Source organism: Streptomyces sp. NPDC059851 (assembly GCF_042732005.1).
Taxonomy (GTDB): Bacteria; Actinomycetota; Actinomycetes; order Streptomycetales; family Streptomycetaceae; genus Streptomyces.
Window position 1 is genome coordinate 1 of record NZ_JBHWJJ010000027.1, and the last position, 56,731, is coordinate 56,731.

Here is a 56,731-nt window from a genome sequence, read left to right on the forward strand (position 1 = left end):
GGGCGCTGTTCGGGGCAACATTGGTGTTGCCCGGACCAGCGCCGTCGAGCCGCGGGTGACATGGGCGTATTCGGCGAGCCGTGGCCATTGACGGGCAAGGCGCACTCGCGGAAGAACGTACGGGATCGACGGCGCGGCCCACCGCGGAGCCCTCGGCAGCGGCGGGGCCACGGCAGCGGTGCTGGCCTGCGGCGTGGACGTCGCCTATCCGCGGGGACATGCGGGGCTGCTCGGCGCCATCGCCGGCCAGGGGCTGGTGCTGGGGGAGCTGCCGCCCGGCAGCCATCCGACGCCCACCCGGTTCGTGCTGCGCAACCGGGTCATCGCGGCCCTCACCCGGGGCACGGTCGTGGTCGAGGCGGCCTACCGCAGCGGATCCCTGGTCACCGCGCGACGGGCCCGTGAGCTGGGGCGGTTCACCATGGGCGTCCCCGGCCCGGCCACCAGCGGGCTCTCGGCGGGGGTGCACGAACTGCTGCGCGGCGAGGCGGTGCTCGTCACCGACGCCGCGGAGGTCGTCGAACTCGTCGGGGGGATGGGGGAGCTCGCCCCCGAGCGGCGCGGGCCCGTCCTGCCCCGGGACCTGCTGCGCCCGGACACCGGCCGGGTGCTCGAAGCGCTCCCGGCCGGCCGTCCCGCACGCGTGGAGGAGGTCGCCCTCGCCGCGGGCACCGGAACCGATGAAGTCATCGGCAGACTGTACGAACTTCACTCTCTGGGGTTCGTCGAACGGCTGGGCGACGGATGGCGCTTGACACCGCAGACACGCCGATGAGCCACACGAACCGGTGGCACCCGGCGAGGCGTTCGCTGACCTGGGGCGTTCCGGTGAAAGAGTGAAGCCGATGAAAGACGCGGTCCTTCCGTCGGCAGCTGCCGGGACCGAGCGCCAGGCGCCGGTCCCGGGTCGCCCGTGCGAGCCGGGACGCCCCTGGGGCCTTATACGATCCCGTACTCTTCGCGCACCGCGACGACCTCGTCACGCTACGCTCCCAAGGAATCCGGCTCCGGCAAAGGCGAAGCATGCCCCAGCACATCTCAGGGTCCGACCGCGCCGCCGTGCCCCCCGCTGCCCGCGGCAGCGTGCGGGGCGCCGCGCCCTCGTCCCTGGACGCGCTGTGGCGCTCGTACAAGGAGACGGGTGACGAACGCCTGCGGGAGCAGCTGATCCTGCACTACTCGCCCCTGGTGAAGTACGTCGCCGGCCGGGTCAGCGTGGGCCTCCCGCCCAACGTGGAGCAGGCCGACTTCGTCTCCTCGGGCGTCTTCGGGCTGATCGACGCCATCGAGAAGTTCGACCTCGACCGTTCCATCAAGTTCGAGACGTACGCGATCACCCGGATCCGCGGCGCGATGATCGACGAGCTGCGGGCGTTGGACTGGATCCCGCGCTCCGTACGGCAGAAGGCGCGGGCCGTCGAGCGGGCCTACGCCACCTTGGAGGCCCGGCTGCGCCGCACTCCCAGCGAGCACGAGGTCGCCGGCGAGATGGGCATCGGGGTGGAGGAACTCCACACGGTCTTCAGTCAGTTGTCGCTCGCGAACGTGGTCGCCCTGGAAGAACTGCTGCACGTCGGCGGGGACGGCGGTGACCGCCTCTCCCTGATGGACACCTTGGAGGACACCGCCGCCGACGACCCGGTGGAGGTGGCCGAGGACCGCGAGCTGCGCAGGCTGCTGGCCCGGGCCATCAACACGCTGCCCGAGCGCGAGAAGACCGTGGTGACCCTCTACTACTACGAGGGCCTCACGCTCGCCGAGATCGGCCACGTGCTCGGGGTGACGGAGAGCAGGGTCAGCCAGATCCACACCAAGTCGGTGCTCCAACTGCGCGCAAAGCTCGCGGATGTAGGGCGCTGAGCCCCCGGGCCTCCGTACAGTGGACGCGTGCCCAGGATTCGAGCGGCCTCCGTGGCCGAGCACCGGTCGATGCAGCGCCGCGCCCTGCTGGACGCGGCGCGCTCCCTGCTGTCCGAAGGCGGGACGGAGGCGCTGACCTTCCCCGCCCTGGCGCAGCGCACCGGCCTCGCCCGGTCCTCCGTGTACGAGTACTTCCGGTCCCGCGCCGCCGTGGTCGAAGAGCTGTGCGCGGTGGACTTCCCCGTGTGGGCGGCCGAGATCGAGGCCGCCATGGAGCGGGCGGCGACCCCCGAGGCGAAGATCGAGGCGTACGTGCGCAGCCAGCTCGGCCTGGTCGGCGACCGCCGGCACCGGGCGGTGGTCGCGATCTCCGCGAGCGAGCTGGACGCGGGTGCCCGTGAGAAGATCCGCGCGGCGCACGGAGGACTCGTGGCGATGATCGTGGAGGCGCTCGCAGCCCTGGGTCAGGAGCAGCCCAGACTCGCGGCCATGCTGCTCCAGGGCGTGGTCGACGCGGCGGTGCGGCGGATCGAGCTCGGTGCCGCCGAGGACCCGTCCGTGGTGACGGAGACGGCGGTCGCGATGGCCCTCCGCGGCGTGCGCGGCTGACCTGCTGTCCCTGTCGCGCCGCCCGGGGCGGGCCGGCGGGTGGGTCCGCTTCCGGCAGCAGCCTCGGTGTGGGGCGCGGGAGCAGCGACAGCGGGTTGAGGTAGGCGTCGCCGGACAGCAGGCCCCAGTGCAGGCAGGGGCGGGCGCAGTGGCTCCCTTCCGTCAGGACGGCCACGACCTGGCCCGCGGCGACCGGCTCCCCCTCGGCGACGAGCGGGCGGACGGGCTCGTACGTGGTGCGCAGGCCGCCGGGCAGGGTGAGGGACAGCACCCCGCGCCCGGCCACCGGGCCCGCGAAGTGGACCCGGCCGGGCCCCACGGCCCGCACCCGCGTGCCCGCCGGGGCGGCGAGGTCCACCCCGCGGTGCCCCGCCGCGTACGGGGTCGGTGGCGGGTCCCACCAGCGGGCCACCGCGAGCGGGGCGGGCAGCGGCCGCAGGGCCGGCCCGGTGCGGGCAGCGGGTGCCGCGGGCGGGGCGGCCCCGGGTAGTGCGCCCCCGGGCCGTGGGGCGGCGGTCCCGGGCAGTGGGGCGGCGGTTCCGGGCAGTGCGGTGGCGGGCGGGGCGGCCCCCACCACCGCCAGCAGTAACGCGATCAGCAGTGTCGTCATGCCGGCAGCGTCCCGCACCGCCCGGACGGCGCGCCGGAACCTGTGGACGGGTGGCGGGGTGTGGACAGCGGCGTCACCTGGCATACCGCCCGGTCCCGTACACTTCTTACGGCGATCCGGGTCACCGGGTCGACTTCGCACGCCCCAGCACCGGCCGGCAAGGCCGCGTGGCAGCGTCTCTCGGTCCCCTTTCCGGGGGCAGGACGCGGTGGGGCGTCAGGACCAAGAACCGAGAAACCAAGGAGATGGCCATGGCCGTCGTAACGATGCGGGAGCTGCTGGAGAGCGGCGTCCACTTCGGTCACCAGACCCGTCGCTGGAACCCGAAGATGAAGCGCTTCATCTTCACCGAGCGCAACGGCATCTACATCATCGACCTGCTCCAGTCGCTGTCGTACATCGACCGCGCCTACGAGTTCGTCAAGGAGACCGTCGCGCACGGCGGCTCCATCATGTTCGTCGGTACGAAGAAGCAGGCCCAGGAGGCCATCGCCGAGCAGGCGACCCGCGTCGGCATGCCGTACGTCAACCAGCGCTGGCTGGGTGGCATGCTCACCAACTTCTCCACCGTCTACAAGCGCCTGCAGCGCCTCAAGGAGCTCGAGGCGATCGACTTCGAGGACGTCGCCGCCTCGGGTCTCACCAAGAAGGAGCTCCTGGTCCTCTCCCGCGAGAAGGCCAAGCTGGAGAAGACCCTCGGTGGTATCCGCGAGATGCAGAAGGTGCCGAGCGCCGTCTGGATCGTCGACACCAAGAAGGAGCACATCGCCGTCGGCGAGGCTCGCAAGCTGAACATCCCGGTCGTCGCGATCCTCGACACCAACTGCGACCCCGACGAGGTCGACTACAAGATCCCGGGCAACGACGACGCGATCCGCTCCGTCACCCTGCTCACCCGTGTGATCGCCGACGCCGTCGCCGAGGGCCTCATCGCCCGTTCCGGCGCTGCGACCGGTGACTCGAAGCCGGGCGACAAGGCCGCCGGCGAGCCGCTCGCCGAGTGGGAGCGCGACCTGCTCGAGGGCGAGAAGAAGGCCGAGGCCGCTCCGGCCGAGGCCGCCCCGGCCGCCGAGGCCGAGCAGGCCTGACCCGCTGAGGGCGCCCGGCGTTCACGCTCCGGGCACTCGCAGGACGGACGATGACGGCGGGGGAGCCGCGCCACGAGCGCGCCTCCTCCGCCGTTCACCCGTAGATCTACGACTTCGAGAGAGAACACAGACTCATGGCGAACTACACCGCCGCTGACGTCAAGAAGCTCCGCGAGCTCACCGGCGCCGGCATGCTGGACTGCAAGAACGCGCTCGTCGAGGCCGACGGTGACGTCGAGAAGGCCCAGGAGGCCCTCCGCATCAAGGGTCAGAAGGGCGTCGCCAAGCGCGAGGGCCGTTCCGCCGAGAACGGTGCCGTCGTCACCCTGATCGCCGACGACAACACCTCCGGCGTTCTGCTCGAGCTGAAGTGCGAGACGGACTTCGTCGCCAAGGGTGAGAAGTTCCTCGCCGTCGCCAACCAGCTGGCCGCCCACGTCGCCGCCACCTCCCCGGCCGACGTCGAGGCCCTGCTCGCCTCCGAGATCGAGCCGGGCAAGACCGTCACCGCCTTCGTCGACGAGGCCAACGCCAACCTCGGCGAGAAGATCGTCCTGGACCGCTTCGCGCAGTTCACCGGCGGCTACGTGACCTCGTACATGCACCGCACCATGCCCGACCTGCCGTTCCAGATCGGCGTCCTGGTCGAGCTGGACAAGGAGAACGCCGACGTCGCCCGCGGCGTCGCGCAGCACATCGCCGCGTTCGCCCCGCAGTGGCTGTCCGCCGAGGACGTCCCGGCCGAGAAGGTCGAGTCCGAGCGCCGCATCGCCGAAGAGGTCACCCGCGCGGAGGGCAAGCCCGAGGCTGCCATCGCCAAGATCGTCGAGGGTCGCGTGAACGGCTTCTTCAAGGAGGCCACCCTCCTGGGCCAGCCGTACGCCCTGGACAACAAGAAGTCCGTCCAGAAGGTCCTGGACGAGGCCGGTGTCACCCTGAAGCGCTTCACGCGCATCAAGGTCGGCATCTGAGTCCGTCCGTACAACGACGGACACCGGACCCCGGTAGGGTCTGAGGCAGTCGTCCGCGTACGCGCGGAACGACCGCAGATCTGACGAGGAGGCCATTGCCGTAGAGGGAACCGCGAGGACCCACCGGCAATGGCCTTCTTCGTATGTGCACGAGGAGATCTCCATGAATCAGGGCGTGGACCCCCACAACGCTTCCGACGACAAGAGCGACCACGGGAAGAAGGGCCGCCGCTTCATGCTGAAGCTGTCCGGCGAAGCCTTCTCCGGGGGCGGCGGACTGGGCGTCGACCCCGACGTCGTCCATGCCATCGCGCGCGAGATCGGCGCGGTGGTCCGGGACGGCGCGGAGATCGCCGTCGTCATCGGCGGCGGCAACTTCTTCCGAGGCGCCGAACTCCAGCAGCGCGGCATGGACCGCGCCCGGTCCGACTACATGGGCATGCTCGGCACGGTCATGAACTGCCTCGCCCTCCAGGACTTCCTGGAGAAGGAGGGCATCGACTCCCGTGTGCAGACGGCGATCACCATGGGCCAGGTCGCCGAGCCGTACATCCCGCTGCGGGCCGTACGGCACCTGGAGAAGGGCCGCGTCGTGATCTTCGGCGCCGGTATGGGCATGCCGTACTTCTCCACCGACACCACGGCCGCCCAGCGTGCCCTGGAGATCGACGCCGAGGGCCTGCTCATGGGCAAGAACGGCGTCGACGGGGTCTACGACTCCGACCCCAAGAAGAACCCCGACGCGGTGAAGTTCGACGCGCTGGAGTACGGCGAGGTGCTGGCCCGCGACCTCAAGGTCGCCGACGCCACCGCCATCACGCTGTGCCGCGACAACAAGCTGCCGATCCTGGTGTTCGAACTGCTCGCCGAGGGCAATATCGCCCGCGCCGTCAAGGGTGAGAAGATCGGCACGCTCGTGAGCGACCAGGGAACCCGGGCCTGAGCGGTCCGCAGCAGGGCCGGGTCCCGCCGGGCCCGGCCCGCACCGCCCGCCTGAACCATCCATTCAAGACATGCAGGAGCACGTGGTGATCGAAGAAATCCTCCTCGAAGCCGAGGAGAAGATGGAGAAGGCCGTCGTCGTCGCCAAGGAGGACTTCGCCGCGATCCGCACGGGCCGTGCGCACCCGGCGATGTTCAACAAGATCGTGGCGGACTACTACGGCGCCCTCACGCCCATCAACCAGCTCGCGTCCTTCTCGGTGCCCGAGCCCCGCATGGCCGTGGTGACCCCGTTCGACAAGAGCGCCCTGCGCAACATCGAGCAGGCCATCCGCGACTCCGACCTGGGCGTCAACCCGAGCAACGACGGCAACATCATCCGGGTGACCTTCCCCGAGCTCACCGAGGAGCGGCGCAAGGAGTACATCAAGGTCGCTCGCGGCAAGGCCGAGGACTCCAAGGTCTCCATCCGTTCCGTCCGCCGCAAGGCCAAGGACGCCCTCGACAAGCTCGTCAAGGACAAGGAGACGGGCGAGGACGAGGTGCGCCGCGCCGAGAAGGAGCTCGACGACACCACCGCGAAGTACGTCGCGCAGGTGGACGAGCTGCTCAAGCACAAGGAAGCCGAGCTGCTCGAGGTCTGATGAACGACTCTCCCTGGGCCACGGAGCCGGTTACGGCGGGTCCCGCATACGATGCGCTAGTGGGACCGCACACTCGGCCCATGCCCATCGTGCCCGATGCCGCCGGCCGTGACTTCGACGACCGGGAAGCAGGCGATCGGGGGGCTGCCGCTGACGGCGGCCCCCCGTTCCGCACCGAGATGCCGCCGCAGGAGCCCATGCCCAGCCCCCCGCCTCCGCCTTCGCAGGCACCGCAGGACTCCTCGCCCCCGCCGCAGAAGAAGCAGAAGAAGCGGGCCGGGCGAGACCTGCGGGCCGCCATAGGGGTCGGGGTCGGCCTCGGTGCGGTGATCTTCGCTTCCCTCTTCATCGTGAAGGCGGTCTTCGTCGGCGTCATCGTCGTCGCGGTCGTCGTCGGCCTGTGGGAGCTCACCTCCCGGCTCCAGGAGAAGAAGGGCATCAAGGCGCCGCTCGTCCCGCTCGCGATCGGCGGCGCCGCCATGGTCATCGCCGGATACGTGCGGGGTGCCGAGGGCGCCTGGGTGGCCATGGCCCTGACCGCACTGGCGGTCCTGGTCTGGCGGATGACCGAACCGCCCGAGGACTACCTCAAGGACGTCACGGCGGGTGTCTTCGCCGCGTTCTACGTGCCGTTCCTGGCCACCTTCGTCGCGATGCTCCTCACGGCGGACGACGGCCCGCAGCGGGTGCTCACCTTCCTGGCCCTGACCGTGGTCAGCGACACCGGCGCCTACGCGGTCGGCTGGCGCTTCGGCAAGACCAAGCTCGCGCCGCGCATCAGCCCGGGGAAGACCCGAGAGGGGCTCTTCGGCGCGGTGGCCTTCTCGATGGGGGCGGGTGCGCTGTGCATGGAGTTCCTGGTCGACGGCGGGGCCTGGTGGCAGGGCCTGGTCCTCGGTCTCGCGGTCGCGGTCAGCGCCACGCTGGGCGACCTCGGCGAGTCGATGATCAAGCGGGACCTGGGCATCAAGGACATGGGCACCCTGCTCCCGGGCCACGGCGGGATCATGGACCGGTTGGACTCGTTGCTGCCGACCGCCCCGGTGGTGTGGTTGCTGCTGGCCCTGTTCGTGGGCACCGGCTGACCGCCGGAACCGGACCGTCGGCACCGGTTGAGCCGACCGGGTTATCCTGAAGGGCGCACCATTTCCGTGGTGCGCCCTTTCCCCGTGATCGCGGGGACGCATCTCGTGAGGTCTCCGGGCGCGGACCGCGCCATCGCCATCGGCTCCGCACGTGCGGAGCCCGTCGGACCTCGTCGTCTGAGGAAGGACCGTCATGGCACCCCGCCCCGCTCCGGGAGAGCTCACCTTCGTCGCGCCCAAGGGGGCGAAGAAGCCGCCCCGGCACCTCGCCGACCTCTCGCCGGCCGAGCGGCGCGAGGCGGTCGCCGCGATCGGCGAGAAGCCCTTCCGGGCCAAGCAGCTCTCGCAGCACTACTTCGCCCGCTACGCCCACGACCCGGCGGAGTGGACCGACATCCCCGCCGGCTCCCGCGAGAAGCTCCGCGAGGAGCTGCTGCCGGACCTGATGAGCGTCGTACGGCACATCTCCTGCGACGAGGACACCACCCGCAAGACCCTGTGGCGGCTGCACGACGGCACGCTCGTCGAGTCCGTGCTGATGCGCTACCCCGACCGGGTCACCATGTGCATCTCCTCGCAGGCCGGCTGCGGCATGAACTGCCCGTTCTGCGCCACCGGCCAGGCGGGCCTGGACCGCAACCTGTCCACCGCGGAGATCGTGCACCAGATCGTCGACGGCATGCGCGCCCTGCGCGACGGCGAGGTGCCCGGCGGCCCGGCCCGGCTGTCGAACATCGTCTTCATGGGCATGGGCGAGCCGCTGGCCAACTACAACCGGGTCGTCGGGGCCATCCGCCGGCTGACCGACCCCGAGCCCGACGGCCTCGGCCTGTCGCAGCGCGGCATCACGGTCTCCACCGTGGGCCTGGTACCGGCGATGCTGCGGTTCGCCGACGAGGGCTTCAAGTGCCGTCTCGCCGTCTCGCTGCACGCCCCCGACGACGAGCTGCGCGACACCCTCGTGCCGGTGAACACCCGCTGGAAGGTCCGCGAGGTCCTCGACGCGGCCTGGGAGTACGCCGAGAAGTCCGGCCGCCGGGTCTCCATCGAGTACGCCCTGATCCGCGACATCAACGACCAGGCCTGGCGCGGCGACCTCCTGGGCAAGCTCCTCAAGGGCAAGCGCGTCCACGTCAACCTGATCCCGCTGAACCCGACGCCGGGCTCGAAGTGGACCGCCTCGCGCCCCGAGGACGAGCGGGCCTTCGTCGAGGCCATCGCACGCCATGGCGTGCCCGTGACGGTGCGTGACACCCGTGGTCAGGAGATCGACGGTGCGTGCGGCCAGCTGGCCGCGGCGGAACGGTAGCTTCCGCTTCTGGTGGAGCCGGTTCGGCCACGGGGTACCCTGTGGCCGAACCAATTGCATATTCCGACAGGGGAGCGCCACAGCGCTGAGAGTGCGGCACCGTCAGCCGCAGACCCTCTGAACCTCGCCCCGGTCATTCGGGGTAGGGAGTTCGGTCACCACTCAAGCTGTTGCGCCCTGCCCGGCGTCCGCTCCGACAGAGCGCCGGGCGGGGCCGCGTCTTCTCCTGGTCATCCCAGGAGGAATACACCAGTGAGCACCACCAAGAAGATCGCGGGCGCCGCGCTCGCGGCCGCCCTCGGCGTCACCACGCTCAGCGCCTGCGGTGGCGACGGCGGCCGGGACGGGGCCGGGGACGGCGCCAGCGGGTCGCCCAAGTCCAAGACGGTCACGCTCGTCTCCCACGACTCCTTCAACGTGACCGAATCGGTCCTGAAGGAGTTCGAGCAGCAGAGCGGCTACACCGTCAAGGTCCTCAAGTCCGGGGACGCGGGCGCGGCCCTCAACCAGGAGATCCTCACCAAGGGCTCCCCGCGCGGTGACGTGTTCTTCGGCGTGGACAACACGCTCCTCTCACGCGCCCTCGACAACGGCGTCTTCACCCCGTACGAGGCCAAGGGCCTGGCCGGCGTGAAGCCCGAGTACGTCCTCGACGGGCAGCACCGGGTCACGCCGGTCGACTCCGGCGACATCTGCGTCAACTACGACAAGGCCTACTTCGCGGACAAGGGGATCGCCCCGCCGCAGACCCTGGACGACCTGATCAAGCCCGAGTACAAGAACCTGCTGGTCACCGAGAACGCGGCCACCTCCTCCCCGGGCCTGGGCTTCCTGCTGGCCACCGTCGGCAAGTACGGCGAGGAGGGCTGGAAGGACTACTGGAGCAAGCTCAAGGCCAACGGCGTCGAGGTCGTCGACGGCTGGGAGCAGACGTACAACGAGCGCTTCTCCGGCTCGGCGGGCGGCAAGAAGGCCAAGGCCGACCGCCCGCTGGTGGTCTCGTACGCTTCCAGCCCGCCGGTCGAGGTCCTGTACGCCGAGCCCAAGCCGGCCGAGGCCCCCACGGGCGTGGCCACCGGCACCTGCTTCCGCCAGGTCGAGTTCGCCGGCCTGCTCAAGGGCGCGAAGAACGAGGAGGGCGGCAAGGCGCTGATCGACTTCATGATCGGCAAGAAGTTCCAGGAGGACATGCCGCTCCAGATGTTCGTGAACCCGGTGGTCAAGGACGCAGCGCTGCCCGAGCTGTTCACGAAGCACGGCGTGGTCGTCGAGAAGCCGGAGACCGTGGCTCCCGGGACCATCGCCAAGAACCGTGAGCAGTGGGTCAAGACATGGTCCTCGCTCGTCGTGAAGTAGCCCCCGCCCCCGCAGGACGAGGCGGCGCCCGCGGCGCGGCCGTCAGGCTGGCCCTGATGGCCGTGCCGCTGGCCTTCTTCGCCCTGTTCTTCGCCTACCCCGTCACCGCGATCGTCGGCCGCGGGGTCAGGACCGACGACGGCTGGCAGTTCGGCCGCATCGGCGAGGTGCTGGCCCAGCCCGACATCGCCGCGGTGCTCTGGTTCACCGCCTGGCAGGCGTTCGTCTCCACGCTGCTCACCCTGCTGGTCGCGCTCCCCGCCGCGTACGTCTTCGCCCGGCTGGAGTTCCCCGGCAAGCAGCTCCTGCGGGCGGTGGTCACCGTGCCCTTCGTGCTGCCCACCGTGGTCGTCGGCACCGCGTTCCTGGCGCTGGTCGGGCGGGGCGGGCTCCTGGAGGAGCTGTGGGGCGTCCGACTGGACACCACCGTGTGGGCGATCCTCCTCGCGCACGTCTTCTTCAACTACGCGGTGGTCGTCCGCACCGTCGGCGGGCTGTGGGCGCAGCTGGACCCCCGTCAGGAGGAGGCCGCCCGGGTACTGGGCGCGGGGCGGTTCGCCGCGTGGCGGCGGGTGACGCTGCCCGCGCTGGTCCCGGCGGTGGCCGCCGCCGCGCTCATGGTCTTCCTGTTCACCTTCACTTCGTTCGGCGTCGTGCAGATCCTCGGCGGGCCCTCGTACGCCACCCTTGAGGTGGAGGTGTACCGGCAGACCGCGCAGCTGCTCGACCTGTCCACTGCTGCCGTCCTGACGATGGTGCAGTTCGCCGCCGTCGCCCTGATCCTCGCCGTGCACGCCTGGACCGTGCGCCGGCGCGAGGCCGCGCTGCGGCTCGTGGACCCGGCGCGGACCGCGCACCGGCCGCGCGGGTTCGGGCAGCGGGCGCTGCTCGGCGGGGTGCTGCTGACGGTGGCGCTGCTGATCGTGCTGCCGCTGGCCGTGCTGGTGGAGCGGTCCTTCGACGCCCCGGGCGGGTACGGGCTGGGCTTCTACCGGGCGTTGCAGAGCGAGGGCTCCGGCGGAGGAACGTTTCTGGTGCCGCCGTTGGAGGCCGTCTGGAACTCCCTGGAGTACGCGCTGGCCGCCACCGCCATCGCCCTCGTGGTCGGCGGGCTCGCCGCCGCGGCGCTGACCCGGAACGCGGGCCCCTTCGTACGCGGCTTCGACGCGCTGCTGATGCTGCCGCTCGGGGTGTCCGCGGTGACCGTGGGCTTCGGTTTCCTGATCACCTTGGACGAGCCGCCGTTGGACTTGCGGACCTCGTGGATCCTGGTGCCGCTGGCGCAGGCGCTGGTCGGCGTGCCCTTCGTCGTACGGACCATGCTGCCGGTGCTGCGGGCCGTGGACAGCCGGCTCCGGGAGGCCGCCGCCGTACTGGGCGCCTCCCCGCTGCGGGCCTGGCGCGAGGTGGACCTGCCGCTGGTGCGGCGGGCGCTGCTGGTCGCGGCCGGGTTCGCCTTCGCCGTGTCGCTGGGGGAGTTCGGGGCCACCGTCTTCATCGCGCGGCCCGACCGGCCGACGCTGCCGGTGGCCGTGGCCCGGCTGCTGGGGCGGGCCGGGGAGCTGAACTACGGGCAGGCGATGGCCCTGAGCACGATTCTGATGCTGGTGTGCGCGGCCGCCCTGCTGGTGCTGGAGCGGCTGCGCCCCGACAAGACCTCGGGAGAGTTCTGATGACGTTGCTCGAACTGGCCGGGGTGTCGGTCCGCTTCGGCGAGCGAGCCGTCGTCGACCGGGTGGACCTCAAGGTCGCCGAGCACGAGATCGTGTGCGTGCTCGGGCCGAGCGGCAGCGGGAAGTCCACGCTGCTGCGGGTCGTCGCCGGGCTCCAGCCCGTCTCGGCCGGCCGGGTCCTGCTGGGCGGGGCCGACCAGGCGCGGGTGCCGGTGCACCGGCGGGGGGTCGGGCTGATGTTCCAGGACCACCAGCTGTTCCCGCACCGCAACGTGGGCGAGAACGTGGCGTTCGGCCTGCGCATGCAGAACGCCGCGGGCGGGCTGCGCGGACGGCGCCGAGCAGCGGGCGGCCCGTCGCAGGCCCGGGTCGCGGAGCTGCTGGAGCTGGTCGGTCTGCCCGGGGCCCGGCAGCGCTCGGTGTCCTCGCTGTCGGGCGGCGAGCAGCAGCGGGTCGCGCTGGCCCGGGCGCTGGCGCCGTCGCCGCGGCTGCTGATGCTGGACGAGCCGCTGGGCCAGCTGGACCGCGGGCTGCGCGAGCGCCTCGTGGTCGAGCTGCGCGGGCTGTTCTCCCGGCTGGGCACCACCGTGCTGGCCGTCACCCACGACCAGGGGGAGGCGTTCGCCCTGGCCGACCGGGTCGTGGTGATGAGCGAGGGCCGGATCGCGCAGGCGGGGACCCCGCTGGAGGTGTGGCAGCGGCCGGCTTCCGAGTTCGTGGCGCGCTTCCTCGGGTTCCAGAACGTCGTCCCCGCGACGGTGTCGGGCGGCGCGGCCGCGACGGCGTGGGGCAAGGTCCCGGTGCCGGAGGGCTCCCCGGAAGGGGAGCAGCGGGTGCTGGTCCGCCCGGCCGGCGTGGTGCTCGCGGCCGCCGGCCTCGGCTGCGAGGTGGTGTCCCGTACCTTCCGGGGCACGCACGTGGCGCTACGGCTGCGCCCGGAGGCCGGTCCGGAGTTGGAGGCCGAGTGCGGTCTGGCCGCCGCCCCGGCGGTGGGCGACCGGGTCGCGGTCACGTTCACGCCGAGCGAGGTGGTCGTCCTTCCGGCGGCCTGACCGGGGCGCCGGGAGCCGGCCCGGTCCTCAGGCGCAGTGCGCCTGGGTGCGCGGCGGCGGGGACGAGCGGGGTGCCCGGCGCGGCGAGCACGGCGCCGGCGCGAACGCCCCCCCTGGCCAACCCGGTCGGGGCGGTGGGTGGTCCGTCCGCGACGTGGGCGGCCGGCCGGGAGGGGCCGGGCGGGAGGGGCCGGCCGGGAGGGGCCGGCCGGTCTAGCGCGGGTGCGCCGGCTCCGGTTCGCGCGCCGGCTCGGGGTCCCCGGCCTGCAGGGTGTCCGCGTCCGGAGCCTCGGCCCCGTCGTGGTTGCCGTACCAGGCCACGGCCACGGCGCCGGCCACTGCGAGGACGAAGCCCAGTACGGCCAGCCAGGCCAGGCCCGGTCGGGACGCGTCACCGAGCCACAGCACGCCGATCGCCCCGGGGAGCACGGTCTCGCCGACCACCAGCGCAGCGGTCGCCCCGTTCACGGAGCCGATCTGCAGGGCCACGGTGTGCAGGTACATGCCGCCGACACCGGCCAGGACGATGGCGTACAGGGCCGGGTCGCCGAGGAGGGCGGCCGGGTCGAAGGGGTCGATGCCGTTGAGGATCCGCACGCCGACGCCGAGCGCACCGAAGGCGAGGCCGGACAGCAGGCCCGCGAGGATCGCCGCCCGCCCGCCCAGCAGGCGTACGGCCACGGTGCCGCCCACGATGATCAGCGCGGTCACGGCGAACAGCCACCAGTGCGTGGCCATGGGGGCGTGGTGGCCGCCCTCGTGGCCGGCGGCGGTGGCGAGCAGCACCAGCGCCGCACAGACGACCCCGATGGAGATCCACTCCTTGCGGGTGAGCCGGATGCCGAGCATCCGCACGCTCAGCACGGCCGTGATCACCAGGTTGGCGCTGATCACGGTCTGGGACAGGAAGAGGGGGAGCATCCGGGCGGCGAGGGCGCCCAGGCCGAAGCCCGCGAAGTCCAGGATGGTTCCCACGATGAATTCCCAGGTCATCGCCGCCTTTGCGGTCGAAGACAGGTTGGGGCCGCCGTGCGCGGTCACCCCCGCGGCGGCCGGGGTCGTCCGGGCGGCCCGGCGCGACCCGACGGCTTGCAGGACGGATCCCGTGCCGTAGCAGATGGACGCCGCTATCGCGGTCAGCAGGCCTATGAGCACCGATGGCTCCGTTCACGTATGGCAGGTCGTGCGGTAAGTGCCGCTTTCGCGTACGACTGCCAGACGTGAGAACGGGCCCGGAAGTTGCCTCCGGGGCCCGGCTCGTTGAAGTGCTCAGCGGGTCAGCGCGAGCGAAGTCAGCTGGGCCACGCCCCAGCTGACGGGTACGCACACCGTGAGCAGGGCTCCGGCCCGGACGGTGGCGGCGGTCCGCAGGACGGTGCCGGGGGTGCCGAGGTGGAGCAGGGCGGCGCGGGCGGCGGAGCGGGACTGACGGACCTCGACGGCGGAGGTGAGCAGGGTCGCGGCGGCGCAGAGGGCGACGAGGGCGCAGGCGAGGGCGGTCAGCGGGCCGAGCGGGGCGCCGGGCCCGTCCGCGGAGCCGGGTCCGCCCGGACCGGGCAGGGTCGCGGCGCTGAGGGCGGCCGCCCCGACCGCACAGAGCACGCCGAGCGGGCGGCCGATCCGCGGGGCCTCCTCCTGCAGGGCCCGGCCGGCCAGCAGCCGGAGCGCTCCGGGGCGGGCGGCCTGGACCAGGGTCCCGCAGGCGTAGGCCAGGCCCGGTCCGGCGAGGGCGAGCCCGAGGGCGGTGAGGAACCAGCCGGCGGGCAGCACGGCCCCGCCGGGGCCCGCGTACCCCTCGACGGCGAGCCCGCAGGCGGTGAGGGCGATGCCCCACGGCAGGCCGGTCCGCGGGGCGGGAGGGGTGTGCGGGCGCAGGGCGAAGGCGGTGGCGGCCGAGGCGGTCAGCGGGACGAGGACCAACAGGGTGAGGGCGGCGGCCACGGGCAGTGGCCGGTCGGCGTGCAGCAGCCGGGCACCGGCTCCGTCGAAGAGGAGTCCGCCCAGGTCGCCGCGCAGGTGGAGGAAGGCGGCCAGGGCCACGACGCTGCCCAGGGTGCAGGAGATCGCGGTGGAGACGGCCGCGACGAGCGTGAGGCGTACGGGTCCCAGCCCGACAGCGTCCATCCCTGCGCGGGGCCGGGTGGCGGGGTCGGTCCGGGCGACGGCGACGGCGAGGTGGACGGTGGCGGCGAGCGGGACCAGCGCCCACAACAGCCGCGGGAACGATCCGGCGGGCCGGACCACCGCCCCGGCGAGCACGTACAGCAGCAGGAAGCCGGTGCCGGCGCAGGCGGCGGCGACCAGCAGGCGGCGCAGCTGGACGAGCGGGCGGGAGCCGCGGGCTAGGCGGAGAGCGAGCACGCGGCCTGGCCCTCCGGGAAGTCGCCGGACGGGCCGGTCGGGCCGGACGGGCCGGTGGCCGCTCCGGCGGGGCGGCCGTCGAGGAGGGCGAACCGGCGGTCGGCGACGGCCGCGGTGTCCTCGTCGTGGGTGGCGAGCACCACGGTGACCTCGTGCGAGCGGGCCGCGGTGGTCAGGGTGCGCAGGAGCAGGGCGCTCTCGGTGCGGTGCAGCGGCGCGGTGGGCTCGTCGGCGAAGATCACGGAGGGCTCGCTGACCAGGGCGCGGGCCAGGGCGACGCGCTGGGAGGCGGCGCGGTCCAGGGCGCGGGGGCGTTTGCGGGCGAAGCCTGCGACGTCGAGCCGGTCCAGCCAGGCGCAGGCGGTCCGCTTGGCGGTGCGGTGGGAGGCGCCGGAGACCAGGAGGGGGAGGGCGGCGTTCTCCCAGACGGTGAGCTCGGGCAGCAGGTCCGGCTCGGGGCCGATCCAGCCGAAGCGGTCGCGGCGCAGTCGTTCGCGGCTGAGGGCGCCCATGGTGTGGACGGGCACGCTGTTGAACCAGACCTCGCCCTCGCGGGGGACGAGCTGCCCGCTGAGGCAGCGCAGCAGGGTGGTCTTCCCGCTGCCGCGCGGGCCGGTCACGGCGAGGACCTCGCCTTGGCGGACGCCGACCGAGACCCCGATGATGCCGGGTGAACCGTTGTGGGAGTAGTGAACGGACCGTGCCCAGAGCACATCGTCGTCCGGTGGAGCCACCATGGCGTACACCTCCGTCCGGGGGAACGAAGCGGAGCCCGTTCGGTCACTGGCGCCCGCACTGAGATGTAAAGAGATGAACGTCCCGCATGCCGACAGCACACGGCCCGGACGCCCGCGTTCTCACTCGAACGGGGTATCCGGGCCGTGTGGTTCGGACTATTTACAGCCCGGTTCTAGAGCTTGGTCCACGCCTCGGTGAGCACCGAGCGCAGGATCCCCTCGATCTCGTCGAAGGTGCCCTGGTCCGCGATCAGCGGCGGGGCGAGCTGCACGACCGGGTCGCCGCGGTCGTCGGCCCGGCAGTACAGGCCGTTGTCGAAGAGCGCCTTGGAGAGGAAGCCGTAGAGCACGCGCTCGGTCTCCTCGTCCGTGAACGACTCCTTGGTGACCTTGTCCTTGACGAGTTCGATGCCGTAGAAGTAGCCGTTTCCGCGGACGTCGCCGACGATCGGCAGGTCGTGCAGCTTCTGGAGGGTCTTCAGGAAGACGCCCTCGTTGTCCAGCACGTGCTGGTTGAGGCCTTCCTTGTCGAAGATGTCGAGGTTGGCGAGGGCCACGGCGGAGGACACCGGGTGTCCGCCGAAGGTGTAGCCGTGCAGGAAGGTGTTGTTGCCCTTGTAGAAGGGCTCGGCGACGCGGTCCGACACGATGCAGGCGCCGATCGGGGAGTAGCCCGAGGTCATGCCCTTGGCGCAGGTGATCATGTCCGGGACGTAGTCGAACTTGTCGCAGGCGAACATCGTGCCGAGGCGGCCGAAGGCGCAGATCGTCTCGTCGGAGACGAGCAGCACGTCGTACTCGTCGCAGATCTCGCGGACCCGCTGGAAGTAGCCGGGCGGCGGCGGGAAGCAGCCGCCGGCGTTCTGCACCGGCTCCAGGAAGACGGCGGCGACGGTGTCGGCGCCCTCGAAGAGGATCTGCTGCTCGATCTGGTCGGCGCACCAGCGGCCGAAGGCCTCGGGGTCGTCGCCGTGGATCGGGGCGCGGTAGATGTTGGTGTTCGGCACCTTGTGCGTGCCGGGGACCAGCGGCTCGAAGGGGGCCTTGAGGGCCGGCAGGCCGGTGATCGACAGGGCGCCCTGCGGGGTGCCGTGGTAGGCGACCGCGCGCGAGATGACCTTGTACTTGGTCGGCTTGCCCTTGAGCTTGAAGTACTGCTTGGCCAGCTTCCAGGCGGTCTCGACGGCCTCGCCGCCGCCGGTGGTGAAGAAGACCTTGTTGAGGTCGCCCGGCGCGTAGCCGGCGAGGCGCTCGGCCAGTTCCACTGCCTTGGGGTGGGCGTAGGACCACACGGGGAAGAACGCGAGTTCCTGCGCCTGCTTGTAGGCGACCTCGGCGAGCTCCTTGCGACCGTGACCGGCGTTGACCACGAACAGGCCGGCGAGACCGTCCAGGTAGCGCTTGCCCTTGTCGTCGTAGATGTAGGTGCCCTCACCGCGGACGATGGTGGGGACGGGGGTGTTCTCGTACGAGGACATGCGGGTGAAGTGCATCCACAGGTGGTCGTACGCGGTCTTGGACAGGTCCTGGGTCACGGTTATCGGGTTCCCCACATGTAGGTCTGCTTCTTCAGCTTCAGGTAAACGAAGCTTTCGGTGGATCGCACGCCGGGGAGGGCGCGGATCTTCTTGTTGATCGTTTCCAGCAGGTGGTCGTCGTCCTCGCAGACGATCTCCACCATCAGGTCGAACGAGCCCGCGGTCATCACCACGTACTCGCACTCGGCCATCTGGGTCAGCGCATCGGCCACCGGGTCGACGTCGCCCTCGACGTTGATGCCGACCATGGCCTGGCGGCGCAGGCCCACGGTGAGCGGGTCGGTGACGGCGACGATCTGCATGACGCCCTGGTCGAGGAGCTTCTGCACGCGCTGGCGCACGGCAGCCTCGGACAGGCCCACCGCCTTGCCGATCGCCGCGTACGGCCGACGGCCGTCCTCCTGCAGTTGCTCGATGATCGCGAGCGACACAGCATCGACCGAAGGGGACGGCTGCCTGCTCCTGGAATCTGCGCTTCGACTGACCACGACCTCACTGTGCACGAGGAGTCGTCTGTTCCGCAAGACGGATTCAATGAAATCCGTTGTCTTTGGATCCTGATCTCACTGATTTCGTAGGTGGCCGTGTCTGGCCCTGTCGAAAGCGTCCGCCCAACAGCTAGGCTTGGGGGAGCGTCTCAATCATTGGACATTGATCAGGAGTGTGGCTGTAGTGACCACCGAACTGCGTCGTCTGCGCAACTACATCGGCGGGGAGTTCAAGGACGCCGCCGACGGGCGGACCACCGATGTGGTCAACCCCGCCACCGGCGAGGTGTACGCAACGGCCCCGCTCTCCGGCCAGGCCGACGTGGACGCGGCCATGGCCGCCGCCGCTGCCGCCTTCCCGGGCTGGCGCGACACCACGCCCTCCGAGCGGCAGAAGGCCCTGCTCAAGATCGCCGACGCCTTCGAGGCGCGGGCGGACGAGCTGGTGGCCGCCGAGTCGGAGAACACGGGCAAGCCGCTGGGCCTCACGGCCAGCGAGGAGCTGCCCCCGATGGTGGACCAGATCCGCTTCTTCGCGGGAGCGGCCCGCCTGCTGGAGGGCCGCTCGGCCGGCGAGTACATGGACGGGATGACCTCGATCATCCGCCGCGAGCCGGTCGGCGTCTGCGCCCAGGTCGCGCCGTGGAACTACCCGATGATGATGGCCGTGTGGAAGTTCGCCCCGGCCATCGCCGCGGGCAACACCGTGGTGCTCAAGCCCTCGGACACCACGCCGGCCTCCACCGTCCTGATGGCGGAGATCATCGACTCGATCCTGCCGAAGGGCGTCTTCAACGTCGTCTGCGGCGACCGCGAGACCGGCAAGGCCATGGTCGAGCACTCCACCCCGGCGATGGCTTCCATCACCGGCTCGGTGCGCGCGGGCATGCAGGTCGCCGAGAGCGCCTCGAAGGACGTCAAGCGCGTCCACCTGGAGCTCGGCGGCAAGGCCCCGGTCGTGGTCTTCGAGGACGCCGACATCGCCAAGGCCGTCGAGGACATCGCCGTCGCGGGCTACTTCAACGCAGGCCAGGACTGCACGGCAGCGACCCGCGTCCTCGTCCACGAGTCCATCCACGACGAGTTCGTGGCCGCCCTGGCCAAGGCCGCCGCCGACACCAAGACCGGCGCCCCGGACGACGAGGACGTGCTCTACGGCCCGCTGAACAACCCCAACCAGCTGGGCCAGGTCGCCGGCTTCATCGACCGCCTCCCGGCGCACGCCAAGGTCGAGGCGGGCGGCCACCGGGTCGGCGACAAGGGCTACTTCTACGCCCCGACCGTCGTCTCGGGCCTCAAGCAGGACGACGAGATCGTCCAGAACGAGGTCTTCGGCCCGGTCATCACCGTCCAGTCCTTCACGGACGAGGCGCAGGCCGTGGAGTACGCGAACGGCGTCGAGTACGCCCTGGCCTCCTCGGTGTGGACCAAGGACCACGGCCGCGCGATGCGCATGTCCAAGAAGCTCGACTTCGGCTGCGTGTGGATCAACACCCACATCCCGCTGGTGGCCGAGATGCCCCACGGCGGCTTCAAGAAGTCCGGCTACGGCAAGGACCTCTCCGCCTACGGCTTCGAGGACTACACCCGCATCAAGCACGTGATGACCTCGCTCGACGGCTGATCGGCCGCCCCGGCGGGGGCGTGTGACCCGGGGGACCCCGCAAGGGCCGTCGGAGTTCGATCAAGGGGCGGGCAGTGGACAATGTGTCCATTGCCCGCCCCCGTTTCGTTCCCCGAGGCCCTTCTCCATGCCTGAACTCGCCTTCCCCCGCCGTACGGCGCTGCGCGGACTCGGTGCCGCCGGCCTGCTCCGGCCCTCGCCGGCTGTGGTGTGCCGTCCGCGTACGTCCCCGAGGACCGGCGGGGAGGCCCGGACCGCTCGGGCCGGGACCGGAGCCTCGCCTTCTCCAACTGGCCGCTGTACATAGACGCCGACGAGGAGGACGAGGAGCGCCGCCCCACCCTGGAGGCCTTCACGCGGAAGACCGGCATCGAGGTCTCCTACAGCGAGGAGATCAACGACAACGACGAGTTCTTCGGCAAGATCAGCCCCGCGCTGATGAACCGCCAGGACACCGGGCGGGACCTGGTGGTGGTCACCGACTGGATGGCCGCCCGGTACGTCCAGCTGGGCTGGGCCCAGACGATGGACCGCGCCGCGCAGCCCAACGTGGCCGCGCACCTGGACCCGCAACTGCGCTCGCCCGCCTTCGACGAGGGCCGCCTGCACACCGTGCCCTGGCAGTCGGGGATCACCGGCATCGCCTACAACCGCAAGGCGCTCGGCAGGGAGGTCAAGTCCGTCAAGGACCTGTGGCACCCGGACCTGGCGGGCCGGGTCACCCTCTTCTCCGGCCTCGACGAGTCCTTCGCCCTGCTGATGCAGGGCAACGGCGTGGACGTCACCCGGTGGACCGAGTCGGACTTCCACCGGATGTGCGACCAGGTCGAGGCGCTGGTGCGGAAGAAGCACGTCCGCCGCTTCACGGGCAACGACTACACCTCCGACCTCGCCAAGGGCGACGTCCTGGCCTGCCAGGCCTACTCCGGAGACGCCATCCAGCTCAAGGCCGACAACCCCGACATCGAGTTCGTGGTCCCCGAGGAGGGCGGCGAGCTGTGGTCGGAGAGCATGCTCGTCCCCAACCTGGCCCGGCACAAGGCCAATGCCGAGGCCCTCGTCGACCACTACTACGACCCGGAGGTGGCCGCCGAGCTCGCCGCCTTCGTCAACTACGTCTGCCCCGTTCCGGCCGCGCGCGAGGTGCTGGCGCGCTCGGAGGACAAGGAGACCGCGGAACTCGCCGAGAACCCGCTGGTGTTCCCGGACGGGGAGATGCGGGGGCGCCTGGCCGTGGCCCGCGCCATCACCTCCGCGGAGCGCCGCACCTTCGCCCGCCGCTGGAACGCCATCGCCGGCTTGTGATCATCGCCACGGAAGTGAACGCGTTCAGGAAAATTGCTGAACGTGTTCAATTCGCGGCGTAGGCTTCTCCCATGAGCGAGAGAAACGCCCTCCAGCGACGGATCCGTGCCTGGCTGATCCTGTTCATCGTGTGCCTCGTCCTCAGCGGGCTCACGGCCTTCCCCCTGGTCACCGAGGTCCGCTGGGCCAACTCCCTGGTTTCCCACGCGTGGTTGAGCCGGGTCGGCGAGGGTCTGGAGCAGGCCGACGCGCAGTACCCGTTCCTCCTCTACGGCACCGACTGGCTCGCCTTCGCCCACCTGGTGATCGCGGTCTTCTTCTACGGTGTCCTGCGCGACCCCGTGCGCAACGTCTGGATCGTCGAAGCCGGCATGATCGCCTGCGTCGGAGTGATCCCCCTGGCGCTGATCTGCGGTCCCATCCGGGGCATCCCCTTCGGGTGGAGCCTCATCGACATGTCGTTCGGGGTCTTCGGGGTGATCCCGCTGCTCGTGCTCCGACGCCTCGTCAAACGACTGGAGGCGCTGCCCGCCCCCGCCTGACGGTGCACCCGCCACGCCCGCCGGGTGCCCCGCCCCCGGTCCGCGCCCGCGGCCTCACCGGCCGAACCGGGCGCGGACGGCCGCCAGGACGTCGATCCGGTTCGTGGTGATCGCGTCCACCCCGGCCGACAGCAGCCGGCGCATCGAGCACGCCGTGTCGGCGGTCCACGCCGAGACCAGCAGGCCGTCCCGGTGCAGCGCGTCCACCAGCTCCCGGTCGACCAGCCCGAAGCGGTAGTTGAGCCAAGCCGGCGCCACCGCGTCGATCAGCACCCGGCGCGGCGGCGCCAGCGTCGTCCACGTCAGCGCGATCTCCGCGTCCGGATCGGCGGCGCGTACGGCCAGCATGGTGTTCGGGCCGGCGCTGTAGTACGTGCGCTCGCGGGCACCGCACTCGCGGACCACCCCGACCACCGTCCGCACCGACTCGACGCCCGCACCCGGCAGGTCGATCATCACCCGGCCCGTGCCCGAGGCCGCCAGGACCTCGCGCAGGGTCGGGACCCGGCCCGCCGTCATCTCCCGCAGCTGAGCGGCCGTCACGGCGTCCAGCCGCACGTCGTGCCGCCACAGCCGCCCCAGGGTGTCGTCGTGCAGGAGCACCGGCTCCCCGTCACGGGTCAGGCGTACGTCGACCTCCACCGCGTCCGCTCCGCGCGCGAAGGCCGAGCGGACGGAGGGCACGGTGTTCTCGGGGAAGCGGTAGGGGTCACCGCGGTGGGCGACGGCCGTCAGGGTGCGCATGCCGCCCATTCTCCGGGTGCGTCAACGCGCGAGCCAAGCCTCGGTGTAGGCGTCGATCTCCGCGGTGATCCGCTCCTTGCCGGCCCGGTCCAGGAACGAGGCCTCGACCGCGTTCTTCGCCAGCTGCGCGACCCCGCGCTCGTCGAGGTCGAGGAGCCGGGCGGCGACCGCGTACTCGGTGTTGAGGTCCGTGCCGAACATCGGCGGGTCGTCGCTGTTGATGGTGACCAGCACGCCCGCCTCGACCATCTCCTTGACCGGGTGCCGGTCCAGGTCGGTCACGGCGCGGGTGGCGATGTTCGACGTCGGGCAGACCTCCAGCGCGATGCGGTGCTCGGCGAGGTACGCCAGCAGCTCCGGGTCCTGCACGGCGCTGGTGCCGTGGCCGATGCGCTCGGCGCCGAGCTCGCGGATGGCGTCCCAGACGGTCTCCGGGCCGGTGGTCTCGCCGGCGTGCGGCACGCTGCGCAGGCCGGCGGCCCGGGCCGCGTCGAAGTACGGCTTGAACTGCGGGCGCGGGACGCCGATCTCGGGGCCGCCGAGGCCGAAGGAGACCAGGCCCTCCGGGCGCAGGTCGACGGCGAGGCGCGCGGTCTCGGCGGCGGCCTCCAGGCCGGCCTCGCCGGGGATGTCGAAGCACCAGCGCAGGATGACGCCGAGTTCGGCCTCGGCGGCCTTGCGGGCGTCCTCGATGGCCTCCATGAACGCGTGCTCGTCGATGCCGCGGCGCGTCGAGGAGTACGGGGTGATGGTCAGCTCGGCGTAACGGATGTTCTGCCGCGCCATGTCGCGGGCGACCTCGAAGGTGAGGGTGCGCACGTCGTCCGGGGTGCGCACCAGGTCCACGACGGAGAGGTAGACCTCGATGAAGTGGGCGAAGTCCGTGAAGGTGAAGTAGTCGGCGAGCGCCTCCGGGTCCGTGGGGACCTTGGAGTCGGGGTGCCGGGCGGCGAGCTCGGCCACGATGCGCGGGGAGGCCGAGCCGACGTGGTGGACGTGGAGCTCGGCCTTGGGCAGCCCTGCGATGAAGGGGGTCAGGTCGGGCACGGAAAGGCCTCCGGGAAGACGCGGGTGCAGACGGATCGGGCTTCATCGTAGGCAGCCCGGGGCATGTCGGAGGCAGCGCATAGCATGGCCGTACGAGAGGGGGGCGACGCATGACCGATCAGAGCCCCGAGCCGAGGGACCCGTGGGCGCCGCCGGAGCGGCCGTCGGGGGAGCACGGCGGGCCGCAGGGCCGAGCGGGGGTGCCGGGGCCGCCGTCCGTCCACGACCAGATCACGATCGCCGGGATGCCGGGTGCGGGGGCCGGCACACCGCCCGCGCCGATACCCTCCGCGTACCCGGGAGCCGCGCAGGCCCCGGCGCCCGCACCGCCGGCGCCGGCGGCCGTGCCCCCGGCGTACGCCTACCCGGCCCAGCCGGCCCCCGGCGGGTACGGCTACCCCGGTGCGCCGTCCGCGCCGTCCGCGTACGGCTACCCCGGCTACCCGGGCCCGGCCGCGTACGTCCCCTACGGAGGGCAGCCGCGCAACGGGTTCGGAGTCACCGCCCTCGTCCTCGGCATCGTCGCGGTCGTCGGGTGCTTCACCAGCTTCTTGGCGATCGCGATCGGCATCGGGGCGGTCGTCTTCGGCGCGCTCGGACGCGGCAGGGCCCGCCGGGGCGAGGCCACCAACGCCGGCGTGGCCCTGGCGGGCATCATCCTGGGCGCGATAGGCATCCTGCTGGGGGCCGCGATCCTGGCGATCGGGATCGTCGGGTTCCTCGAACGCGACGGCGGGGGCGGCTACGACAGCCCGTACTCCAACTCGCGGATGCGCGAGAAGGTCTGACGCCGCGGCGCCGGGCCCGTACTCGGGCCCGGCGCGCGCGTACGCCTCCCCCGGGCCGTCGCTCCGGCTCCCGCTACCGCTGGGAGGCACCCCCGGACCCTCGCCGCGGCTCGACCGGCTCGACCGGCTCGACCGGCTCGACCGGCTCGACCGGCACGGTCCGGCAGGGGCGGCCTAGGCGGCCCACGGCCAGTCGGCGTCCCGGTCCGCCTCGATCAGCGGCACCATACGGAAGGCCGCGTCGGTGAGTCCGCCGAAGGTGTGCCGGTTCGCGGACCCGGAGGGCGCGTGTCCCACCCGGTACCCGGCCAGGTTCCAGGTGTAGACCGGCACCTCCTCCGGGACCAGGGCCGTCGGGTCGCCGCCGTAGCCGTAGGTCGCCTGCTCGTCGGTGACGATCAGAACCCGGTCGTGGCGGCGGTAGTGTTGCCGGACGGCCTCCGCGGTGTAGGTGCCGCCGAGGTCCTCGAACCGCTCCAGCACCTTCAGCACGCTCTCGCCCCGGCGGTACGGGACCGGCTTGCTGTTCGTGCCGAACTGCACCAGGTCCGCGTGCTCGGCCCGCAGCGCCAGCGCCGTGCCGAACACGGCAGCGGCGTCGGCCCGGTTGAGCTGCGAGCGGTCGGACAGCGGCGACCACATCGACCCGGACCGGTCGACGAGGACGAGGGTGCGTCCCGGCAGCGCGGGCACGGAGGCCAGCGAGTGCCCGAGGGCCTGCTCCAGCGGGTACGCCCAGCGCAGCGACGGCGCGTGCTGGTGGGCGGCCAGGTAGCGGAAGGGGAACTGCCGGGACCGGGCGACCGTCTCCGGGTCGCAGATCCGGGCCGCGACCCGCGCCGCCACCTCCTCGCAGACCCCGGCCCCGTCGAAATTGCGCAGGTTGCGCAGCAGTGCCATCACGCCCATGGACGGGATGACCGCCTCCCAGGCGGCCGCGTCCATCGGCCCCTGCAGCCAGCCGGCCAGCGCCTCCCAGGTCATGCCCGCCGCTGCGAGCCGCTCGGCGCCGCCGGGGCCCGTCACCACGGCCCGGCGCTCCTCGACCGGCAGGGCCATGAGCTCCCGGTGGGCCGTCAGGGTGCGGTTGCCGGCGGGCACTTCGGCCGCCTCCGGGTGGTGGCGGCGGTCGAGGGCGTAGCGGAACAGCTCGCCCTGCCAGGGCTTGGACGGGTCCGGCGCGGCGTGCACGAGGTTCAGGACGTCGCCGAAGCGGAAGCCCTTGGACGCGGTGTCGTACTTCAGCAGGGAGGTGCCGGAGTAGAGCCGGCGCACTGCGTCGGCGATGCCGCGCTTGACGGGCTTGGGCACGGCGCGCCCGTACGTGGCCGTCCAGTAGGCGAGGAGCTCGCCGGGCTCGTCCGCGCGCTGCAGCACGGAGTCCACCACCTGCCGGTTGGACGGCCCGTCGGTCGCGCCCGCGTCGAGCCGCGCCTTGACGTACTCGGCGGCTCCGACCAGCGAGGCGGTGCGCATGTTGCCCTCGCCGCGCAGCCAGCCCAGCAGGCCGGCGGTCCACTGCGGGTCCTCGACGGCGAGTGTGCGCACCAGGGCGGCGAAGCGGTCGTCGCGCTCCTGGGCGCCCTCGTAGGCGGTGCGCTGCGTCACGAAGTTGGCGACGGCGAGCAGGAACAGCTCCGAGCGCGGGTCGCGGACGAAGCCGGGGCTGCCGTGGTGGTTGCGGGCGCGCCGGCCGGTCGAACGCACCGGTGACGAGGTGGTGGTTCCGGGTGCGGTCGCGGACGCGCGCCGGTTGAAGCGGGCCATGGGAATTCCCCCGAATTCCGTACAGATGGGGGAAGGCTTGACGTGCGGGACGCCCGAGATCGGAAGGTCGGCGACGGGCTGCATGCCATGCGAGCTTTCCGGGCTGCTCCACCGGCCGTGGCCGGGCGGGATTCGAACCCGCGACCTCATGGTCCGGAAGTAGCCGTCGCCTGCGCACCGGGCGTCCCGCACGCGGCCTCCCGAGATCGAGGTGGCGGCGGCTTGGGTTTCTTTGCGGAAGAAGGAGCCGCAGCCCGCGCACCGGGAGGTGCGTGAGGTGCGTCCAGAGTTCAAGGCGGCGAAACCACATGCTGCTCTAACCGACTGAGCTACACCGGCCCGAAGCCGGTGACGGGACTCGAACCCGCGACCTGCCCATTAAGAGTGGAAGTAGGTCTCGCCTGCGCACCTGGACGATCACACCGTAGGCCGCGGCCTCCCGGGCCCGCCACACAATTTAGGGGCCCGGCCCCTCCTACGCCCCCTGCGCCTCCGCGCGCAGCCGCTCCCGGGCCTCCATCAGGGCGAAGCCCAGCAGGTTCAGGCCGCGCCAGCGCGCCGGGTCCAGCGCCCGGGCGTCGTCGGCCGCCAGGCCGATGCCCCAGACGCGGTCCAGCGGGCTCGCCTCCACCAGGACCCGGTCCCCTGTGGTCAGCAGGTACGAGCGCAGCTGTGGCGTGGAGCGGAACTTGTGCACGCTGCCCTCCACGACCAGGGCGAACCGCTCCCGCTCCCACACCCCTTCGTCGAAGCCGCGTACCAGCCGCCCGGCGTTCTTGGCCTCGGCCGGGGTCCGGGCCGCCAACGCGGCGCGCTCCCCGTCGGCGTCCCCGAACAACCGCGCCTTCCCGGCCATCATCCAGTGCTCGGCGGTCTCGTAGCGGACGCCTTCCACGGTGAACGGAGAGGGCCACCACTGGCTCAGGCAGCTCGGACCCAGCGTCCCGTCCGGCCGCGGCCGGTGGCCCCAGAACGGCAGGAACTTCACCCGGTCACCACGGCTGACCTGCCCGATCAGCTTGTCGATCATCTCCATGCACGGGAGTCTGGCAGTCGCCACGGACACTTCGTACGGGATTCGACGTGTCTCTCGACACATGGTCGACCGAATCCGTCGCGTAATCAAAAGGCAACAACGGAATCACTTGGCTGCGGGTGGCGCCTCTGCCAGGATCGGCACTCAATTCGAGCTGAAGCCACGAGGGCGTGAGAGCGTGATGGGTAGTCGCTTCCAGGTCGAGGACCGCTTCGCGGACGGCGTGCAGTACATCGACGGCCGCCTGGGGTGCGGTACCTCCGGACGGTCGCACACCGTGGTCGACCCCGCCACCGGTGAGGAGGTGCTCACCTACGAGCTGGCCTCCACCGCCGACGTGGACGAGGCCGTGGCCGCCGCCCGGCGAGCCCTTCCGGCCTGGTCGGCGGCCACCCCCGGCGAGCGCTCGGACGCACTGCACCGGCTGGCGACCGTCCTCGCCGCGCAGGCCGAGGACCTCGCGCACGCCGAATCGCTCCAGTGCGGCAAGCCGATCAAGCTGACCACGGAGTTCGACGTACCGGGGACGATCGACAACACCGCCTTCTTCGCCGGCGCCGCCCGGCACCTGCAGGGGCAGGCGGCCGCCGAGTACTCCGGGGACCACACCTCGTACGTGCGCCGCGAGGCCATCGGGGTCGTCGGCTCCATCGCCCCCTGGAACTACCCCCTCCAGATGGCCGCCTGGAAGATCCTCCCGGCCGTCGCCGCGGGCAACACCATCGTCCTGAAGCCCGCCGAGCTGACCCCGCTGACCTCCCTGATGTTCGCGCAGGCCGCCACGGAGGCGGGCATCCCCGACGGCGTCATCAACATCGTCACCGGCGCCGGCCGGGACGCCGGCGAGCACCTGGTCGGCCACCCGGACGTGGCCATGACCTCCTTCACCGGCTCCACCGCCGTCGGCAGGCGCGTCGCCGAGATCGCCACCGCCACCGTCAAACGGCTCCACCTGGAGCTCGGCGGCAAGGCCCCCTTCCTCGTCTTCGACGACGCCGACCCGGAGGCCGCCGCCCACGGCGCCGTCGCCGCCTCCCTGATCAACACCGGGCAGGACTGCACGGCCGCCACCCGCGCCTACGTCCAGCGCCCCCTGTACGAGACCTTCACCGCCCGCGTCGCCGAGCTGATGGAGGGCGTCCGCCTGGGCGACCCCTTCGACCCGGCCACCGACCTCGGGCCGCTCGTCTCCCACGCCCACCGCGACCGCGTCGCCGGCTTCGTCGAGCGCGCCCGCGGCTACGCCACCGTCGCCACCGGTGGCACCGCCCCGGGTGGCGCCCTCGCCGACGGCGCCTACTACCGGCCCACCCTGATCACCGGCGCACCCCAGGACAGTGAGATCGTCCGGTCCGAGGTCTTCGGGCCGGTCCTCGTCGTCCTTCCCTTCGACACGGACGACGAGGGCATCGCGCTGGCCAACGACACCCCCTACGGACTCGCCGCATCCGCCTGGAGCCGCGACGTCTACCGGGCCGGCCGCGCCACCCGCGAGCTGCGGGCGGGCTGCGTCTGGGTCAACGACCACATTCCGATCATCAGTGAGATGCCCCATGGGGGATACGGGGCGAGCGGCTTCGGAAAGGACATGAGCTCGTACTCCTTCGAGGAGTACACGCAGGTCAAGCACGTGATGTACGACAACACCGCGGTCGCCGAGAAGGACTGGCACCGCACGATCTTCGGGGACCGATAGCAGCAGCCGGCCGTCCGACCAGCGGCCCACCCATCCCGAAAGGGCACAGCCCATGGAGCACTCCGAGCCCGAACGCCTCTCCGAGGCACAGCTCGCCGCGATGCGGCGCAGCCTCACCGGCGGCCGCGGCGCCCTCACCCGCCGCTCCCTGCTGCGCGCCTCCGGCGCCGGCGCGCTCACCCTCGGCGGCCTGGCCTCCCTGAGCGCCTGCGGCATCCCGCCCGCCCGACGCGACGGCGCGACCGCTGCCTCCGACGACCACTCGGACAAGGAGAAGGTGATCAACTTCTCCAACTGGACCGAGTACATGGACATCAGCGACGACGAGAAGACCCACCCGACGCTGGAGGAGTTCACCAAGCGGACCGGCATCGAGGTCAACTACACCGAGGACATCAACGACAACGTCGAGTTCTTCGGCAAGATCCGCCCCCAGCTGGCGGCGGGCCAGGACACCGGCCGCGACCTGATCGTCGTCACCGACTGGCTCGCGGCCCGCATCATCCGCCTGGGCTGGGCGCAGAAGCTGGACCCCGCCCACCTGCCGCACGCCTTCGCCAACCTGATCCCGCAGTACCGCAGCCCCGATTGGGACCCCGGGCGCGCCCACAGCTACCCGTGGACCGGCATCAACACCGTCATCGCGTACAACACGAAGGCGACCGGCGGGAAGAAGGTCGACTCCGTCACCCAGATGCTCGACGATCCCACCCTCAAGGGCCGGGTCGGCTTCCTCACCGAGATGCGCGACACCGTCGGCATGACCCTCCTCGACCAGGGCAAGGACCCGGCGACCTTCACCACCCCGGACTACGACGCGGCCATCGCCCGCCTCCAGAAGGGCGTGGACAGCAAGCAGATCCGCCGCTTCACCGGCAACGACTACACCTCCGACCTGGACAAGGGGGACCTCGCGGCCTGCCTCGCCTGGGCCGGCGACGTCATCCAACTGCAGGCCGGCAACCCGGACATCCAGTACGCCATCCCGACCGCCGGCTACATCACCTCCAGCGACAACCTCCTCGTACCGGCCCGCGCCCGGCACAAGGCCAACGCGGAGAAGCTCATCGACTTCTACTACGAGCCCCCGATCGCCGCCCAGCTCGCGGCCTTCATCAGCTACGTGTGCCCGGTCGCTGGCGTCAAGGACGACCTTGCGAAAATCGATCCTGCGCTCGCGGACAACCCCTTGATCATTCCGGACGAGGAGATGACCGCCAGGGCCCATGCCTTCCGCATGCTCACCAGCGAGGAAGAGACCGAGTACGAGGAAAAGTTCGCCAAGCTCATCGGAGCCTGACGAGCGCCCGTACCGGCACCGCCCCCCGCACTCTTCCGAAGAACACCACCACCGAAGGCCGCGACCCATGACTGACAAGACCGCGGGCGGCGACGTCCGCCTCGCCGGGATCAGCAAGCACTACGGCACGTTCACCGCCGTGCACCCCCTGGACCTCACCATCCCCCAGGGCTCCTTCTTCGCCCTGCTCGGCGCCTCCGGCTGCGGAAAGACCACGACCCTGCGCATGATCGCCGGCCTGGAGGAGCCCTCCACCGGCACGGTCCACCTGGGCGAGCGCGACGTCACCCAGCTGCCCCCGTACAAGCGCCCCGTGAACACGGTCTTCCAGAGCTACGCGCTCTTCCCGCACCTGAGCATCTACGAGAACGTGGCCTTCGGCCTGCGCCGCCGCGGCATCACGTCCGTCAAGAAGCAGGTCGAGGAGATGCTCGACCTGGTCGAGCTCGGCCAGTTCGCCCAGCGCAAGCCGCACCAGCTGTCCGGCGGCCAGCAGCAGCGCGTCGCCGTCGCCCGCGCCCTGATCAACCACCCCCAGGTGCTCCTCCTCGACGAGCCCCTCGGTGCCCTCGACCTCAAGCTGCGCCGCCAGATGCAGCTGGAGCTCAAGCGGATCCAGACCGAGGTCGGCATCACCTTCGTGCACGTCACGCACGACCAGGAGGAGGCCATGACCATGGCCGACACGGTCGCCGTGATGAACGGGGGCCGGGTGGAGCAGCTCGGTGCTCCCGCCGAGCTCTACGAGAACCCGCGCACCACCTTCGTCGCGAACTTCCTCGGCACCTCCAACCTCATCGAGGCGGAGGTCCTGGAGGCCAGTGGCCCCGACGTCGTCGTCAGCTCCGCCGGGACGAAGCTCAGGCTCCCCGCGGCACGCTGCTCGACCGCCCCCAAGGCGGGCGGGAAGCTGCTGGTCGGCGTGCGCCCCGAGAAGATCTCCCTGGTCCCCGCGGACGAGGAGCACACCGTCGCGGCCGGCCGCAACAAGGTCGCCGGCCGGATCGCCGACTCCTCCTTCATCGGCGTCTCCACCCAGTTCGTGATCGACAGCCCGGTCTGCTCCGAGCTGGAGGTGTACGTACAGAACATCGAGCGCGACGCCCGCCTGACCCCGGGCACCGAGGTCGTCCTGCACTGGAACCCCGAGCACACCTTCGGCCTCGACGCCGCCCAGGACATCGACGCGGGCATCGAGACGGTCGAGGAGAGCGCATGACCGCCACCGCGGCCCCGCCCGAGGCCCCCACTCCCGCCGAGCCCCCGGTCCACAGGCCCTCCCTGCGCAAGCGGCTGGTCCCGTACTGGCTGCTGCTGCCCGGCATCCTGTGGCTGCTCGTCTTCTTCGTGCTGCCGATGATCTACCAGGCATCGACCTCGGTGCAGACCGGCTCCCTCGAAGAGGGCTTCGAGGTCACCTGGCACTTCGGGACCTACTGGGACGCCTTCACCGAGTACCTCCCGCAGTTCCTGCGCTCCCTGCTGTACGCCGGCACCGCGACCGTACTGTGCCTGCTGCTCGGGTACCCGCTGGCCTACCTGATCGCCTTCCGGGCGGGCCGCTGGCGCAACCTGCTGCTGGTGCTGGTCATCGCCCCGTTCTTCACCAGCTTCCTGATCCGCACCCTGGCCTGGAAGACGATCCTGTCCGACGGCGGCCCGGTCGTCTCCTTCCTCAACACGATCGGCTTCCTCGACGTCACCAGCTGGCTCGGCCTCACCGAGGGCGACCGGGTGCTGGCCACGCCGCTCGCGGTGGTCTGCGGCCTCACGTACAACTTCCTCCCCTTCATGATCCTTCCGCTCTACACCTCCCTGGAGCGCATCGATCCGCGCCTCCACGAGGCGGCCGGGGACCTGTACGCACGCCCCGTCACCACCTTCCGCAAGGTCACCTTCCCGCTGTCCATGCCGGGCGTGGTCTCCGGGACCCTGCTCACCTTCATCCCGGCGAGCGGCGACTACGTCAACGCCGAACTCCTCGGCTCGACCGACACCCGCATGATCGGCAACGTCATCCAGTCGCAGTACCTGCGCATCCTCGACTACCCGACGGCGGCTGCGCTCTCGTTCATCCTCATGGCCATCGTGCTGGTCATGGTCACCCTTTACATCCGCCGGGCGGGGACGGAGGACCTGGTCTGATGCAATGGCTCCGCCGCAACCTCGTCGTCATCGCCGGTCTCGGCACGCTCGCCTACATGGTGCTGCCGAACCTCGTCGTGACGCTCTTCTCCTTCAACGACCCCGCCGGGCGCTTCAACTACGCCTGGCAGGAGTTCTCCCTCGACGCCTGGAAGGACCCCTGCGGGGTCGCCGACCTGTGCGGCTCCCTGTCCCTGTCGCTCCAGATCGCCCTGTGGTCCACCCTGGCCGCCACCCTGCTGGGCACCGCCATCGCCTTCGCCCTGGTCAGGTACCGGTTCAGGGCGCGCGGCGCGGTCAACTCGCTGATCTTCATGCCGATGGCCATGCCCGAGATCGTGATGGCCGCCTCGCTGCTCGCGCTGTTCCTCAACATGGGCATCCAGCTGGGCTTCTGGACGATCCTGATCGCCCACATCATGTTCTGCCTCAGCTTCGTCGTCGCCGCCGTCAAGGCGCGCGTGCTGTCGATGGACCCGCGGCTGGAGGAGGCCGCCCGCGACCTCTACGCGGGGCCGGTGCAGACCTTCGTACGGGTCACCCTGCCGATCGCGGCACCCGGTATCGCGGCGGGCGCGCTGCTGGCCTTCGCGCTCTCCTTCGACGACTTCATCATCACCAATTTCAACTCGGGCAACACCGTCACCTTCCCCATGTTCGTGTGGGGATCGGCCCAGCGCGGTACGCCCGTGCAGATCAACGTCATCGGCACGGCGATGTTCGTCATCGCGGTGCTGGTGGTGCTCGCCGCCCAGATGGTCGGCAGCCGCCGCAAGAACGCACAACCCAAGTAACCCACCCTGTAGGGAGTTGGAAGACATGGCCCCAGTCGCCATGCGAAGCGTTGCGAAATCCCTTTCCGAAGCACTGCCGGTCTCGTACTGGCTGGACGACCCCGGCAGGCCCGCCGCACAGCCGGCCCTGACCTCCGACGAAGCCTGCGACCTGCTGGTCATCGGCGGGGGGTACAGCGGCCTGTGGACCGCGCTGCTCGCCAAGGAGCGCGACCCCGCCCGGGACGTCGTCCTGATCGAGTCCAAGGAGGCGGGCTGGGCCGCCTCCGGGCGCAACGGCGGCTTCTGCGCCGCCTCCCTCACGCACGGCCTGGCCAACGGGCTGGCGCGGTGGCCCGGCGACCTCGCCCGGCTGGAGGAGCTCGGCGCCCGCAACCTCGACGAGATCGAGGCGGCGGTCGCCCGCTACGGGATCGACTGCGACTTCGAGCGGACCGGCGAGATCGACGTGGCCACCGAGCCCCACCAGGTCGAGGAGCTGCGCGAACTGCACGAGCAGGCGCAGAGGCTCGGCCTGGCCGGCGGTGCGCGCTGGCTGGACCGTGACGAGCTGCGTGCCGAGGTCGACTCGCCCACGTTCCTCGCCGGCCTGTGGGACACCGACGGCGTGGCCATGCTCAACCCCGCCAAGCTCGCCTGGGGCTTGAAGCGGGCCTGCCTCGGCCTCGGCGTGCGCATCTACGAGAACACCCGCGGCCTGTCGCTGACCTCCTCGGGCGCGGGGATGGCCGTACGCACGCCGTACGGGCGGATCTTCGCCCGGCGGGTGGCCCTCGGCACCAACATCTTCCCCTCCCTGGTCAAGCGGATCCGTCCGTTCACCGTCCCGGTCTACGACTACGCGCTGATGACCGAGCCGCTGACCCCCGACCAGCTGAAGGCCATCGGCTGGCAGCGCCGCCAGGGCATGGGCGACAGCGCCAACCAGTTCCACTACTTCCGCCTCACCCCGGAGAACCGGATCCTGTGGGGCGGATACGACGCCATCTACCCCTACAAGGGCCGGCTCGACTCCGAGTACGACCACCGCCCCGAGACGTACCTGAAGCTGGCGCAGCACTTCTTCACCGCGTTCCCGCAGCTGGAGGGCGTCAACTTCAGCCACGCCTGGGGCGGGGCCATCGACACCTGCTCCCGCTTCTCCGCCTTCTTCGGCACCGCCCACTCCGGCCGGGTCGCCTACGCCGCCGGCTTCACCGGGCTCGGCGTGGGCGCCACCCGCTTCGGCGCCGACGTGATGCTGGACCTGCTGGACGGGGCGCGCACCGAGCGGACCCGGCTGGAGATGGTCCGGTCCAAGCCGATGCCGTTCCCGCCCGAGCCCTTCGCCTGGACCGGCATCACGCTCACCAAGTGGTCCCTGGCCCGGGCCGACGCCCGCGGCGGACGCCGCAACCTGTGGCTGAAGACGCTCGACAAGTTCGGCCTCGGTTTCGACAGCTGACGGGGGCGGGGCGCACTCCGGCGCATCCGCGTCTTCACTGCGTGAGCCGGTTCACCACCTCGGGCGAGGAGAACCCGCGTCATCCCTGCGCCCGGCCCCGCTCTCTCCCGGTGAGAACCCCTCACCTACAGGGAACGGAGGCCGGGCGATGCAGGGCTCGGAGATCAAGACCGTGGTGGACTGGCTCGTGGCGGCGGCCCCGGATCCGGACGCGACCCGGTGGGACTGGGAGCGCAGCACCCGCGGTACCGCGTTGCTGCCCGCCGGCCGGCGGTGGGACGTGCTGGACCTGCCAGGGGAACTGGGGCGGTGCACCCTCGCCGTCCTGCGCCACCTCCGCGACCGGCCCGGCCCGGTGCTCGCGGGCCCGTGCGGCACCCGGGTGGGCTTCTTCGTGCCCGCGGGCACGGCCTCCTGCTGGGTCGGCACCGGCGTACGGGGTGCCGGGCGCGGGGCCTGGATCGCCGTCCCGTACCCCGGCCGGGCGGTGCACGGGTCCCGCTGGCTGGTGGTCCCGGACGGCCGGGGGACGCTCACCGACCCGGCGGTGCTGGAACTCGCGATGCACGAGGCCGCGGCGGAGCTGGCGGCGGGCGGGCCGTCGGCGGGGGAGGGTGTCCGCAGTCCGTGAGCGGCCCGTCACCAGGCCGTGGCACGCCCCGTGTTCGGCGGGAGGGAATCCCTGCTCAGGGTGCTTCCGCCGGCCCGGGACGGCCCCGGGCGCCCCGGGCGACCGCGTGCGCGACCCCGAGCAGGAGCGGGAGGCACAGCAGAAGGCTGGCCAGCACGTCCAGGGGCCAGTGCCAGCCGCGCAGGACCAGGCCGAGGGCCGTGGCGCCCGTCAGGGCGAGGGCGGCGGCCACGGGCCACGGGCCCCGGGTGTACGGGCGCAGCAGCAGGGCCGCCCCGAGGTAGGCGACGGCAGCCGTGGCCGTGTGGCCCGAGGGGAAGTAGCCGGCGGCCCACGGCTCCAGCGGGCCCGGGCGGGCGGTCCACAGCTTCATCGGGACCACCAGGGCCGGGACCAGGGCCATGGCCAGGCCGGCGGCCAGGGCGCCGAGCCGGTTGCCGCGCCGGACCGCGTACGCCATGGCCAGGACCAGGACCGGGACGGCGACCGGGATGTTGCCGAGGTCGGAGAGGCCTTCGGTGACGGCGTCGGGGAGGCTGCGGACCACGGCACGACTGAGGGCCTCGTCCGGCGCCAACAGCGGGCCCGAGACCAGCACTTGCCAGGTCGCGAGCGCGAGGGCCGGCAGGCAGAGCAGGAGAAGGAGGAGGGTGGCCGGCCGTCCCGGAACAGGGGGGATGGTTCCGGGAGGGCCGGCCGGATCGGGCTGCCGTGCGCCCCGGGGGGTTTGGGGCGGACGGCCGTCCGATCGGTGAGGAGTGCGCGCGAACGCAGGCCCAGTACGGTGCTGGGGATGCCCGGTACCGGGGTCGCCCCCGATTTCCCGGGAGCGGGGTGTCTCACTCATCTGCAGAAACCGTACGGCAGCGGAAAGGGGACCGACAGCAGGAACGCGGTCCTGCCATCGGCCCCCCACATCTTCTTCACAGCGCCCGCCCGTTACCGGCGGTAGCGACCGGGACGCTTGTTCGGGAGCTCGCTCAGATGCCCGCGAAAGCACCCTCGATGATGTCCAGGCCCTCGTTCAGCAGGTCCTCGCCGATGACGATCGGCGGCAGGAAGCGGAGCACGTTGCCGTAGGTGCCGCAGGTGAGGACGATCAGGCCCTCGGCGTGACAGGCCTTGGCCAGCGCGGCGGCGGCCTCCGGGTTCGGGGTCTTGGACTCCGGGTCCTTGACCAGCTCGATGGCGATCATGGCGCCGCGGCCGCGGATGTCACCGATGATCTCGTACTTCTCCTGCATCGCGGTCAGACGCGACTTCATGAGGGACTCGATCTTCTTCGCCTTGGCGTTGAGGTCGAGCTCCTTCATGGTCTCGATGGAGCCGAGCGCACCGGCGCAGGCAACCGGGTTACCGCCGTACGTGCCGCCCAGGCCGCCCGGGTGCGCGGCGTCCATGATCTCGGCGCGGCCGGTCACGGCGGCGAGCGGCAGACCGCCGGCGATGCCCTTGGCGGTGGTGATCAGGTCGGGGACGATGCCCTCGTCCTCGCAGGCGAACCACTGGCCGGTGCGGCAGAAGCCGGACTGGATCTCGTCCGCGACGAAGACGATGCCGTTGTCGTTGGCGAACTTCACGATCGCCGGCAGGAAGCCCTTGGCCGGCTCGATGAAGCCGCCCTCGCCGAGGACCGGCTCGATGATGATCGCGGCGACGTTCTCGGCGCCGATCTGCTTGGTGATCTGGTCGATCGCCTGGGCGGCGGCCTCGGGGCCGCAGTTCTCGGCGCCGGTGGGCCAGCGGTAGCCGTAGGCGACCGGGACGCGGTAGACCTCGGGGGCGAACGGGCCGAAGCCGTGCTTGTACGGCATGTTCTTCGCCGTCAGCGCCATGGTGAGGTTGGTGCGGCCGTGGTAGCCGTGGTCGAAGACCACGACGGCCTGGCGCTTGGTGTACGCACGGGCGATCTTGACGGCGTTCTCGACGGCCTCGGCACCGGAGTTGAACAGGGCCGACTTCTTGGCGTGGTCACCCGGGGTCAGCTCGGCCAGCGCCTCGCAGACCTCCACGTAACCCTCGTAGGGGGTGACCATGAAACAGGTGTGGGTGAAGTCGGCGAGCTGCGCGGTGGCGCGGCGCACGACGGCCTCGGCGGAGCCGCCGACCGAGGTCACGGCGATGCCGGAGCCGAAGTCGATCAGACGGTTGCCGTCGACGTCCTCGAGGATGCCGCCGTCCAGGCGCTTCGTGAAGACGGGGAGCACGGAGCCCACGCCGCCGGCCACCGCGTCGAGACGGCGGGCCTGCAGCTCCTGCGACTTGGGGCCGGGGATCGCGGTGACGAGCTTGCGCTCCTGCGGAACAGCAGTCATGGAGGGCTCCTGGGGGTGTTTTCGGACGCACTTGTGTCTTTGTCCGCAGGCTAGGCCCGGGGAAGGGGGTACGGCATGCTCCGTTCGGGAGTGGTCCGTGCGTGTTCTTGTCCGTGACGGCCATAGGAAGGACGGCGTGCCGTGTCCTGCGCACGGGCCGCGACACCGGCCGGTACCGGCCCGGATCCGCCGCCGGGCAACTACATTGAGCGACGCAGCGCAGGCACGGCAGGGGGGCAGGGGCATGGACACCGACGGCACGCCGCACGGCACCGGCGAGGGGCGGTCGCCGCACGGCGGACACGTTCCGCCGCACACCGCGAGCGTTCCGCCGCCCGCCGGACAGGTACCGCGGCCCGCCGGCCCGCCGGCCCCCGCAGCGACGCCTGCCACCGCAGCGACGCCGGCCCCGTCCGCGGCTGCCCCTGCCCCGTCCGCGGTTCCTGCCCCGTCCGCGGCTGCCCCTGCGCCGTCCGCGGCCCCCGCGGCGCCGCCGGCACCGCGGCCCGCGGCCCCCGTACCGCCGTCCGCACCCCCCGGGCCGCCGCCCAAGCCCGCCCACGCCCCCGGCGCCGGCCCGTCCCTCGCCGACTGGCTGCGCACCCCCCGCGTCTCCGACGGGCCGGGCGTGTGGGCGTACGGGCACGTGCCCCGCGCCGCCGAGGAGCCGGAGCGGACCCCGACCCGCCAGCTCGTCAGCGGGGCCCTGATCGCCCTGCTCGCCGGGCTGCTGCTGTGGTCCCTGCTCTGGAACGGCTACCTGGGCGGCTTCTGGCTCTGGCCGCTCTACATGTTCACGCCCGACTCCTGGGCCGGGACGATGCCCGCCGTCGTCGCCGCGTACACCTGGTACACCGTCGTCGGCCTCACCCTCGCCGTCGGCTTCGGCCGCCTCGGCCGCTGGCCCGAGCTGGCCCGCCGCGTCCTCGGCAGCCGCGCCCTCAGGGCCGCGCAGGCCGTGCACGCCGCCCCCGAACGCCCCGAAGCCGGCGGCCCCGACGACCCCGCCGGCTGGCCCCAGCTGCGGCGGGCCGGGCTCGCCGACCTCGCCGAGCGGCTCGGCGAGGAGGCCGCCTCCGGCCGGATGAACGACGTGGACTGCACCCGGATCCGGCGCGCCTGGGAATCCGTACGGGCCGACCCCTCGCGCGCGGTGGCCTTCGCCGGGGCCGTGCGGGACGAGGGCGCCGCCGCCTGCCTGCACCCCTCCGGCGCCCGCGACCTGCCCGTCCGAGCCGCCCGGCACGACCTGCTGGCCCGGCAGGTGCTGCTCGGCACCGTCGACCCCGGTGACCGCAACCCGTACGCCCGCCGCGGCACCCGCCTCGCCCTCGACCCCTCCGTGCTCGGCACCTCGCTGCTCGCCGTCGGCCCCTCCGGCGCGGGCAAGACCGACCGGCTCGTGCGGCCCGTCGTCGAATCGCTCGCCCTCCAGGCGCTCGCCGGGCAGGCCGCCGTCATCGCGGTCGCCTCGGCCGGCACCCGGCTCGGCCCCGACGACGGCTTCGACGTCGTGGTCCGCGTCGGCGACCCCGATTCCGTCTACGACCTCGACCTCTACGGCGGCACCACCGACCCCGACGAGGCGGCCACCCTGCTCGCCGAGGCCTTCGTCGGTGACGTCCCCGGCCTGGAGGTGCGCCGCGCCGCGACCGCCCTCGCCCAGCTCCTCGGCCCCTTCCGGGCCGCGTACGGCCGCTTCCCCGCCGTGCCGGAACTGCGCGAGCTCCTCGACCTGGTGCCCGCCCCCCTCGACGCGCTGCGCGCCGACCTCGCCGCAGCCGGGCAGCACGTCATGCTCCGCGAACTCGACGCCCGCGACCGGCAGCACGGCTCCCACGGCGACCCCGGACCGGCCCTCGCCGACCGGGTGGCCCTGCTGGACCGGCCCGCGTTCGCCGGCTTCTTCGACACCACCGGCCACGGGCGCCCCTTCTCCCTGCGCACCCTGGAACACCCGCTCCGGGTCCGCATCGACCTGCCCGAGCGCGGGCACGCCGACGCCTCCCGCATCCTGGCCCGGCTGCTCCTCGCGCAGTTCAACGCCTCCGCCGCCGCCCGCACCGACCGGTCCCTGTTCGCCTTCCTCGCCTTCGACGACGCCTCGCACACCCTCACCCCGCAGACCGTCCGCGGCCTCCAGCGGCTGCGCTCGGCCAACGCGGGCGTCCTGCTCACCCTGCGCACCCTGGACGACGTGCCCGAGGAGCTGCGCACCCCGCTGCTCGGTGCGGTCGGTTGCCGGATGGCCTTCTCCGGCGTCACCACCTGGGACGGCAAGCGCTTCGCGGAGGCCTGGGGCACCGAGTGGGTGGAGACCCGCGACGTCACCCACCGCACCGTCTTCGCCGACCAGCCCTTGACCCGGGCCGTGCACGCCTTCCGCAAGCTCGTCACCGGCAAGGCGGTCACCACGGACGCGGTGACCGTACGGCAGGTGGAGCGCGAGCGCTGGTCCGCCTCCGACCTGGCGCACGCCGTACCGCCGGGGCACGCGGTGCTCTCGCTGACCTCCGTGCGCGGGGAGCGGGCGGCCCCGCTGCTGGTCCGGCTGGCCGGGACCGGCTGAGCGGAACCGTACGGGCTGGCAGAATCGAGGAGAGCCGTTCGTACGACACGGCGAAATCACCTGCTGTCCTCGCCGTCCTCGCTCCCGTTAAGGCCCCTGGTACCCGATGCCGCTCACCCTCGCCTCACTCGTCCAGCACTCGGCGCTCAAGCTCAGCGTCCGGGCGGGGGAGGGCCGCCTGGACACCCCGGTGCGCTGGGCCCACGTCAGCGAGCTCGCCGACCCCGTCCCCTACATGGAGGGCGGGGAACTCCTCCTGATCACCGCGATGAAGCTGGACGCCGAGGACCCGCAGGAGATGCGCCGCTACGTCCGCCGCCTCGCCGCGGCCGGCGTCGTCGGCATCGGCTTCGCCGTCGGCGTGAACTACGAGGAGATCCCGCAGGCACTCGTCGACGCCGCCCGCGCCGAGGACCTCCCGCTGCTGGAGGTGCCGCGCCGGACGCCGTTCCTCGCCATCAGCAAGGCCGTCTCCGCCGCCCTCGCGGCCGACCAGTACCGGGCCGTCACCGCCGGCTTCGAGGCACAGCGCGACCTGACCCGGGCCGCCCTCGCCTCCGACGGGCCGGCCGAGCTGCTGTCCCGGCTGGCCGCGCACGTGCACGGCTGGGCCGCCCTCTACGACACCGCCGGCGTGGTGGTCGCAGCCGCCCCGGACTGGGCTGCGCGCCGGGCCGCCCGGCTCACCCCGGACGTGGAGCGGCTGCGCGAGCGCCCGGCACCGGCCAGCGCCGTCGTCGGCGGCGCCGAGGACCGCGTCGAGCTCCAGTCGCTGGGCACGGGCCGGCGGGCCCGCGGAGCCCTGGCGGTGGGTACCGGCGCGCCCCTGGGCACCGCCGAGCGGTACGCCGTCCACTCCGCGGTGGCTCTGCTCACCCTCACCACCGAGCGGTCGCGGTCGCTGCACGACGCCGAGTCCCGGTTGGGGGCGGCGGTGCTGCGGATGCTGCTGGCCGGGGAGGCCGAGCACGCGCGGACCGTGGCCGAGGACCTGTACGGGGGGCTGCTGGAGGCGCCGTTCCGGCTGATCGTGGCCGAGCCGGCACTGCCGGGTACCGCGCAGCCCCAGGGGCTGGCGCTGCTGGCCGACACCATGGAATCGGCTGCCGCCCGTACCGGGGAGGCACTGCTGGTCGTGCCCGAGCCGGAACGACTGCTGGTGCTGGCCGCCGACGGCGGCGCGGCGGTCCAGGCCTGCGCCGACCACGCCGAGGCCCTCGAATCGCGGCGCGGCCGCGAGGCCACCGGCCCCGAACCCGACGAGCTGGTGGTCGGGATGTCCGGCCCCGCCGACCCGTCGGGCGTGGCCGCCGCGCACAAGCAGGCCGACCAGGCCCTGGCCGTGGCCCGGCGGCGGGGCCGTCCGATGGTGGAGCACGAGGACCTCGCGGCCGGCTCGGTGCTGCCGCTGCTCGCGGACGAGGCCGTACGCGCCTTCGCGGAGGGCACCCTGCGGGCGCTGCGCGAGCACGACGAGAAGGGTCGCGGCGACCTGGTCGCCTCGCTGCACGCCTGGCTCTCGCGGCACGGCCAGTGGGACGCGGCGGCGGCCGACCTCGGCGTGCACCGGCACACCCTGCGCTACCGGATGCGGAGGGTCGAGGAGATCCTCGGCCGGTCCCTGGACGACCCGGACGTCCGCATGGAGCTGTGGCTCGCCCTCAAGACGGGCTCCGCCGCCCCTTGAGCGGTCCGACCGCCCGCCGGGAGCGGGCGGCACGCGGCCCCCGTCCCGGAAAACCGACAAAGCGGCGTGGCCCGGCCCTCACGTACTCCACGGCGGACAAGCCGCGAACCGGGCCCGGAGTCCTACGGTGGTGTCGACAAGGACCCGCACACACTACGAAGGGCCGGGATTCGCATGACCTCCACCCACGCCTTCTGGCTCGCCGGCCGCCTGGCCACCGGCGAGGACAGCTTCGACGTCCACAACCCGTGGGACGGCCGTCTCGTCGGTACCGTCAGCGTGCCGACCGACGCCCAGGTCGAAGAGGCAGTGGCCGCGGCGTACGCCGTGACGGCGGAGTTCTCCGCGACCCCCGCCCACGTCCGGGCCGCCGCCCTGGACCACGTGTCCAAGCGGCTCGTGGAGCGCACCGAGGAGATCGCCCAGCTGATCTCCGCCGAGAACGGCAAGCCCATCAAGTGGGCCCGCGGCGAGGTCGGCCGTGCGGTGTCCGTGTTCCGCTTCGCCGCCGAGGAGGCCCGCCGCTTCAACGGTGGAGAGGCCCAGCGCCTGGACACCGACGCCGGCGGTGTCGGCCGTCTCGCCCTGACCCGCCGCTTCGTCAAGGGCCCGGTCCTCGGCATCGCGCCGTTCAACTTCCCGCTGAACCTGTGCGCGCACAAGGTCGCCCCGGCCATCGCCGTTGGCGCGCCGATCATCCTCAAGCCGGCCCCGGCCACCCCGCTCTCCGGCCTGATCCTCGGCGAGCTGCTCGCCGAGACCGACCTCCCGGCCGGCTCCTGGTCGGTCCTCCCGGTCGCCAACGAGAAGATGCCGGCCCTGGTCCAGGACGACCGCCTGCCCGTCATCTCCTTCACCGGCTCCGACAAGGTCGGCTACGCCATCCAGCAGTCGGTGCCGCACAAGCACTGCACCCTGGAGCTCGGCGGCAACGCGGCCGCCGTCGTCCTGGACGACTGGTCCTCCGAGGCCGACCTCGACTGGGCCGCGACCCGCATCGCGACCTTCTCCAACTACCAGGCCGGCCAGTCCTGCATCTCCGTGCAGCGCGTGATCGCCGTCGACTCCGTCTACGACCGCCTCGTCGAGAAGGTCGTCGCCAAGGTCCGGGCCCAGGTCACCGGCGACCCGTCCGACGACGCCACCGACGTCGGCCCGCTCGTCTCCGAGGACGCCGCCAAGCGCGTCGAGTCCTGGGTCGACGAGGCCGTCTCCGCCGGCGCCAAGCTGCTCACCGGCGGCAAGCGCGAGGGAGCCTCGTACGAGCCGACCGTCCTCGCGGACCTGCCCGAGGGCGTCACCCTCGCCTGCGAGGAGGTCTTCGGCCCGGTCCTCACGCTGCACAAGGTGGAGGACACGGACGGGGCCTTCGCCAAGGTCAACGACTCCAAGTTCGGCCTGCAGACCGGCGTCTTCACCCACGACGTCCAGACCGCCTTCCGCGCCCACCGCGAGCTGGAGGTCGGCGGCGTGATCATCGGCGACGCCCCGTCCTACCGCGCCGACCAGATGCCCTACGGCGGCGTCAAGCAGTCGGGTGTCGGGCGCGAGGGCGTCCGCTACGCGATGGACGACTACACGTACGAGCGGGTCCTGGTCCTGACCGGCCTGAACATCTGATTCCGTACGTCCACCGACCGACGGCCGGAGCCCACTGTGCGGGGGCTCCGGCCGTTGTTCTGCATGCCCGGCCATGAGCTGCGGGAAGCGTCCGGGACGGGAGCCGGAGCGCTGGGGCGTGCGCGCCGGTGAGCCAGGCCGTTTTCCCCCACCCGGCCCACAGGGGCTTTTCCGAGCGGGCGAAACGGGTACGACTCCCAGGTAGCACCCGCTGGTAATCGACAGAAGAGTCCCCCAATCGGCGGCGAGGTGAGCCCCCTCATGTCGGCAACACAGCCCGCACAGCCCAAGGTGACCGAGCGCGACGCACGACAAGTCGCGGAGGCAGCTAGGGAACAGGACTGGCACAAACCCAGCTTCGCCAAGGAACTCTTCCTCGGCAGGTTCCGCCTCGACCTGATCCATCCGCACCCGCAGCCCGCCGACGAGGACGTCCGGCGCGGCGAGGCCTTCCTGGCCCGGCTCCGGGCGTTCTGCGAGACCGCCATCGACGGCCCCCGCATCGAGCGGGAGGCGCGGATCCCCGACGAGACCGTGCGCGGGCTCAAGGAGCTCGGCGCCCTCGGCATGAAGATCGACCCCAAGTACGGGGGCCTCGGCCTGACGCAGGTGTACTACAACAAGGCGCTGGCCCTGGTCGGCTCGGTCAGCCCCGCCATCGGGGCCCTGCTCTCCGCCCACCAGTCGATCGGCGTCCCGCAGCCGCTGAAGATGTTCGGCACCCAGGAGCAGAAGGAAACCTTCCTGCCGCGCTGCGCCACCACCGCCATCAGCGCCTTCCTGCTCACCGAACCGGACGTCGGCTCCGACCCGGCCCGGCTGGCCACCACCGCCGTCCCCGACGGCGACGACGCGTACGTCCTCGACGGCGTGAAGCTGTGGACCACCAACGGTGTCGTCGCGGACCTGCTCGTGGTCATGGCCCGGGTACCCGCCTCGGAGAACCACCGCGGCGGAATCACCGCCTTCGTCGTCGAGGCCGACTCGCCCGGCATCACCGTCGAGCACCGCAACGCCTTCATGGGCCTGCGCGGCCTGGAGAACGGCGTCACCCGCTTCCACCGGGTCCGGGTCCCCGCCTCGCAGCGCATCGGCGCCGAGGGAGCCGGCCTGAAGATCGCGCTGACCACCCTCAACACGGGCCGGCTGTCCCTGCCCGCCATGTGCGTCGGCGCCGGCAAGTGGTGCCTGAAGATCGCCCGAGAGTGGGCCGGGGTCCGCGAGCAGTGGGGCCGCCCGGTCGCCCGCCACGAGGCCGTCGGCGCCAAGATCTCCTTCATCGCCGCCACCACCTTCGCGCTGGAGGCCGTAGTCGACCTCGCCTCCCAGATGGCCGACGAGGACCGCAACGACATCCGCATCGAGGCCGCCCTCGCCAAACTCTACGGCTCCGAGATGGCCTGGCTCATGGCCGACGAGCTGGTCCAGATCCGCGGCGGACGCGGCTTCGAGACGGCCGAGTCGCTCGCCGCCCGCGGCGAGCGCGCCGTCCCCGCCGAGCAGCTGCTGCGCGACCTGCGCATCAACCGGATCTTCGAGGGTTCCACCGAGATCATGCACCTGCTGATCGCCCGCGAGGCCGTCGACGCCCACCTGTCGGTCGCCGGCGACCTCATCGACCCCGACAAGGACCTCGGCGACAAGGCCAAGGCGGGCGCCCGTGCCGCCGGGTTCTACGCCCGCTGGCTGCCCAAGCTCGCCACCGGCGCCGGCCAGGTCCCCGGTAGCTACCGCGAGTTCCACCCTCCAGGCCATCCCGACCTCTCCGCCCATCTGCGCCATGTGGAGCGCAGCGCCCGCAAGCTCGCGCGGTCGACCTTCTACGCCATGTCCCGCTGGCAGGGCCGCATGGAGACCAAGCAGGGCTTCCTCGGCCGGATCGTCGACATCGGGGCCGAGCTCTTCGCGATGAGCGCGGCCTGCGTCCGCGCCGAGCACCTGCGCACCACCGGCGACCACGGCCGCGAGGCCTACCAGCTGGCCGACGCCTTCTGCCGGCAGTCCCGCATCCGGGTGGAGGAGCTCTTCGGGCGGCTCTGGAACAACACCGACGACCTCGACCGCAAGGTCGTCGCCTCGGTCCTCGGCGGCAGCTACACCTGGCTGGAGGAGGGCGTCCTCGACCCCTCCGGCGAGGGCCTGTGGATCGCCGACGCCGCCCCCGGCCCTTCGACCAGGGAAAATGTCCACCGCCCCTTCCGCTGACCTGCGATCATCGCCGGGCGCCGGTTGAGGCGTAGGGGCCGGCGACAGGGAATCGGATGCACGCACACACGGACAGGGAAAGCCGGAGGCTCGCCTGGTGCGTGGCGCTCCTACTGCGCCACGCACCGGACGCCGTCGTCGCCGACGTCCTCGGGCGGCTCGACGCCCCCACCCGCCGCTACCTGTGCCGCGACGAGTACCTCCCGGCCCCCGTCGTCACCCTGCTCCTGCGGGACGGCACCCCCGAGGACCGCGCCACCGTCGCCCGCAATCCGCACGTCCTCGGCCGCCCGCTGCCGGGCCTGCCCGGCCCCGCCCGGTACGCCGCCCGCCCCGGCCCCTCGCCCGCACTGCTGGCCACCGTCGGCGCCCAGCTGGGGCGGGCCCCGGAGCCCCCGCTGACCAGCGCCGAGGTGGTCGCCCTGCTGCGCCTGCACGGTCGCCGCCGTCCACGGGTCCCGCTCAGCATCCTGACCCTGGACCACGAGCTCGACCCCGCCCTGCTGCTGCGCGAGCACGCCCGCTCCCCGCTGCCGCCCGGCTCCACCGAGGCGCTGATCCTGGTCGGCGGCCTCGACCGGCAGACCTGCCTCGCCCTCCTCGACACCCGCGCGCAGGAGGCGTACGGGCCGGACTGGCACCGGCCGGCGGTCCGCGCCGTCCGCACCGGCATCCTGACCTTCGACGAGCTCGCGGCGGCCGTGGCACCGGCCCCCCGCACGCTGCTGCTCGGGCAGCTGCACGCCACCGCCAACCTGGGCTGGAACCTCGACGAACGCGCCGGCATGCGCGCCGCCCTGACCCGGGTGCTGCGCCCCGTGTTGGGCGACGACCCGCGACTGTGGGCCGAACTCGTCCGCCACGCACCCGGATTCCGGGGCACCCTGCCCGAGTTGGCGGCCGCGGTGGCCGCCGGGGCCGCGCCCCGGCCGAGCCCGGAGGGCGCGAGGGACACCCTCGGCCAGGCCGTCAAGGACCTCGGACGCCGCTCCCCGCAACCGGTCGTCGCCGGCGTCGACCGCGAGCTGGCCCTGGCCAGCCTCCGGGTCCCGAACGCCATGGGCGACGTGCGGGAGGACATCCGCTGGGTCCGCGGCTGTCTGGACCGCGGCCTGCTCACCGGAACCGACGTCATCCGGCACAAGGCGCCCGCGGCCTGGGCGCTGGACGAGGACCACTGGCTGGGCGACACCGACCACCCGGACCGGTACGACCGGCCCGGGGCCGTCCTCGCCGCCCGCGCCGAGGCCGACCGGCTGTGCGACGCCGCCCTCGGCACGGACCCCGACGCCTGGTGGGCCGCCGCCCGTGCCCTGCCCGACCACGTCGGGACCCTGCCCGAGCTGCTCGCCGACGTACTGCGCGGGGAGCCGGGTGGGGGCGGGTCCGAGCGCTCCTGAGTTGCCGCGACAATGGGGGGATGAGCGACAGTCCAGCCCCCCTCGCCGACCCGCACCTCCTCTTCGACGCCGCGGCCGGCCGCCGGGACATCGTCGTCCTCGGCTCCACCGGGTCCATCGGCACCCAGGCCATCGACCTGGCCCTGCGCAACCCGGACCGGTTCCGGGTGACGGCGCTGTCCGCCGCGGGCGGGCGCCCCGGGCTGCTGGCCGAGCAGGCCCGGCAGCTGCGGGTGGGCGCCGTGGCCGTGGCCCGTGAGGACGCCGTACCGGCCCTGAAAGAGGCGCTGAGCGCCGCCTACGGACCTTCCGAGCCGCTGCCCGAGATCCTGGCCGGGCCGGACGCCGCGACCGAGGTCGCCGCCTCCGCGTGCCACACCGTCCTCAACGGCATCACCGGCTCCATCGGCCTGGCACCCACCCTCGCCGCGCTCCGGGCGGGCCGGACGCTGGCGCTGGCCAACAAGGAGTCGCTGATCGTCGGCGGCCCGCTGGTCAAGGAGCTCGCGCAGCCGGGCCAGATCATCCCGGTCGACTCCGAGCACGCCGCCCTCTTCCAGGCCCTCGCCGCCGGCACCCGCGCGGACGTCCGCAAGCTCGTCGTCACCGCCTCCGGCGGCCCGTTCCGCGGCCGAACCCGCGCCGAGCTGGCGGCCGTCACCGTCGAGGACGCGCTCGCGCACCCCACCTGGGCGATGGGCCCGGTCATCACCGTCAACTCGGCGACCCTGGTCAACAAGGGGCTGGAGGTCATCGAGGCGCACCTGCTCTACGACATCCCGTTCGACCGCATCGAGGTCGTCGTCCACCCCCAGTCCTACGTCCACTCGATGGTGGAGTTCTCCGACGGCTCCACCCTTGCCCAGGCCACCCCGCCGGACATGCGCGGGCCCATCGCGATCGGCCTCGGCTGGCCGCAGCGGGTCCCGGACGCTGCCCCCGCCTTCGACTGGACCAAGGCGTCGACCTGGGAGTTCTTCCCGCTCGACACGGAGGCCTTCCCGGCCGTGGACCTGGCCCGGCACGTGGGCACGCTCGGCTCCACCGCCCCCGCCGTCTTCAATGCGGCGAACGAGGAGTGCGTGGACGCCTTCCTGGCCGGTCGGCTGCCGTTCACAGCAATCATGGATACGGTCTCTGCCGTGGTCGATGAGCACGGGACGCCGGACACGGGAACTTCCCTCACCGTGGAGGACGTCCTCGAAGCGGAGACCTGGGCCAGGGCCCGGGCACGGGAGATGGCGGCGCAGGCCGCCCTGGAGGCGCGCGCATGACAGCACTCATGACGGTGCTCGGCATACTCATCTTCGTATGCGGGCTGCTCGTCTCCATCGCCTGGCACGAGCTCGGCCACCTCTCCACGGCCAAGCTCTTCGGCATCCGGGTGCCCCAGTACATGGTCGGCTTCGGCCCGACCATCTGGTCGCGGCACAAGGGCGAGACGGAGTACGGGATCAAGGCCATCCCGATGGGCGGCTACATCCGCATGATCGGGATGTTCCCGCCCGGTGACGACGGCAAGGTCACCGCCCGGTCGACCTCCCCGTTCCGCTCGATGATCGAGGACGCCCGCTCGGCGGCGTACGAGGAGCTCCAGCCGGGCGACGAGACGCGCCTGTTCTACACGCGCAAGCCGTGGAAGCGCGTCATCGTGATGTTCGCCGGCCCGTTCATGAACCTGGTGCTGGCGCTCGCGGTCTTCTTCGGCGTCTGGATGACCTTCGGCGTCAACCAGACCACCACGAAGGTCGCCAGCGTCTCGCCGTGCGTCATCCAGCAGAGCGAGAAGCGGGAGGTCTGCAAGGACGGCGACCCCGTCGCCCCGGCCAAGGCCGCCGGCCTGCGCGCGGACGACCGGATCGTCGCCTTCAACGGCCGCGCCGTCGAAGACTGGTCCACCCTCCAGAAGCGCATCCGCGACACCGTCGGCCCCGCCACCGTCACCGTCGAGCGGGACGGGCAGCGCCTGACCCTGCCCGTGACGCTCATCGAGAACCGGGTCGCCAAGACCGACGGCCACGGCGGCTACGTCAAGGGCCAGTACGTCACGGCCGGCTGGCTCGGCTTCAGCCCGAAGACCGAGACCACCGCGCTGACCTTCGCCCAGTCCGTCAGCCACATGGGCGAGGAGGTCGACCGGAGCCTCGAAGGGCTGCTCCAGCTGCCCGCCAAGGTCCCCGGGCTGTGGAACGCCGCCTTCGACGGCGCCGAACGCGAACCCGACTCTCCGATGGGCATCGTCGGCGCCGCCCGGATCAGCGGGGAGATCGCCACCCTGGACATCCCGGCCACGGACCGGCTGGTGTTCTTCCTCCAGCTCGTCGGCTACTTCAACCTCTCCCTGTTCCTGTTCAACATGCTCCCACTGCTGCCGCTGGACGGCGGCCACATCGCGGGCGCCCTGTGGGAGTCGGTGCGGCGCACGGTGGCCAAGGTGTTCCGCCGGCCCGACCCCGGCCCGTTCGACGTGGCGAAGCTGATGCCCGCCGCGTACGTGGTGGCCGGCGTGTTCGTCTGCTTCACGTTGCTCGTCCTCGTGGCCGACGTGGTGAACCCGATCAAGATCACCTGATTCGACCGCATGCGCGCCCCAGGGGCTCGGGCCGGGCACGTACCGTGCCCGGCCCACTGCGTACGGGTGTCCGGGCCCCCTCGGATGCAAGGGCCGCGCCGTCGTTGGCGTAACCTCGAAGCCGGAGCCCGCCGATCTCGGGACCTCGATCCACACCTTGGGGTTGCACAGCAGATGACTGCCATCTCTCTCGGAATGCCGTCCGTGCCGACGAAGCTTGCCGACCGCAGGGTCAGCCGCAAGATCCAGGTCGGCTCGGTGGCCGTCGGTGGCGACGCACCCGTGTCGGTGCAGTCCATGACCACCACCCGCACGTCCGACATCGGCGCGACGCTCCAGCAGATCGCGGAGCTCACCGCATCCGGCTGCGAGATCGTCCGCGTGGCCTGCCCGACCCAGGACGACGCCGACGCCCTGGCCGTCATCGCGAAGAAGTCGCAGATCCCCGTGATCGCCGACATCCACTTCCAGCCCAAGTACGTGTTCGCCGCGATCGACGCCGGCTGCGCCGCCGTCCGCGTGAACCCGGGCAACATCAAGCAGTTCGACGACAAGGTCAAGGAGATCGCGAAGGCCGCCGGCGACGCCGGCACCCCGATCCGCATCGGCGTCAACGCAGGCTCCCTCGACCGCCGCCTGCTCCAGAAGTACGGCAAGGCCACCCCCGAGGCGCTGGTCGAGTCCGCGCTGTGGGAGGCCTCCCTCTTCGAGGAGCACGGCTTCCGCGACATCAAGATCTCGGTCAAGCACAACGACCCGGTCGTGATGGTCAACGCCTACCGCCTGCTCGCCGCCCAGTGCGACTACCCGCTGCACCTCGGCGTCACCGAGGCCGGCCCCGCCTTCCAGGGCACCATCAAGTCCGCCGTCGCCTTCGGCGCCCTGCTCTCCGAGGGCATCGGCGACACCATCCGCGTCTCCCTCTCGGCCCCGCCGGTCGAGGAGGTCAAGGTCGGTCGCCAGATCCTGGAGTCGCTGAACCTCAAGCCGCGCCGCCTGGAGATCGTCTCCTGCCCGTCCTGCGGCCGCGCCCAGGTCGACGTCTACAAGCTCGCCGAGGAGGTCACCGCCGGCCTCACCGGCATGGAGGTCCCGCTGCGCGTCGCGGTCATGGGCTGCGTCGTCAACGGCCCCGGCGAGGCCCGCGAGGCCGACCTCGGCGTCGCCTCCGGCAACGGCAAGGGCCAGATCTTCGTCAAGGGCGAGGTCATCAAGACCGTCCCCGAGTCGAAGATCGTGGAGACCCTCATCGAAGAGGCGATGAAGATCGCCGAGCAGATGGAGAAGGACGGCGTCGCCTCCGGCGAGCCCACCGTCGCCATCGGCGTCTGAACCCCCGCGGACACCCGCACCCACCGGCCCCGGCCCCGGCCCCGTTCCCGCAGCTCGCGGGCGGGGCCGCGCCCTTTTCGTGACCCGTGCGACCAGGCATTCCCCCTGCCCGGCGGGTACAGTTCGACAGATCAGCAGCCCTGTAGGTGAGGCCCCAGTGTTGACGCAGACCACCACGCGGGTCCTTGAGCCCAGCGATCTCGACGCCGCGCTCGCCATCCTGGATCGCGAGCCGGTCGAGAACGCCTTCGTCACCTCCCGGGTCCAGGTCGCCGGACTCGACCCCTGGCGGCTCGGGGGCGAGATGTGGGGCTACTACGCGGGCGGCGAGCTGCGCTCCCTGTGCTACGCGGGCGCCAACCTCGTCCCCGTCTGCGCCGGCCCCGACGCCGTGCGGGCCTTCGCCGACCGTGCCCGGCGCACCGGCCGCCGCTGCTCCTCCATCGTCGGCCCCTCCGAGGCCACCGGGCTGCTCTGGCGGCTCCTGGAGCCCAGCTGGGGCCCGGCCCGCGACGTCCGGTCCCACCAGCCGCTCATGGTCACCGAGCAGCCGTCCGCCGCCGTACGTCCCGACCCCCTCGTCCGCCGCATCCGCAAGGACGAGATGGACCTGATCATGCCCGCCTGCGTGGCCATGTTCACCGAGGAGGTCGGCGTCTCGCCGCTGGCCGGCGACGGCGGCCTCCTGTACCAGGCCCGGGTCGCCGAGCTGGTCGGTTCCGGCCGCTCCTTCGCCCGCGTCGAGAACGGCAAGGTCGTCTTCAAGGCGGAGATCGGCGCGGCCACCGCCTCCGCCTGCCAGATCCAGGGCGTGTGGGTGGCCCCCGAATTCCGCGGCCGCGGCCACTCCGAGACCGGCATGGCCGCCGTCGTCGACTTCGCCCTGCGCGACGTCGCACCCGTGGTCAGCCTGTACGTCAACGACTTCAACGCCGCCGCGCGGGCGGCGTACCGGCGCGTCGGCTTCCGCGAGGTCGGCGCGTTCATGAGCGTACTGTTCTAGCCGTTCGGTGCGGCCGCCGGTCCCCGCGCCGCCGCCGCACCCGGCGGACCCGGCCGCGGAACGGCCGCGCCGGGCCCGGACACGGTCGGCGGGAACTCCCCCCGGCATCCGTCCGGGCATACCGGCGGGCCGGGACCGCCGAGTAAGGTCACCGCATGCTGCCTACCCCCGAGGGCGACGTCCCCGCCCGGCCCGCAGGACTGAGCATCGGCCCCCTCGACCTCGCCGCGCGCGTCGACGAGGCCCTGCGCGTGCAGGCCGTGGCCTTCGGGCTCAGCGAGGAGGAGGTCGGCATCCGGCGCTACATCGTCCAGCGCCACATGACCTGCCCCGGGGCCCGGGCCCTCGGCGCGTTCACCGACGACGGGGCCCTCGCCGGATTCGTCTACGGGATGCCGAACGACCGCGCCTACTGGTGGTCCTCGATCGTCGAGCCGTACCTGCGGGCCGAGGGCCACGACGGCTGGCTCGACGACGCCTTCGTCATCACCGAGCTGCACGTCCACCCCGGCTTCCAGGGCCGCGGCGTCGGCCGCACCCTCATCACCCGCATCACCGACTCCGCCGCGGAGCCCCGCTCGATCCTCTCCGCCATCGACGCCGAGAGCCCGGCCCGGCGGCTCTACCACGCCCTCGGCTACACCGACCTCGCCCGCCAGGTGCACTTCCCGAGCGCGAGCCTGCCGTACGCCGTCATGGGCGCCCCGCTGCCGCTGCGCAGGCCCTGAATTGGTTTCGGGACGCCCGCGGTGCCCCGGTAGCCTCCCGACATGGCAAAGCAACCCGTGCAGCGCATGTCCCGCCTCATGGCCAGGACCCTCCGAGAGGACCCGGCCGACGCCGAGACCCTCAGCCACCGCCTCCTCGTCCGCGCCGGATACGTCCGCCGCAGCTCGGCCGGGGTGTGGACCTGGCTGCCGCTCGGCAAGCGGGTCCTGGACAACGTCTCGCGCATCGTCCGGGAGGAGATGGACGCGATCGGCGCCCAGGAGGTGCTGCTCCCGGCACTGCTGCCGAAGGAGCCGTACGAGGTCAGCGGGCGCTGGTCGGAGTACGGCGACCTGCTGTTCCGGCTCAGGGACCGCAAGGGCGCGGAGTACCTGCTCGGACCCACCCACGAGGAGATCTTCACCCTCGTCGTGAAGGACCAGTGCACGTCCTACAAGGACCTGCCGGTGATGCTCTACCAGATCCAGACCAAGTACCGCGACGAGGCCCGGCCCCGCTCCGGCGTGCTGCGCGGCCGCGAGTTCCAGATGAAGGACTCGTACTCCTTCGACGTCAGCGACGAGGGCCTGGCCGAGTCCTACGCCCTCCACCGGGCCGCGTACCAGCGGATCTTCACCCGCCTCGGCCTCGACCACCGGATCGTCTCCGCGGTGTCGGGAGCGATGGGCGGCTCCGCGTCGGAGGAGTTCCTGGCCCCCGCGGCGGCCGGCGAGGACACCTTCGTCGACTGTCCCGCCTGCGACTACGCGGCCAACACGGAGGCGGTCACCTTCGTCCCGGACCCGGCGGCTGCGGAAGCGGGCGCCGGGCACCCCGCCCTGGAGGAGATCCCCACCCCCGACACCCCGACGATCGAGACGCTCGCCGCCCACCTCGGCGTCCCCGCGTCGGCCACGCTGAAGAACCTGCTGGTGAAGGTGGACGGCGAGATCACGGCCGTCGGCGTGCCCGGGGACCGGGAGGTCGACCTCGGCAAGCTGGGCGAGCACCTCGCCCCGGCGGTCGTGGAGTTGGTGACGGCCGAGGACTTCGTCGACCGTCCCGAACTGGTCCGCGGCTACGTGGGCCCGCAGGGCCTCGACAAGGTCCCCTACATCGCCGACCCCCGTGTCGCGCCCGGCACTTCATGGGTGACGGGCGCCAACAAGCCCGACACGCACGCCCGGAACGTGGTCTGCGGCCGCGACTTCGAGGTGGACCGCTACCTCGACGTGGTCGTCGTGGAGCCCGGCGACCCCTGCCCGCAGTGCGGGGCCGGACTGCGGCTCGACCGCGCCATCGAGGTCGGCCACATCTTCCAGCTGGGCCGCAAGTACGCGGACGCCTTCGGGCTGGACGTGCTCGGCCGCGAGGGCAAGCCGGTGCGGGTCACGATGGGCAGCTACGGCATCGGCGTCTCACGGGCCGTGGCGGCGCTGGCCGAGCAGACCGCCGACGAACGGGGCCTGGCCTGGCCGGCCGAGGTGGCCCCCGCGGACGTCCACGTCGTGGCGGCGGGCAAGGCCGCCCAGCTGGCGCTCGCCGAAACGGCGGCCTCGGCGCTGGCGGAGTCCGGGCTGCGGGTCCTGCTGGACGACCGGGCGGGCCTCTCGCCCGGCGTGAAGCTCACCGACGCGGAGCTGATCGGCGTGCCGTGGATCCTGGTGGCGGGCCGCAGGTCCGCCGAGTCCGTGGTCGAACTCCAGCACCGCGCCAGCGGTGCCCGGGAGGAACTCCCCCTGGACGAGGCCCTGAACCGCCTCCGCGGAACCAGCTGATCCGTCCGGCCGGCCCGGCCCTCAAGGCCGGCCCTCAGGCCCGGCCCTCAGGCCCGGTCGCGATCGGTGTCGGCCGGGACCAGGGGGCCGGAGCCGCCCTCGACGGCGGTGGACGGCGTTCCGGCGTCCACCGCCGGCGGAGCCGCCGCGGCGTCCACCGGGGGCGGTGCCGGAGCGGCGGACCCGGCCCCGGCGCCGTACTCGACGACGGCCTCGTACCCGGCCCGGGCCTCCGCATCGGCCCCGGCCTGGGCGGGCGCCCCGGCCTGCGCATCGGCCCCGGTCGCCGGCGGTCGGGGTCCCGCGGCCGGGCGGGGCGGGGCCTCGGTGTCGGGCGTGGTCGGGGTCGCGCGCTCCAGGAAGCGCAGCAGCTCCACCGGGAACGGCAGCACCAGCGTGGAGTTCTTCTCCGCGGCCACCGCCACCACCGTCTGCAGCAGCCGCAGCTGGAGCGCCGCCGGCTGGTCCGACATCACCGCAGCCGCCTCGGCCAGCTTCTTCGACGCCTGCAACTCCGCGTCCGCGTTGATCACCCGCGCCCGGCGCTCGCGGTCGGCCTCCGCCTGCCGCGCCATCGACCGCTTCATCGTCTCCGGCAGCGAGACGTCCTTGATCTCGACCCGGTCGATCTGCACGCCCCACCCGACGGCAGGGCTGTCGATCATCAGCTCCAGGCCCTGGTTCAGCATTTCCCGGTTCGACAGCAGGTCGTCCAGGTCCGACTTGCCGATGATCGACCGCAGCGAGGTCTGCGCCATCTGCGAGACCGCGAAGCGGTAGTCCTCCACCTCGATGATCGCGCTCGCCGGGTCCACGACCTTGAAGTACACGACCGCGTCGACCCGCACCGTGACGTTGTCCCGGGTGATGCCCTCCTGTGCGGGCACCGGCATCGTCACGATCTGCATGTTCACCTTGTGCAGCCGGTCGACGAGCGGCACCACCATCGTGAACCCCGGGCGCCGGATGCCCTGCCGCAGCCGACCGAAGCGGAGGACCACGCCCCGCTCGTACTGCCTCACGATCCGTGCGGCGGCACCCGCGTACACCACGATCGCCAGACCCGCCGCGACACCCGCTGCAAGCAGTTCCTGGACCATGACGGCCTCCTGCCGGGCATACGTTCTACCTACCGTATGCCCTACAGCCAGGCGGCAAACTCCAGCAGCATCTCCGCATCCCGGCGCCGCCCGGCGGCCAGCGCGCGGTTGCCCGACTCCACCGCCCGGAACAGCGTCCAGCCCCGCAGCCGCTCCCGGTCCACCTCCAGGCCGTCGGCCAGCTTGTTCACCCGGCGGCGGGCGCCCGCAGCACCCGCCGAGGAGGCGACCAGGTCCTCCAGCCGGTCCCGGACCAGCCGGGCCAGGTCGTACGCCCGCTCGCCGATCAGCGGCTCCGGACCCACCGTCAGCCACGGCGCCCGGTCGCCCGCGAGCACCTTGCCCTGCCGGAAGTTCCCGTGCAGCAGCAGCGCCTCGTCGGTCACGGCGGTCAGCTCCGCGCGGACCTCCAGTGCCGCAGACGCCAGCGCGGCGGCCTCCGGCGGAGCCTTGCGCAGCTCCTCGGCCTGCCGCGCGGTGCGCTGCGCGACCGTCTCGAAGGCGTGCCCGGCCGGCGGCTCCACCCACAGCCGGCGCAGCGTGCCGCAGGCCTCCAGCGTGGCCTTCGCCTCCGGCAGGGAACGCAGGGACACCTCGGGGTGCAGCCGCTCCAGCAGCAGCGCCCCGTCCTCGGCGCTCTGCCGGGTGTCGAGGACGCGTACGGCCCCGAACCCGCCCCAGTGCGCCAGCGCGGCCAGCTCCAGGTCGGGCCGGGCCTGCGGGGGAGCGAGCTTCAGCGCGGCAGGGCTGCCGTCGGCGTACCGGACCAGGACGACGAGGCTGCTGCGACCGCCGGGGGCCTGGACCCGCAGCGCCTGTACCGCACGTCGGGCCAGCGCCGCTTCGGTGAGCCGGGGCAACTGCTCCAGCCAGTCCGCGTTCCCGGCCGGATCCGGCGTCTCGCCGAGCGCCCGTACGAGCCGCTGCGGCGGTTCGAAAGCCATGCGTGCGTGATCCCTTTCAGCTCGACCGGGCCCGTGCGCGTGATCAGCGCCTTTCCGTGAGCCCAGGGAAGGCTACGCCGACTCCGCGCCAGCGTGCCGCGCGCACGGCCGCAGCGCTCAGCGCATCGGCCGCCTCCCGGCGCAGCCGGCCGTCCGCGGCCCGCACCAGATCGGAGTACGCGCCCGCCACCCGGTCCTCGATCTCGGCGGCCAGCCGTTCGGTGTCGGCCGGGGTGCGCACCTCGTAGGGGAGCGCGTACGCCGGTTCCGCGGCCCGGGGCGCACCGCCGAGCTCGCGCACGGCACGCGCCA

Annotated in this window: 46 protein-coding genes, 3 pseudogenes and 1 riboswitch (1 of these 50 cut by a window edge); of the genes and pseudogenes, 34 read left to right on the forward strand and 15 right to left on the reverse strand. The window is 72.3% G+C overall.

Annotation, left to right across the window (positions count from 1 at the left end; translation table 11 throughout):
• Positions 1-109 precede the first annotated feature (109 nt).
• From ACFV7Q_RS12380 to ACFV7Q_RS12390, 3 genes and pseudogenes are all read left to right on the forward strand, one after another.
• Positions 110-775: pseudogene (locus ACFV7Q_RS12380) on the forward strand (DNA-processing protein DprA); the annotation flags it as partial.
• Between the two features lie 248 nt (positions 776-1,023).
• Complete coding sequence (whiG, locus tag ACFV7Q_RS12385) at positions 1,024-1,860, forward strand: RNA polymerase sigma factor WhiG (RefSeq protein ID WP_385427281.1); 837 nt, start codon at positions 1,024-1,026, stop codon at positions 1,858-1,860.
• Positions 1,861-1,911: 51 nt separating this feature from the next.
• The gene (locus ACFV7Q_RS12390; protein WP_385427440.1) at positions 1,912-2,469 is read left to right on the forward strand and encodes a TetR/AcrR family transcriptional regulator; all 558 of its coding nucleotides are present in this window, start codon (positions 1,912-1,914) and stop codon (positions 2,467-2,469) included.
• Positions 2,470-2,620: 151 nt separating this feature from the next.
• On the opposite strand, the pseudogene ACFV7Q_RS12395 reads toward ACFV7Q_RS12390, so the two are convergent.
• Positions 2,621-3,163, reverse strand: a pseudogene (locus tag ACFV7Q_RS12395) (peptidoglycan DD-metalloendopeptidase family protein); the annotation flags it as partial.
• A 167-nt stretch (positions 3,164-3,330) separates the two neighbouring features.
• Here ACFV7Q_RS12395 and rpsB point away from each other — a divergent pair.
• From rpsB to ACFV7Q_RS12440, 9 genes are all read left to right on the forward strand, one after another.
• Positions 3,331-4,167, forward strand: a complete 837-nt coding sequence (gene rpsB / locus ACFV7Q_RS12400) for a 30S ribosomal protein S2 (protein WP_385427284.1) — start codon at positions 3,331-3,333, stop codon at positions 4,165-4,167.
• A gap of 134 nt (positions 4,168-4,301) precedes the next feature.
• Positions 4,302-5,138, forward strand: a complete 837-nt coding sequence (gene tsf, locus ACFV7Q_RS12405) for a translation elongation factor Ts (protein ID WP_385427287.1) — start codon at positions 4,302-4,304, stop codon at positions 5,136-5,138.
• A gap of 163 nt (positions 5,139-5,301) precedes the next feature.
• Positions 5,302-6,081: a UMP kinase gene (pyrH, locus tag ACFV7Q_RS12410; RefSeq protein WP_385427289.1), complete on the forward strand. Its 780-nt coding sequence runs from the start codon at positions 5,302-5,304 to the stop codon at positions 6,079-6,081.
• A gap of 85 nt (positions 6,082-6,166) precedes the next feature.
• Positions 6,167-6,724 carry a ribosome recycling factor gene (gene frr, locus ACFV7Q_RS12415; RefSeq protein WP_179175888.1) on the forward strand — a complete coding sequence of 186 codons (558 nt, stop codon included), beginning with the start codon at positions 6,167-6,169 and terminating at the stop codon, positions 6,722-6,724.
• Positions 6,724-7,809, forward strand: coding sequence for a phosphatidate cytidylyltransferase (locus ACFV7Q_RS12420; RefSeq protein WP_385427292.1), 1,086 nt, complete (start codon positions 6,724-6,726; stop codon positions 7,807-7,809). Before frr ends, ACFV7Q_RS12420 begins: the two co-directional genes overlap by 1 nt.
• A 193-nt stretch (positions 7,810-8,002) precedes the next feature.
• Positions 8,003-9,118, forward strand: coding sequence for a 23S rRNA (adenine(2503)-C(2))-methyltransferase RlmN (rlmN, locus tag ACFV7Q_RS12425; RefSeq protein ID WP_385427295.1), 1,116 nt, complete (start codon positions 8,003-8,005; stop codon positions 9,116-9,118).
• 58 nt (positions 9,119-9,176) lie between these two features.
• Positions 9,177-9,285, forward strand: a riboswitch (TPP riboswitch).
• A gap of 85 nt (positions 9,286-9,370) precedes the next feature.
• Complete coding sequence (locus tag ACFV7Q_RS12430) at positions 9,371-10,474, forward strand: thiamine ABC transporter substrate binding subunit (RefSeq protein ID WP_385427297.1); 1,104 nt, start codon at positions 9,371-9,373, stop codon at positions 10,472-10,474.
• A 56-nt stretch (positions 10,475-10,530) separates the two neighbouring features.
• A complete protein-coding gene (locus ACFV7Q_RS12435; RefSeq protein WP_385427298.1) occupies positions 10,531-12,147 on the forward strand; it encodes an ABC transporter permease in 1,617 nt (538 codons plus the stop codon).
• Positions 12,147-13,199, forward strand: a complete 1,053-nt coding sequence (locus ACFV7Q_RS12440; protein ID WP_385427301.1) for an ABC transporter ATP-binding protein — start codon at positions 12,147-12,149, stop codon at positions 13,197-13,199. Before ACFV7Q_RS12435 ends, ACFV7Q_RS12440 begins: the two co-directional genes overlap by 1 nt.
• A 213-nt stretch (positions 13,200-13,412) precedes the next feature.
• Here ACFV7Q_RS12440 and ACFV7Q_RS12445 read toward each other — a convergent pair whose 3' ends face one another.
• The 5 genes from ACFV7Q_RS12445 to ACFV7Q_RS12465 all read right to left on the reverse strand — a co-directional run bounded on the left by ACFV7Q_RS12445 (position 13,413) and on the right by ACFV7Q_RS12465 (position 18,338).
• The gene (locus ACFV7Q_RS12445; RefSeq protein ID WP_385427305.1) at positions 13,413-14,354 is read right to left on the reverse strand and encodes a hypothetical protein; all 942 of its coding nucleotides are present in this window, start codon (positions 14,352-14,354) and stop codon (positions 13,413-13,415) included.
• Positions 14,355-14,468: 114 nt separating this feature from the next.
• Complete coding sequence (locus ACFV7Q_RS12450; RefSeq protein ID WP_385427308.1) at positions 14,469-15,560, reverse strand: hypothetical protein; 1,092 nt, start codon at positions 15,558-15,560, stop codon at positions 14,469-14,471.
• On the reverse strand, positions 15,542-16,297 hold the full coding sequence (locus tag ACFV7Q_RS12455; RefSeq protein WP_385427311.1) for an ABC transporter ATP-binding protein: 756 nt from the start codon (positions 16,295-16,297) through the stop codon (positions 15,542-15,544). Before ACFV7Q_RS12455 ends, ACFV7Q_RS12450 begins: the two co-directional genes overlap by 19 nt.
• Positions 16,298-16,470: 173 nt before the next feature.
• Entirely contained in the window at positions 16,471-17,850 is a 1,380-nt protein-coding gene (locus tag ACFV7Q_RS12460) for an aspartate aminotransferase family protein (protein WP_385427314.1), read from the reverse strand.
• On the reverse strand, positions 17,835-18,338 hold the full coding sequence (locus ACFV7Q_RS12465; RefSeq protein ID WP_385427317.1) for an Lrp/AsnC family transcriptional regulator: 504 nt from the start codon (positions 18,336-18,338) through the stop codon (positions 17,835-17,837). Before ACFV7Q_RS12465 ends, ACFV7Q_RS12460 begins: the two co-directional genes overlap by 16 nt.
• A 169-nt stretch (positions 18,339-18,507) precedes the next feature.
• Between ACFV7Q_RS12465 and ACFV7Q_RS12470 the strand changes: the two genes are divergently transcribed.
• The 3 genes and pseudogenes from ACFV7Q_RS12470 to ACFV7Q_RS12480 all read left to right on the forward strand — a co-directional run bounded on the left by ACFV7Q_RS12470 (position 18,508) and on the right by ACFV7Q_RS12480 (position 21,794).
• Entirely contained in the window at positions 18,508-19,947 is a 1,440-nt protein-coding gene (locus ACFV7Q_RS12470) for a gamma-aminobutyraldehyde dehydrogenase (protein WP_385427320.1), read from the forward strand.
• 127 nt (positions 19,948-20,074) lie between these two features.
• A pseudogene (locus ACFV7Q_RS12475) lies at positions 20,075-21,252 on the forward strand (PotD/PotF family extracellular solute-binding protein).
• Between the two features lie 71 nt (positions 21,253-21,323).
• Entirely contained in the window at positions 21,324-21,794 is a 471-nt protein-coding gene (locus tag ACFV7Q_RS12480) for a hypothetical protein (protein WP_385427323.1), read from the forward strand.
• Positions 21,795-21,848: 54 nt separating this feature from the next.
• Here the strand turns inward: ACFV7Q_RS12480 and ACFV7Q_RS12485 are convergent, their stop codons facing one another.
• Positions 21,849-22,538, reverse strand: coding sequence for a glycerophosphodiester phosphodiesterase (locus ACFV7Q_RS12485; RefSeq protein WP_385427326.1), 690 nt, complete (start codon positions 22,536-22,538; stop codon positions 21,849-21,851).
• Positions 22,539-22,559: 21 nt separating this feature from the next.
• Entirely contained in the window at positions 22,560-23,585 is a 1,026-nt protein-coding gene (locus ACFV7Q_RS12490) for an adenosine deaminase (protein ID WP_385427328.1), read from the reverse strand.
• 110 nt (positions 23,586-23,695) lie between these two features.
• Here ACFV7Q_RS12490 and ACFV7Q_RS12495 point away from each other — a divergent pair, with 110 nt between their 5' ends.
• Positions 23,696-24,373, forward strand: a complete 678-nt coding sequence (locus ACFV7Q_RS12495; protein WP_385427330.1) for a DUF4190 domain-containing protein — start codon at positions 23,696-23,698, stop codon at positions 24,371-24,373.
• Positions 24,374-24,547: 174 nt separating this feature from the next.
• On the opposite strand, the gene ACFV7Q_RS12500 is transcribed toward ACFV7Q_RS12495, so the two are convergent.
• Positions 24,548-26,140 carry a TROVE domain-containing protein gene (locus ACFV7Q_RS12500; RefSeq protein WP_385427332.1) on the reverse strand — a complete coding sequence of 531 codons (1,593 nt, stop codon included), beginning with the start codon at positions 26,138-26,140 and terminating at the stop codon, positions 24,548-24,550.
• A 475-nt stretch (positions 26,141-26,615) separates the two neighbouring features.
• Positions 26,616-27,176, reverse strand: a complete 561-nt coding sequence (locus ACFV7Q_RS12505) for an NADAR family protein (RefSeq protein WP_385427334.1) — start codon at positions 27,174-27,176, stop codon at positions 26,616-26,618.
• Between the two features lie 181 nt (positions 27,177-27,357).
• Here ACFV7Q_RS12505 and ACFV7Q_RS12510 point away from each other — a divergent pair, with 181 nt between their 5' ends.
• The 7 genes from ACFV7Q_RS12510 (at position 27,358) to ACFV7Q_RS12540 (ending at position 35,186) form a co-directional block, all read left to right on the forward strand.
• On the forward strand, positions 27,358-28,872 hold the full coding sequence (locus ACFV7Q_RS12510) for a gamma-aminobutyraldehyde dehydrogenase (RefSeq protein WP_385427337.1): 1,515 nt from the start codon (positions 27,358-27,360) through the stop codon (positions 28,870-28,872).
• Positions 28,873-28,924: 52 nt separating this feature from the next.
• A complete protein-coding gene (locus tag ACFV7Q_RS12515) occupies positions 28,925-30,172 on the forward strand; it encodes a spermidine/putrescine ABC transporter substrate-binding protein (protein ID WP_385427340.1) in 1,248 nt (415 codons plus the stop codon).
• 67 nt (positions 30,173-30,239) lie between these two features.
• Positions 30,240-31,391, forward strand: coding sequence for an ABC transporter ATP-binding protein (locus ACFV7Q_RS12520; protein WP_385427342.1), 1,152 nt, complete (start codon positions 30,240-30,242; stop codon positions 31,389-31,391).
• The gene (locus ACFV7Q_RS12525; protein WP_385427345.1) at positions 31,388-32,317 is read left to right on the forward strand and encodes an ABC transporter permease; all 930 of its coding nucleotides are present in this window, start codon (positions 31,388-31,390) and stop codon (positions 32,315-32,317) included. The genes ACFV7Q_RS12520 and ACFV7Q_RS12525 overlap by 4 nt, the downstream gene beginning before the upstream one ends.
• Entirely contained in the window at positions 32,317-33,111 is a 795-nt protein-coding gene (locus ACFV7Q_RS12530; protein WP_385427347.1) for an ABC transporter permease, read from the forward strand. The genes ACFV7Q_RS12525 and ACFV7Q_RS12530 overlap by 1 nt, the downstream gene beginning before the upstream one ends.
• Positions 33,112-33,136: 25 nt before the next feature.
• Positions 33,137-34,555, forward strand: coding sequence for an NAD(P)/FAD-dependent oxidoreductase (locus ACFV7Q_RS12535; RefSeq protein ID WP_385427350.1), 1,419 nt, complete (start codon positions 33,137-33,139; stop codon positions 34,553-34,555).
• 148 nt (positions 34,556-34,703) lie between these two features.
• The gene (locus ACFV7Q_RS12540; protein WP_385427353.1) at positions 34,704-35,186 is read left to right on the forward strand and encodes a hypothetical protein; all 483 of its coding nucleotides are present in this window, start codon (positions 34,704-34,706) and stop codon (positions 35,184-35,186) included.
• A gap of 55 nt (positions 35,187-35,241) precedes the next feature.
• Here ACFV7Q_RS12540 and ACFV7Q_RS12545 read toward each other — a convergent pair whose 3' ends face one another.
• Positions 35,242-35,733, reverse strand: coding sequence for a phosphatase PAP2 family protein (locus ACFV7Q_RS12545; RefSeq protein WP_385427355.1), 492 nt, complete (start codon positions 35,731-35,733; stop codon positions 35,242-35,244).
• Between the two features lie 433 nt (positions 35,734-36,166).
• Positions 36,167-37,501, reverse strand: a complete 1,335-nt coding sequence (gabT, locus tag ACFV7Q_RS12550) for a 4-aminobutyrate--2-oxoglutarate transaminase (protein WP_385427358.1) — start codon at positions 37,499-37,501, stop codon at positions 36,167-36,169.
• Between the two features lie 244 nt (positions 37,502-37,745).
• Between gabT and ACFV7Q_RS12555 the strand changes: the two genes are divergently transcribed.
• From ACFV7Q_RS12555 to ACFV7Q_RS12605, 11 genes are all read left to right on the forward strand, one after another.
• Entirely contained in the window at positions 37,746-40,070 is a 2,325-nt protein-coding gene (locus ACFV7Q_RS12555; protein WP_385427360.1) for an ATP-binding protein, read from the forward strand.
• Between the two features lie 106 nt (positions 40,071-40,176).
• A complete protein-coding gene (locus ACFV7Q_RS12560; RefSeq protein ID WP_385427363.1) occupies positions 40,177-41,757 on the forward strand; it encodes a PucR family transcriptional regulator in 1,581 nt (526 codons plus the stop codon).
• 174 nt (positions 41,758-41,931) lie between these two features.
• The gene (locus tag ACFV7Q_RS12565; RefSeq protein ID WP_385427365.1) at positions 41,932-43,377 is read left to right on the forward strand and encodes an aldehyde dehydrogenase family protein; all 1,446 of its coding nucleotides are present in this window, start codon (positions 41,932-41,934) and stop codon (positions 43,375-43,377) included.
• Between the two features lie 261 nt (positions 43,378-43,638).
• Positions 43,639-45,582, forward strand: coding sequence for an acyl-CoA dehydrogenase family protein (locus ACFV7Q_RS12570; RefSeq protein ID WP_385427368.1), 1,944 nt, complete (start codon positions 43,639-43,641; stop codon positions 45,580-45,582).
• Positions 45,583-45,638: 56 nt separating this feature from the next.
• Complete coding sequence (locus ACFV7Q_RS12575) at positions 45,639-46,982, forward strand: hypothetical protein (RefSeq protein ID WP_385427371.1); 1,344 nt, start codon at positions 45,639-45,641, stop codon at positions 46,980-46,982.
• A gap of 20 nt (positions 46,983-47,002) precedes the next feature.
• Positions 47,003-48,256: a 1-deoxy-D-xylulose-5-phosphate reductoisomerase gene (dxr, locus tag ACFV7Q_RS12580; RefSeq protein WP_385427374.1), complete on the forward strand. Its 1,254-nt coding sequence runs from the start codon at positions 47,003-47,005 to the stop codon at positions 48,254-48,256.
• A complete protein-coding gene (locus ACFV7Q_RS12585) occupies positions 48,253-49,554 on the forward strand; it encodes a M50 family metallopeptidase (protein WP_385427376.1) in 1,302 nt (433 codons plus the stop codon). Before dxr ends, ACFV7Q_RS12585 begins: the two co-directional genes overlap by 4 nt.
• Before the next feature lie 174 nt (positions 49,555-49,728).
• Positions 49,729-50,886, forward strand: coding sequence for a flavodoxin-dependent (E)-4-hydroxy-3-methylbut-2-enyl-diphosphate synthase (gene ispG, locus ACFV7Q_RS12590; RefSeq protein ID WP_385427379.1), 1,158 nt, complete (start codon positions 49,729-49,731; stop codon positions 50,884-50,886).
• A 157-nt stretch (positions 50,887-51,043) separates the two neighbouring features.
• The gene (locus ACFV7Q_RS12595) at positions 51,044-51,889 is read left to right on the forward strand and encodes a GNAT family N-acetyltransferase (RefSeq protein WP_385427382.1); all 846 of its coding nucleotides are present in this window, start codon (positions 51,044-51,046) and stop codon (positions 51,887-51,889) included.
• Between the two features lie 155 nt (positions 51,890-52,044).
• The gene (locus ACFV7Q_RS12600) at positions 52,045-52,617 is read left to right on the forward strand and encodes a GNAT family N-acetyltransferase (protein ID WP_385427384.1); all 573 of its coding nucleotides are present in this window, start codon (positions 52,045-52,047) and stop codon (positions 52,615-52,617) included.
• A 42-nt stretch (positions 52,618-52,659) separates the two neighbouring features.
• Entirely contained in the window at positions 52,660-54,375 is a 1,716-nt protein-coding gene (locus ACFV7Q_RS12605; protein ID WP_385427387.1) for a proline--tRNA ligase, read from the forward strand.
• 47 nt (positions 54,376-54,422) lie between these two features.
• On the opposite strand, the gene ACFV7Q_RS12610 is transcribed toward ACFV7Q_RS12605, so the two are convergent.
• The 3 genes in view from ACFV7Q_RS12610 to ACFV7Q_RS12620 are tightly spaced (at most 43 nt apart) and all read right to left on the reverse strand, a layout consistent with a single transcriptional unit that may run on beyond the window.
• The gene (locus ACFV7Q_RS12610; RefSeq protein WP_385427390.1) at positions 54,423-55,475 is read right to left on the reverse strand and encodes a slipin family protein; all 1,053 of its coding nucleotides are present in this window, start codon (positions 55,473-55,475) and stop codon (positions 54,423-54,425) included.
• A gap of 41 nt (positions 55,476-55,516) precedes the next feature.
• Positions 55,517-56,419: an aminoglycoside phosphotransferase family protein gene (locus tag ACFV7Q_RS12615; RefSeq protein ID WP_385427393.1), complete on the reverse strand. Its 903-nt coding sequence runs from the start codon at positions 56,417-56,419 to the stop codon at positions 55,517-55,519.
• Positions 56,420-56,462: 43 nt separating this feature from the next.
• A protein-coding gene (locus ACFV7Q_RS12620) for a ferritin-like domain-containing protein (RefSeq protein WP_385427396.1) crosses the window boundary here: on the reverse strand, positions 56,463-56,731 show its 3' portion. The gene runs 178 nt beyond the window's last position; only the last 269 of its 447 coding nucleotides appear in the window; its start codon lies off the right edge, out of view; the stop codon is at positions 56,463-56,465.

Bases quoted from the DNA above. Each gene is read 5' to 3' on its own strand.
- whiG (WP_385427281.1), top strand. From the start codon at position 1,024: ATGCCCCAGCACATCTCAGGGTCCGACCGCGCCGCCGTGCCCCCCGCT.
- rpsB (WP_385427284.1), top strand. From the start codon at position 3,331: ATGGCCGTCGTAACGATGCGGGAGCTGCTGGAGAGCGGCGTCCACTTC.
- tsf (WP_385427287.1), top strand. From the start codon at position 4,302: ATGGCGAACTACACCGCCGCTGACGTCAAGAAGCTCCGCGAGCTCACC.
- pyrH (WP_385427289.1), top strand. From the start codon at position 5,302: ATGAATCAGGGCGTGGACCCCCACAACGCTTCCGACGACAAGAGCGAC.
- ACFV7Q_RS12420 (WP_385427292.1), top strand. From the start codon at position 6,724: ATGAACGACTCTCCCTGGGCCACGGAGCCGGTTACGGCGGGTCCCGCA.
- rlmN (WP_385427295.1), top strand. From the start codon at position 8,003: ATGGCACCCCGCCCCGCTCCGGGAGAGCTCACCTTCGTCGCGCCCAAG.
- ACFV7Q_RS12435 (WP_385427298.1), top strand. From the start codon at position 10,531: ATGGCCGTGCCGCTGGCCTTCTTCGCCCTGTTCTTCGCCTACCCCGTC.
- ACFV7Q_RS12440 (WP_385427301.1), top strand. From the start codon at position 12,147: ATGACGTTGCTCGAACTGGCCGGGGTGTCGGTCCGCTTCGGCGAGCGA.
- ACFV7Q_RS12455 (WP_385427311.1), bottom strand. From the start codon at position 16,297: ATGGTGGCTCCACCGGACGACGATGTGCTCTGGGCACGGTCCGTTCAC.
- ACFV7Q_RS12480 (WP_385427323.1), top strand. From the start codon at position 21,324: ATGAGCGAGAGAAACGCCCTCCAGCGACGGATCCGTGCCTGGCTGATC.
- ACFV7Q_RS12485 (WP_385427326.1), bottom strand. From the start codon at position 22,538: ATGCGCACCCTGACGGCCGTCGCCCACCGCGGTGACCCCTACCGCTTC.
- ACFV7Q_RS12495 (WP_385427330.1), top strand. From the start codon at position 23,696: ATGACCGATCAGAGCCCCGAGCCGAGGGACCCGTGGGCGCCGCCGGAG.
- ACFV7Q_RS12500 (WP_385427332.1), bottom strand. From the start codon at position 26,140: ATGGCCCGCTTCAACCGGCGCGCGTCCGCGACCGCACCCGGAACCACC.
- ACFV7Q_RS12505 (WP_385427334.1), bottom strand. From the start codon at position 27,176: ATGGAGATGATCGACAAGCTGATCGGGCAGGTCAGCCGTGGTGACCGG.
- ACFV7Q_RS12510 (WP_385427337.1), top strand. From the start codon at position 27,358: ATGGGTAGTCGCTTCCAGGTCGAGGACCGCTTCGCGGACGGCGTGCAG.
- ACFV7Q_RS12515 (WP_385427340.1), top strand. From the start codon at position 28,925: ATGGAGCACTCCGAGCCCGAACGCCTCTCCGAGGCACAGCTCGCCGCG.
- ACFV7Q_RS12520 (WP_385427342.1), top strand. From the start codon at position 30,240: ATGACTGACAAGACCGCGGGCGGCGACGTCCGCCTCGCCGGGATCAGC.
- ACFV7Q_RS12525 (WP_385427345.1), top strand. From the start codon at position 31,388: ATGACCGCCACCGCGGCCCCGCCCGAGGCCCCCACTCCCGCCGAGCCC.
- ACFV7Q_RS12530 (WP_385427347.1), top strand. From the start codon at position 32,317: ATGCAATGGCTCCGCCGCAACCTCGTCGTCATCGCCGGTCTCGGCACG.
- ACFV7Q_RS12535 (WP_385427350.1), top strand. From the start codon at position 33,137: ATGGCCCCAGTCGCCATGCGAAGCGTTGCGAAATCCCTTTCCGAAGCA.
- ACFV7Q_RS12540 (WP_385427353.1), top strand. From the start codon at position 34,704: ATGCAGGGCTCGGAGATCAAGACCGTGGTGGACTGGCTCGTGGCGGCG.
- gabT (WP_385427358.1), bottom strand. From the start codon at position 37,501: ATGACTGCTGTTCCGCAGGAGCGCAAGCTCGTCACCGCGATCCCCGGC.
- ACFV7Q_RS12555 (WP_385427360.1), top strand. From the start codon at position 37,746: ATGGACACCGACGGCACGCCGCACGGCACCGGCGAGGGGCGGTCGCCG.
- ACFV7Q_RS12560 (WP_385427363.1), top strand. From the start codon at position 40,177: ATGCCGCTCACCCTCGCCTCACTCGTCCAGCACTCGGCGCTCAAGCTC.
- ACFV7Q_RS12565 (WP_385427365.1), top strand. From the start codon at position 41,932: ATGACCTCCACCCACGCCTTCTGGCTCGCCGGCCGCCTGGCCACCGGC.
- ACFV7Q_RS12570 (WP_385427368.1), top strand. From the start codon at position 43,639: ATGTCGGCAACACAGCCCGCACAGCCCAAGGTGACCGAGCGCGACGCA.
- ACFV7Q_RS12575 (WP_385427371.1), top strand. From the start codon at position 45,639: ATGCACGCACACACGGACAGGGAAAGCCGGAGGCTCGCCTGGTGCGTG.
- dxr (WP_385427374.1), top strand. From the start codon at position 47,003: ATGAGCGACAGTCCAGCCCCCCTCGCCGACCCGCACCTCCTCTTCGAC.
- ACFV7Q_RS12585 (WP_385427376.1), top strand. From the start codon at position 48,253: ATGACAGCACTCATGACGGTGCTCGGCATACTCATCTTCGTATGCGGG.
- ispG (WP_385427379.1), top strand. From the start codon at position 49,729: ATGACTGCCATCTCTCTCGGAATGCCGTCCGTGCCGACGAAGCTTGCC.
- ACFV7Q_RS12600 (WP_385427384.1), top strand. From the start codon at position 52,045: ATGCTGCCTACCCCCGAGGGCGACGTCCCCGCCCGGCCCGCAGGACTG.
- ACFV7Q_RS12605 (WP_385427387.1), top strand. From the start codon at position 52,660: ATGGCAAAGCAACCCGTGCAGCGCATGTCCCGCCTCATGGCCAGGACC.
- ACFV7Q_RS12610 (WP_385427390.1), bottom strand. From the start codon at position 55,475: ATGGTCCAGGAACTGCTTGCAGCGGGTGTCGCGGCGGGTCTGGCGATC.
- ACFV7Q_RS12615 (WP_385427393.1), bottom strand. From the start codon at position 56,419: ATGGCTTTCGAACCGCCGCAGCGGCTCGTACGGGCGCTCGGCGAGACG.